The 57,346-nt window shown below is 44.8% G+C and carries 56 protein-coding genes and 1 pseudogene (1 of these 57 cut by a window edge); 24 read left to right on the top strand and 33 right to left on the bottom strand.

The genetic code is table 11. The features are described from left to right. The first annotated feature begins 270 nt into the window (after positions 1-270). The 3 genes and pseudogenes from FTU01_RS11490 (at position 271) to FTU01_RS11500 (ending at position 4,132) form a co-directional block, all read left to right on the top strand. Positions 271-2,058, top strand: coding sequence for a GGDEF domain-containing protein (locus FTU01_RS11490; protein ID WP_180139180.1), 1,788 nt, complete (start codon positions 271-273; stop codon positions 2,056-2,058). Between the two features lie 143 nt (positions 2,059-2,201). Beyond that, positions 2,202-3,359: a PQQ-dependent sugar dehydrogenase gene (locus FTU01_RS11495; protein ID WP_180139183.1), complete on the top strand. Its 1,158-nt coding sequence runs from the start codon at positions 2,202-2,204 to the stop codon at positions 3,357-3,359. A gap of 376 nt (positions 3,360-3,735) precedes the next feature. Next, positions 3,736-4,132, top strand: a pseudogene (locus tag FTU01_RS11500) (tautomerase family protein). 255 nt (positions 4,133-4,387) lie between these two features. On the opposite strand, the gene FTU01_RS11505 reads toward FTU01_RS11500, so the two are convergent. The 5 genes from FTU01_RS11505 to ribF all read right to left on the bottom strand — a co-directional run bounded on the left by FTU01_RS11505 (position 4,388) and on the right by ribF (position 9,983). Then, entirely contained in the window at positions 4,388-4,930 is a 543-nt protein-coding gene (locus FTU01_RS11505; protein ID WP_180011127.1) for an NADPH-dependent FMN reductase, read from the bottom strand. 133 nt (positions 4,931-5,063) lie between these two features. Beyond that, complete coding sequence (locus tag FTU01_RS11510; RefSeq protein ID WP_125278879.1) at positions 5,064-5,546, bottom strand: peptidylprolyl isomerase; 483 nt, start codon at positions 5,544-5,546, stop codon at positions 5,064-5,066. Further along, positions 5,539-6,078 (bottom strand): signal peptidase II, encoded by a 540-nt coding sequence (gene lspA / locus FTU01_RS11515; protein ID WP_004781354.1) that lies wholly within the window; start codon positions 6,076-6,078, stop codon positions 5,539-5,541. Before lspA ends, FTU01_RS11510 begins: the two co-directional genes overlap by 8 nt. Next, positions 6,071-8,917: an isoleucine--tRNA ligase gene (ileS, locus tag FTU01_RS11520; protein ID WP_180139186.1), complete on the bottom strand. Its 2,847-nt coding sequence runs from the start codon at positions 8,915-8,917 to the stop codon at positions 6,071-6,073. Before ileS ends, lspA begins: the two co-directional genes overlap by 8 nt. 64 nt (positions 8,918-8,981) lie before the next feature. Beyond that, positions 8,982-9,983, bottom strand: a complete 1,002-nt coding sequence (ribF, locus tag FTU01_RS11525) for a bifunctional riboflavin kinase/FAD synthetase (protein ID WP_034705207.1) — start codon at positions 9,981-9,983, stop codon at positions 8,982-8,984. 255 nt (positions 9,984-10,238) lie between these two features. Between ribF and FTU01_RS11530 the strand changes: the two genes are divergently transcribed. Further along, positions 10,239-10,802 (top strand): 5'-nucleosidase, encoded by a 564-nt coding sequence (locus FTU01_RS11530; protein ID WP_180011126.1) that lies wholly within the window; start codon positions 10,239-10,241, stop codon positions 10,800-10,802. Between the two features lie 72 nt (positions 10,803-10,874). On the opposite strand, the gene FTU01_RS11535 is transcribed toward FTU01_RS11530, so the two are convergent. From FTU01_RS11535 to ubiG, 14 genes are all read right to left on the bottom strand, one after another. Continuing rightward, entirely contained in the window at positions 10,875-11,498 is a 624-nt protein-coding gene (locus FTU01_RS11535) for a TetR/AcrR family transcriptional regulator (RefSeq protein ID WP_005232857.1), read from the bottom strand. 348 nt (positions 11,499-11,846) lie between these two features. After that, a complete protein-coding gene (locus FTU01_RS11540) occupies positions 11,847-12,653 on the bottom strand; it encodes an ABC transporter ATP-binding protein (protein WP_180011124.1) in 807 nt (268 codons plus the stop codon). A gap of 25 nt (positions 12,654-12,678) precedes the next feature. Continuing rightward, the gene (gene ssuC, locus FTU01_RS11545; protein WP_180025300.1) at positions 12,679-13,494 is read right to left on the bottom strand and encodes an aliphatic sulfonate ABC transporter permease SsuC; all 816 of its coding nucleotides are present in this window, start codon (positions 13,492-13,494) and stop codon (positions 12,679-12,681) included. Beyond that, positions 13,494-14,669, bottom strand: a complete 1,176-nt coding sequence (gene ssuD, locus FTU01_RS11550; protein ID WP_166137591.1) for an FMNH2-dependent alkanesulfonate monooxygenase — start codon at positions 14,667-14,669, stop codon at positions 13,494-13,496. The genes ssuC and ssuD overlap by 1 nt, the downstream gene beginning before the upstream one ends. A 16-nt stretch (positions 14,670-14,685) precedes the next feature. Continuing rightward, positions 14,686-15,618, bottom strand: a complete 933-nt coding sequence (locus FTU01_RS11555; protein ID WP_257218576.1) for a sulfonate ABC transporter substrate-binding protein — start codon at positions 15,616-15,618, stop codon at positions 14,686-14,688. Positions 15,619-15,706: 88 nt separating this feature from the next. Next, positions 15,707-16,666 carry a sulfonate ABC transporter substrate-binding protein gene (locus FTU01_RS11560; protein WP_180025298.1) on the bottom strand — a complete coding sequence of 320 codons (960 nt, stop codon included), beginning with the start codon at positions 16,664-16,666 and terminating at the stop codon, positions 15,707-15,709. A 335-nt stretch (positions 16,667-17,001) separates the two neighbouring features. After that, the gene (gene argA, locus FTU01_RS11565; protein WP_180015462.1) at positions 17,002-18,345 is read right to left on the bottom strand and encodes an amino-acid N-acetyltransferase; all 1,344 of its coding nucleotides are present in this window, start codon (positions 18,343-18,345) and stop codon (positions 17,002-17,004) included. A 132-nt stretch (positions 18,346-18,477) separates the two neighbouring features. Then, positions 18,478-18,840, bottom strand: a complete 363-nt coding sequence (locus FTU01_RS11570; protein WP_159124174.1) for an RcnB family protein — start codon at positions 18,838-18,840, stop codon at positions 18,478-18,480. A gap of 222 nt (positions 18,841-19,062) precedes the next feature. Next, positions 19,063-19,458, bottom strand: coding sequence for an RcnB family protein (locus tag FTU01_RS11575; protein ID WP_180139189.1), 396 nt, complete (start codon positions 19,456-19,458; stop codon positions 19,063-19,065). A 306-nt stretch (positions 19,459-19,764) separates the two neighbouring features. After that, positions 19,765-19,920: a hypothetical protein gene (locus FTU01_RS11580; protein ID WP_004781372.1), complete on the bottom strand. Its 156-nt coding sequence runs from the start codon at positions 19,918-19,920 to the stop codon at positions 19,765-19,767. A 183-nt stretch (positions 19,921-20,103) separates the two neighbouring features. Next, the gene (locus tag FTU01_RS11585; protein ID WP_180002558.1) at positions 20,104-20,523 is read right to left on the bottom strand and encodes a hypothetical protein; all 420 of its coding nucleotides are present in this window, start codon (positions 20,521-20,523) and stop codon (positions 20,104-20,106) included. Between the two features lie 226 nt (positions 20,524-20,749). Continuing rightward, positions 20,750-21,496 carry a YciK family oxidoreductase gene (locus tag FTU01_RS11590; RefSeq protein ID WP_004781375.1) on the bottom strand — a complete coding sequence of 249 codons (747 nt, stop codon included), beginning with the start codon at positions 21,494-21,496 and terminating at the stop codon, positions 20,750-20,752. A gap of 49 nt (positions 21,497-21,545) precedes the next feature. Next, positions 21,546-22,235 carry an HAD family hydrolase gene (locus tag FTU01_RS11595; RefSeq protein ID WP_180015455.1) on the bottom strand — a complete coding sequence of 230 codons (690 nt, stop codon included), beginning with the start codon at positions 22,233-22,235 and terminating at the stop codon, positions 21,546-21,548. Then, positions 22,232-22,960, bottom strand: a complete 729-nt coding sequence (gene ubiG / locus FTU01_RS11600) for a bifunctional 2-polyprenyl-6-hydroxyphenol methylase/3-demethylubiquinol 3-O-methyltransferase UbiG (RefSeq protein WP_034704015.1) — start codon at positions 22,958-22,960, stop codon at positions 22,232-22,234. The genes FTU01_RS11595 and ubiG overlap by 4 nt, the downstream gene beginning before the upstream one ends. A gap of 226 nt (positions 22,961-23,186) precedes the next feature. Here ubiG and FTU01_RS11605 point away from each other — a divergent pair, with 226 nt between their 5' ends. Then, positions 23,187-23,804: a thiol:disulfide interchange protein DsbA/DsbL gene (locus tag FTU01_RS11605; protein ID WP_004781380.1), complete on the top strand. Its 618-nt coding sequence runs from the start codon at positions 23,187-23,189 to the stop codon at positions 23,802-23,804. Positions 23,805-23,903: 99 nt separating this feature from the next. Here FTU01_RS11605 and FTU01_RS11610 read toward each other — a convergent pair whose 3' ends face one another. After that, positions 23,904-24,533 (bottom strand): TetR family transcriptional regulator, encoded by a 630-nt coding sequence (locus FTU01_RS11610; RefSeq protein WP_180139192.1) that lies wholly within the window; start codon positions 24,531-24,533, stop codon positions 23,904-23,906. A gap of 194 nt (positions 24,534-24,727) precedes the next feature. Between FTU01_RS11610 and rph the strand changes: the two genes are divergently transcribed. After that, the gene (gene rph / locus FTU01_RS11615) at positions 24,728-25,444 is read left to right on the top strand and encodes a ribonuclease PH (RefSeq protein ID WP_004781384.1); all 717 of its coding nucleotides are present in this window, start codon (positions 24,728-24,730) and stop codon (positions 25,442-25,444) included. A 149-nt stretch (positions 25,445-25,593) separates the two neighbouring features. Beyond that, a complete protein-coding gene (locus FTU01_RS15585) occupies positions 25,594-25,716 on the top strand; it encodes a hypothetical protein (RefSeq protein ID WP_257233679.1) in 123 nt (40 codons plus the stop codon). Positions 25,717-25,803: 87 nt separating this feature from the next. On the opposite strand, the gene nadC is transcribed toward FTU01_RS15585, so the two are convergent. Further along, positions 25,804-26,649, bottom strand: a complete 846-nt coding sequence (gene nadC, locus FTU01_RS11620; RefSeq protein ID WP_034704010.1) for a carboxylating nicotinate-nucleotide diphosphorylase — start codon at positions 26,647-26,649, stop codon at positions 25,804-25,806. 181 nt (positions 26,650-26,830) lie between these two features. On the opposite strand from nadC, the gene ampD reads away from it, so the two are divergent. Next, positions 26,831-27,403 carry a 1,6-anhydro-N-acetylmuramyl-L-alanine amidase AmpD gene (gene ampD / locus FTU01_RS11625; RefSeq protein WP_180011118.1) on the top strand — a complete coding sequence of 191 codons (573 nt, stop codon included), beginning with the start codon at positions 26,831-26,833 and terminating at the stop codon, positions 27,401-27,403. A 77-nt stretch (positions 27,404-27,480) separates the two neighbouring features. Next, entirely contained in the window at positions 27,481-29,031 is a 1,551-nt protein-coding gene (gene murJ / locus FTU01_RS11630) for a murein biosynthesis integral membrane protein MurJ (RefSeq protein WP_180139195.1), read from the top strand. Positions 29,032-29,115: 84 nt separating this feature from the next. Here murJ and FTU01_RS11635 read toward each other — a convergent pair whose 3' ends face one another. Beyond that, positions 29,116-29,274 (bottom strand): DUF1328 domain-containing protein, encoded by a 159-nt coding sequence (locus FTU01_RS11635; protein ID WP_004647174.1) that lies wholly within the window; start codon positions 29,272-29,274, stop codon positions 29,116-29,118. Positions 29,275-29,466: 192 nt separating this feature from the next. Here FTU01_RS11635 and FTU01_RS11640 point away from each other — a divergent pair, with 192 nt between their 5' ends. Further along, positions 29,467-29,919 (top strand): YcgN family cysteine cluster protein, encoded by a 453-nt coding sequence (locus FTU01_RS11640; RefSeq protein ID WP_004781392.1) that lies wholly within the window; start codon positions 29,467-29,469, stop codon positions 29,917-29,919. Between the two features lie 43 nt (positions 29,920-29,962). Here the strand turns inward: FTU01_RS11640 and FTU01_RS11645 are convergent, their stop codons facing one another. Beyond that, complete coding sequence (locus FTU01_RS11645) at positions 29,963-32,095, bottom strand: bifunctional diguanylate cyclase/phosphodiesterase (protein WP_180139198.1); 2,133 nt, start codon at positions 32,093-32,095, stop codon at positions 29,963-29,965. A 267-nt stretch (positions 32,096-32,362) separates the two neighbouring features. Here FTU01_RS11645 and FTU01_RS11650 point away from each other — a divergent pair, with 267 nt between their 5' ends. Beyond that, positions 32,363-33,637: a replication-associated recombination protein A gene (locus FTU01_RS11650; protein WP_166137552.1), complete on the top strand. Its 1,275-nt coding sequence runs from the start codon at positions 32,363-32,365 to the stop codon at positions 33,635-33,637. Positions 33,638-33,904: 267 nt separating this feature from the next. On the opposite strand, the gene purC is transcribed toward FTU01_RS11650, so the two are convergent. From purC to dapA, 3 genes are read right to left on the bottom strand one after another with little or no spacing between them, the layout of a single operon-like run. Beyond that, positions 33,905-34,624 carry a phosphoribosylaminoimidazolesuccinocarboxamide synthase gene (gene purC, locus FTU01_RS11655; RefSeq protein WP_004781395.1) on the bottom strand — a complete coding sequence of 240 codons (720 nt, stop codon included), beginning with the start codon at positions 34,622-34,624 and terminating at the stop codon, positions 33,905-33,907. A 38-nt stretch (positions 34,625-34,662) separates the two neighbouring features. Further along, positions 34,663-35,268 (bottom strand): lipoprotein-34 precursor (NlpB), encoded by a 606-nt coding sequence (locus tag FTU01_RS11660; RefSeq protein WP_180139200.1) that lies wholly within the window; start codon positions 35,266-35,268, stop codon positions 34,663-34,665. Between the two features lie 12 nt (positions 35,269-35,280). Beyond that, complete coding sequence (dapA, locus tag FTU01_RS11665) at positions 35,281-36,180, bottom strand: 4-hydroxy-tetrahydrodipicolinate synthase (protein WP_125278859.1); 900 nt, start codon at positions 36,178-36,180, stop codon at positions 35,281-35,283. Between the two features lie 728 nt (positions 36,181-36,908). Here dapA and mhpT point away from each other — a divergent pair. The 3 genes from mhpT (at position 36,909) to FTU01_RS11680 (ending at position 40,059) form a co-directional block, all read left to right on the top strand. Further along, on the top strand, positions 36,909-38,114 hold the full coding sequence (mhpT, locus tag FTU01_RS11670) for a 3-(3-hydroxy-phenyl)propionate transporter MhpT (RefSeq protein WP_179991897.1): 1,206 nt from the start codon (positions 36,909-36,911) through the stop codon (positions 38,112-38,114). Positions 38,115-38,347: 233 nt separating this feature from the next. After that, positions 38,348-38,977: a bifunctional nicotinamidase/pyrazinamidase gene (gene pncA, locus FTU01_RS11675; protein WP_180139203.1), complete on the top strand. Its 630-nt coding sequence runs from the start codon at positions 38,348-38,350 to the stop codon at positions 38,975-38,977. Positions 38,978-39,084: 107 nt separating this feature from the next. Beyond that, positions 39,085-40,059 carry a bile acid:sodium symporter family protein gene (locus tag FTU01_RS11680; protein WP_180139206.1) on the top strand — a complete coding sequence of 325 codons (975 nt, stop codon included), beginning with the start codon at positions 39,085-39,087 and terminating at the stop codon, positions 40,057-40,059. 76 nt (positions 40,060-40,135) lie between these two features. Here the strand turns inward: FTU01_RS11680 and FTU01_RS11685 are convergent, their stop codons facing one another. Beyond that, the gene (locus FTU01_RS11685; protein ID WP_180139208.1) at positions 40,136-41,389 is read right to left on the bottom strand and encodes a hypothetical protein; all 1,254 of its coding nucleotides are present in this window, start codon (positions 41,387-41,389) and stop codon (positions 40,136-40,138) included. A gap of 77 nt (positions 41,390-41,466) precedes the next feature. Here FTU01_RS11685 and serB point away from each other — a divergent pair, with 77 nt between their 5' ends. The 3 genes from serB to FTU01_RS11700 all read left to right on the top strand — a co-directional run bounded on the left by serB (position 41,467) and on the right by FTU01_RS11700 (position 44,061). Next, the gene (gene serB / locus FTU01_RS11690; RefSeq protein ID WP_180002568.1) at positions 41,467-42,687 is read left to right on the top strand and encodes a phosphoserine phosphatase SerB; all 1,221 of its coding nucleotides are present in this window, start codon (positions 41,467-41,469) and stop codon (positions 42,685-42,687) included. A gap of 418 nt (positions 42,688-43,105) precedes the next feature. Then, positions 43,106-43,441, top strand: coding sequence for a ciprofloxacin tolerance protein AciT (gene aciT, locus FTU01_RS11695; protein ID WP_034703185.1), 336 nt, complete (start codon positions 43,106-43,108; stop codon positions 43,439-43,441). A 140-nt stretch (positions 43,442-43,581) separates the two neighbouring features. Beyond that, positions 43,582-44,061 carry an SCP2 sterol-binding domain-containing protein gene (locus tag FTU01_RS11700; RefSeq protein ID WP_004281258.1) on the top strand — a complete coding sequence of 160 codons (480 nt, stop codon included), beginning with the start codon at positions 43,582-43,584 and terminating at the stop codon, positions 44,059-44,061. Positions 44,062-44,161: 100 nt separating this feature from the next. Here FTU01_RS11700 and dtd read toward each other — a convergent pair whose 3' ends face one another. Further along, entirely contained in the window at positions 44,162-44,602 is a 441-nt protein-coding gene (dtd, locus tag FTU01_RS11705; protein WP_180139211.1) for a D-aminoacyl-tRNA deacylase, read from the bottom strand. Positions 44,603-44,829: 227 nt separating this feature from the next. Between dtd and FTU01_RS11710 the strand changes: the two genes are divergently transcribed. The 5 genes from FTU01_RS11710 to asd all read left to right on the top strand — a co-directional run bounded on the left by FTU01_RS11710 (position 44,830) and on the right by asd (position 50,267). Continuing rightward, a complete protein-coding gene (locus FTU01_RS11710; protein WP_180139215.1) occupies positions 44,830-46,344 on the top strand; it encodes a catalase in 1,515 nt (504 codons plus the stop codon). A gap of 186 nt (positions 46,345-46,530) precedes the next feature. Next, entirely contained in the window at positions 46,531-47,058 is a 528-nt protein-coding gene (locus FTU01_RS11715; protein ID WP_180139218.1) for an ankyrin repeat domain-containing protein, read from the top strand. A gap of 128 nt (positions 47,059-47,186) precedes the next feature. Then, on the top strand, positions 47,187-48,392 hold the full coding sequence (gene pncB, locus FTU01_RS11720) for a nicotinate phosphoribosyltransferase (RefSeq protein WP_180031970.1): 1,206 nt from the start codon (positions 47,187-47,189) through the stop codon (positions 48,390-48,392). Between the two features lie 178 nt (positions 48,393-48,570). Beyond that, positions 48,571-49,419, top strand: a complete 849-nt coding sequence (locus FTU01_RS11725; protein WP_180139227.1) for a sulfurtransferase — start codon at positions 48,571-48,573, stop codon at positions 49,417-49,419. Continuing rightward, positions 49,416-50,267, top strand: coding sequence for an archaetidylserine decarboxylase (gene asd, locus FTU01_RS11730; RefSeq protein ID WP_180031968.1), 852 nt, complete (start codon positions 49,416-49,418; stop codon positions 50,265-50,267). Before FTU01_RS11725 ends, asd begins: the two co-directional genes overlap by 4 nt. 299 nt (positions 50,268-50,566) lie before the next feature. Here the strand turns inward: asd and FTU01_RS11735 are convergent, their stop codons facing one another. Both FTU01_RS11735 and argS read right to left on the bottom strand, forming a co-directional pair. Continuing rightward, positions 50,567-51,181: an SPOR domain-containing protein gene (locus tag FTU01_RS11735; protein ID WP_159124212.1), complete on the bottom strand. Its 615-nt coding sequence runs from the start codon at positions 51,179-51,181 to the stop codon at positions 50,567-50,569. Positions 51,182-51,494: 313 nt separating this feature from the next. Further along, positions 51,495-53,285 (bottom strand): arginine--tRNA ligase, encoded by a 1,791-nt coding sequence (gene argS / locus FTU01_RS11740; protein ID WP_180139221.1) that lies wholly within the window; start codon positions 53,283-53,285, stop codon positions 51,495-51,497. Positions 53,286-53,528: 243 nt separating this feature from the next. Here argS and FTU01_RS11745 point away from each other — a divergent pair, with 243 nt between their 5' ends. Further along, positions 53,529-53,816, top strand: a complete 288-nt coding sequence (locus tag FTU01_RS11745; protein WP_125278848.1) for a DUF2798 domain-containing protein — start codon at positions 53,529-53,531, stop codon at positions 53,814-53,816. Between the two features lie 92 nt (positions 53,817-53,908). Here FTU01_RS11745 and FTU01_RS11750 read toward each other — a convergent pair whose 3' ends face one another. The 3 genes from FTU01_RS11750 to FTU01_RS11760 are packed head-to-tail and all read right to left on the bottom strand — an operon-like array spanning position 53,909 to position 56,372. Beyond that, the gene (locus tag FTU01_RS11750; RefSeq protein ID WP_180139224.1) at positions 53,909-55,210 is read right to left on the bottom strand and encodes a DUF445 domain-containing protein; all 1,302 of its coding nucleotides are present in this window, start codon (positions 55,208-55,210) and stop codon (positions 53,909-53,911) included. A 14-nt stretch (positions 55,211-55,224) separates the two neighbouring features. Next, a complete protein-coding gene (locus tag FTU01_RS11755) occupies positions 55,225-55,791 on the bottom strand; it encodes a hypothetical protein (protein WP_180025288.1) in 567 nt (188 codons plus the stop codon). A gap of 41 nt (positions 55,792-55,832) precedes the next feature. Beyond that, positions 55,833-56,372 (bottom strand): DUF924 family protein, encoded by a 540-nt coding sequence (locus tag FTU01_RS11760; RefSeq protein ID WP_166137519.1) that lies wholly within the window; start codon positions 56,370-56,372, stop codon positions 55,833-55,835. Positions 56,373-56,583: 211 nt separating this feature from the next. Here FTU01_RS11760 and gshA point away from each other — a divergent pair, with 211 nt between their 5' ends. Beyond that, on the top strand, positions 56,584-57,346 hold the 5' portion of the coding sequence (gene gshA / locus FTU01_RS11765; RefSeq protein WP_179991906.1) for a glutamate--cysteine ligase. Its footprint extends 815 nt past the window's final position; the window shows 763 of its 1,578 coding nt (coding positions 1-763); its start codon is at positions 56,584-56,586; the stop codon falls past the right edge of the window.

Genomic DNA, 57,346 nt, shown 5'->3' on the forward strand with positions numbered 1-57,346 from the left:
TCCCTTCCCGAACTCAGAAGTGAAACCTCTTAGCGCTGATGGTAGTGTGGGGTCTCCCATGTGAGAGTAAGTCATCGCCAGCTCATTATTCCAAAAGCCCTCTGCTCACGCAGGGGGCTTTTTTTATATATAACATATAAACCTTTTTTATCTTTAACGACTAATTTTTTACGGCTGTATAATCTCTGATCAGCTGTAAAATGTTATACTACTCTTGTAAATATTTTTTATTCTCTGAGTCATATGCAGCAGATTCTCATAAACACATTTGTGTTGATATGGCTCAGTTTGATTTCTCCACAGCTATACGCTGTAACAGAATTAAATTTTGATCATCATCAGTATGTCAAACTCGATGGAGAGTGGGAGTTCTATCCCAATCAGTTGATTGATCCCACTTCTGGGCAGCGACCATCCCCATTAAATTCCTTTAGTCAGACTCTGGCTGTTGAAAAAGTTCATTTACCTAATTCTTTCCTGACCTTAACAGGTCATAAAGACTATATTGGAACTTTTCAAAAAACCTTCAGGCTGCCTGAATCAGCCATTAATCATGCGGTTTATGTTTACATACCATACCAGTATGGGGCTTATCGCCTGTATGTTGATGATCATCTCCTGATAGAAGTAGGGCAGGTAGGCATACATGGTCAGCATCAGACCATGATGGCGCCAAAGTTGGCTTCTTTCTTTCCCTCACAGCGGGAAGTGACGATTACCATTCAGGCTTCAAGTTATCACCATATCCGTGGCGGGCTGGAAAACAGCATGTTTATTGGCTTTAACCAGCCTATTCTGGATAAGTTTTATGATCAGGTAATTCCTTTAAGTGTGATCAGTGGCGTTCTGCTGATGATTGGCTGCTTTATGGTGTTCTTTGCAGTATTTCGCAGCCTTAAAACGCAAGCAGGTAATTTGCTGCTGTTTCTAGGGTTATTTATTCTGTGCTTGAGCCTACGTAGCTTCTTTGCCGTTCCATTTATTTATACTTTATTCACGGATATTTCCTGGGTATGGGGGACACGATTTGAGTATTTACTGACTGAATTGGCGACTCTGTTCTTCTTGATTTATATCTATTTATTGCCGTATCGACTGTTAAATCCTTATTTATTAAAAATCACAGCTTTGTTAATTAGTATCAATGTGGCTGTGACCCTGTTTACGCTGCCTTATATCTTCCAGAGCTTCTTTTTCCAAAGCTTTAGTATTGCAGTACTGGTTTTTATTAATCTGCTTTATGGCGCTTACCGCATGCACAAATCGCATGTGCGTTATTCCAAGATCAATTCTATTGCGGTGGTGCTGGTCTGCCTGACCTTCCTGCATGACTATTTACTTGCGCTTAAGGTAATTGATTCAGTTGAAATTGCATTTTATACCTCCTGTGCCTATTTTATTTTAATTACCTTTCAGCTCAGCCGTGATTATGCGGTGCAAAGTATTAATACCGAGTTGTTAAACAAGCAGCTTTTGCGCCTGAATAAAGAACTTGATCAGAAGGTTCAGGACCGTACACGTGATATTACTCTGCTTAATGAGAAACTCGCGCAGCAGGTGAGGCTGGATTCGCTGACAGGTGCTTATAATCGCTTTGCCTTAAATGAACAGCTTCAGCAGCAATATGAGCATGCGATCGTAAACCAATCTTCGCTGGCTGTTTATATGATCGATGTGGATTATTTTAAAAACTATAATGACTATTATGACCATCTCAAAGGTGACTATATTTTAAAAACACTGGTTCAAACCATTCAGCAAATATTGCCTGAAAATGGCTTTCTGGCACGTTATGGGGGTGAGGAATTTGCGGTTTTACTGGCAGATATTTCCTGGCAGGAAGCCGAAGCTTTTGCCGAGCAACTTTGTGAGGTCATCCGTAAGCTCAATTTGGAACATGCCAATCGTGGGGATGACAAGTCCTGGATCAGTATCAGTGTTGGGGCAGCGATTATGGATGCTGAACATATCTATAGAAATGTTGACCGTTTACTGAAAACAGCCGATCAGCAGTTGTATCAGGCGAAAATTCTTCGCGATTCAGCCTGTATTAAATAATAAAAAATCCAATCAATACATCAGCTATCTTTATCCGATCAAGTTATATCCGCTTACGATTCCTTTACTTTTTTATTATTTTAGCCGCTGTCTGGAATGCTAAATTGGTACTTATCTGAATGAAATTAGCATGAAAAATAACAATGAAACAAACTCAAATTGCAGCAATTTTATTATTAGGCTTGGGTTCCTATAGCCTGACTGCCTGTGCCCAAGACAAGATTTCATCACCGGCAGCTGGACAATCCGCTGCCAAAACCACACAGCAAGCCTATAAAGTCGAAGAATTTGCACAATTGAATGAGCCCTGGGCACTGACTGAGCTGCCAGATCAGCGTTTACTGATTACCGAAAGATCTGGAAAGTTAAAATTATTTAATCCAGCCAATCGCAGTACTCAAACTGTTCAGGGTATTCCTCAAGTGGCCTATGGCGGACAAGGTGGCTTAGGCGATGTCGTACTCCATCCTGACTTTGCCAAGAATCAGTGGGTATATCTCAGTTATGCTGAACAAGGGCAGGGTGGTTATGGTGCAGTCGTGGTTCGTGGCAAGTTAGATCTCACCAAGAGCACGCCACAGCTCACTCAGATCAAAAAAATCTGGACTCAGGTACCGAAATTTTCTTCCGGTCAGGGGCATTATGGGCACCGGATTATCTTTGGCTCAGATAACAAACTCTGGATCAGTTCGGGTGAACGTCAGCAATTTAATCCAGCTCAAGATATGAAATCCAATGCCGGCAAGATTATTCGTCTGAATGATGATGGTTCAATTCCTTCCGATAATCCATTTATGAATCAGGGTGAAATTGCCAAGCAGGTCTGGAGTCTGGGACACCGTAATCCTCTCGGTCTGGCATTTGATCCACAAGGGCAGCTTTGGGTGATTGAAATGGGGCCTAAAGGTGGTGATGAGCTGAATAAAGTGATGAAAGGCAAAAATTATGGCTATCCGATTGTCTCTAATGGGGAGCATTATGATGGCAAGCCGATTCCAAATCACAGTACCCGACCAGAGTTCGAAGCACCGGCATTAGATTGGACTCCCGTAATCTCTCCTTCAGACTTGCTGTTCTATACTGGCAATAGCTTTCCTCAATGGAAAAATAAAGCCATTGCTACAGGTCTGTCTTCTCAGGCAATGATTGTAATCGATACCACTCAAAATCCTGCGAAAGAAATACAGCGACTGGATATGAAAGAGCGGATTCGTGGTGCGATTCAGGCCAAAGATGGCTCACTCTGGGTGATTGAAGATGGTCCAAAAGCCAAGTTGCTTAATATGATCGCATCTCAGTAAAAAGCTAAATAGTTAATATCAGAATGAAAGAAAAAGGCCCCAACTCCTGTGAGGGCCTTTTCAAATTTAGCTCAGATACCTATCCTCCGGTATCAATCAGCATCCTGCCGATGTTTTATTCTTGTTTTTGCAAGGCTTCCTGTCTTGGTATGCACTCAATATAGCCTGAGTCAGAAAGACCGAGTAGAGGCATTGACCGCATCTGCTGTAGGCCAGAGGCGACAAGCTCACTTGAAAATATTTGTCCGATCAAATCCCAAGTTATCAGGACAATTTTACGATATGGTAGAGATAGAAGACCTTATTGAAGCTCATCTCTCTATTCAATAAAAAAATATTTAAAAAAATTCCATAACATAATAGAAAGGAGAAGCACATGCCTACCGTTCAAATTGAAGTCCGGCAGCAATATTCCCAGGCTGATGAAGAGCAGTTACTCGACAGCGTATTTCACTGTGTGAAAAATGCCTTTCAACTGCCTGACTATGACCGTAATATCCGGCTGGTGGTACATGAAGCCCATCGTTTTCAATATATGGGCTCATCTGGCCCAGCCTGAATACTTTACCTTGATCACTATTGACTGCTTCGTTGCCCGAAGTCTGGAGACCAAGCGCAAACTGTATCAGCAGATTATAGAAAGCTTGGGAAAATTGGGCATTCCGCCTGATCATATTCTGATTCATCTGCGAGAAAGTCCATTGGAAAATTGGGGAATCCGCGGTGGGCAAGCGGCCTGTGATGTCAATTTAGGCTTTAATGTAGAAATCTGATTTTTTTAAGAAAAATACCAGATTTTAAATACAAAAAAGCCCCAACATCCTGTTGAGGCTTTTCTGGATTTGCTTCTCAGATCTGACTCCTGTCTAACCTGTCAACGTCCTGTTACTCTGCGCTTTTTATTGTTGTTGTATCGCTTTGCAGACTTCCTGTCTGTCTATGAATCAAACTATAGCCTTGAACTGAAAGTGGGAATAGCCGACAAATTCTGCGCTGCCTGTAGGCTAAAGCGCACATCGCTGTCGTCCTCAGGCACTGACATATTGGATCAGCTTATCCACGACATCTCTAAGTGTTTTATTTTCGAATTCATTCCCTTCAAAGCTGTAGTCCTTATTGCGACTAAAAATGTCCCGCAGCTCTACAATGGCATTGGTATCCACCATGCCAAGCTGAGTGCCGACCTGACGGATTTGATCAATGGAACGTGAGCCGTTGGTGACGCCATAACCGATATAAGCTGCCGGTTTGCCTTGCCATTCCTTGGCCAGATAATCAAGAGCATTCTTTAATGCCGGGCTATAGCCATGGTTATATTCAGGGCTGATAAAAATAAATGCATCCGCAAGGGCAATAAAGTCGGCCCATTCCTGCTGTTTCGGCTGATCATAAATACCGGTCAATGGAGGATGAGAACCAGCAAAAAGCGGAAGGTCCCATTCTTTTAAGTCGACAAGTTCGGTTTCAAGCGTGCTAAAACCATATTTTTTAATTTCCTGTAGTACCCAATGTGCGACCTTAATTGCTGTACGTCCTTCACGCACACTGCCAACCACAATATAAATTTTCATATCTTTCCCTTTCTTATCGTATTCTCATCAAATTAAATTAATCAGATTTATTAATAGAGACTAGAGAGGATTTGTATCCAGAAACTAAAAAAGCTCCCGAAGGAGCTCTTTTAAATCATGTGATTAGCTGATATTACATCAGCTTCACGCCTTGCTGGCCAGCCGGAGTGACTTTGAAGATTTCGACTTCAAAGGTGATATTTTTACCTGCAAGAGGATGATTAAAGTCCACTTCGGTAATATCATCATTTACGGATCTTACTACGCCATACAAAGTCGATTTGGCCTTGTCTTCAAACTCGATCATGTGACCTTCGATCGGACGTTCGCCAAATTTCACCGTATCAAATTTTTGAACATTTTCAGGATTCCACGGACCAAAAGCTTCTTCGGGTGGAAGGCTGACAGTACGACGGTCACCGGCACGCAAGCCCATTAAGGCTTTTTCAAAACCTGGTAATAGGTTGCCATCACCAATGGTCAGGCTTACCGGTTCTTCACGGCTACGGGTATTGTCAATTTCTACGCCACTTTCGATCGCGACAGAAAAATGAAGCTCGACTTTAGAGCCGTCTTCAACACGAGTTTCCTCGTTAGGATTAATAAAATCAGTCATGTTGCGCCTGTGCACGTTGAATTCGGTGTTTTTCCAGGAAAAACGTATCAATCAGCAGCAGAATCGTACCTAAAGTAATGGCACTATCCGCAATATTAAAAGCAGGGAAGTGGCTGTTCTGATAATAGACATGAATAAAGTCAACCACATAACCCAAAGAAATGCGATCAATCAGGTTACCAATAGCACCACCCAGAATCAGGGCAACCGCTAATGGTAATACTTTCATGCTCTTTGGCATACGCATCAGCCAGAACACGAAAACCACAGACACTAAGCCTGCAAGAGAAGTAAAGAAATAACGTTGCCAGCCACCGGCATCGGACAAGAAACTAAAGGCAGCGCCATAGTTATGTAACAGTGTCCAATTTAAAAAGGGCAGGACGGGCACCGGATCTGCATATTCCAGATGTGTTACCGCAATCCATTTGGTCCATTGATCTAAAATGATCGCCAGAATAGCCAGTCCGATCCACCACAAATTGTGAGGATAGAACTGGAACAGACCCTTTTTCTGCTGTGGGTTAGGCATATTTTCTCTCTTCACCTTGGCCGCTCGGGAGGTTAATAATACAACGACCGCATAGTCCTGGATGTGAGGCATGTGTATTCACATCAGGAAGCACGTGCCAGCAGCGTACACATTTCTCGCCATCTGCCGCAGATACTTTCACGTGTAGGCCTTCAAGTTCAGCGTCATTGCCTTGAGCAGCATCAAATGGATTCACGATTACCTGAGAAGTGATCAAAACGAAACGCAGCTCATCACCCAGACGGTCTAGAACAGCTTTCAGTTCATCATTGGCCCACAGCTCAACTTTGGCAGACAGGTTTGAACCCACCAGTTTCTCGTTACGCGCATTTTCAATGTGCTTGTTCACCGCAGATTTCACTGTAATCAGGGTTTGCCAGTCTGCTTCAGACAACAGGTTTGCCTGTGCTGAAACTGGAATATCGTACCATTCAGCAGTGAACACATATTTCTCGCTTTGACCTGGAATTAGTGGCCATGCTTCTTGAGCGGTGAAGCTCAGGATTGGTGCCATCCAGCGAACAAAGGCTTGTACCAGATGATACAGCGCAGTTTGCGCAGAATGACGTGCCTGTGAATCTGCTTTAGTGGTGTACTGACGGTCTTTGATGATGTCTAAGTAGAAACCACCGAGGTCGTTAATACAGAAATTGGTCAAGGCATTGGTCACGATATGGAAGTTCATATCTTCATATGCTTTCTTGATGGTTTCCTGTACATCATTGGCGCGTTGCAGGATGTATTGATCCAGTGCAATCAGTTGATCTACAGGTAGTGCATCAGTTTCCGGATTGAAGCCATTCAGGTTTGCCAGCAAGAAACGCAGGGTATTACGGATACGACGGTAACCATCTGATGCACGGTTAAAAATTTCTTTACCTGCGGTCATTTCATAACGGTAATCTGCTGAAGCGATCCAGAAACGCAGGCCGTCTGCACCCATGTTCTTGATAATGTCTTGCGGAGTAATAATATTACCCAGCGATTTCGACATCTTGCGACCTTTCTCATCAACCACGAAACCGTGAGTCAGCAGACCTTTATATGGCGCACGTTGATTGATTGCCATAGAGGTCAATAATGAAGACTGGAACCAGCCACGGTGTTGGTCAGAGCCTTCAAGATACAGATCAGCCGGATCGGTTAATTCTTCACGGTCACGCAGCACTGCATAGTGGGTTGTACCAGAGTCAAACCATACGTCTAAGGTATCACGAACCGCGTTGTACTGCTCAGCATCATCACCGATGAAGTCTTTGGCTTCACGGTTATACCAGGCATCAATACCTTCCTGTTCGATTAGTTTTGCGACTTCTTCGATCAGTTCAGGTGTACGTGGGTGCAGTTCATTGGTGTCTTTATGCACAAAGAATGGGATTGGCACGCCCCAAGTACGTTGACGTGAGATACACCAGTCCGGACGGCCTTCGATCATTGCCTGGATACGGTTTTTACCCCAATCCGGAACGAAGCTGATGTCATTTTCAATGGCATTCAATGCGCCCTGACGCAGACCTTTTTCATCCATGCTGATGAACCATTGTGGGGTCGCACGGAAGATGATTGGAGTTTTATGACGCCAGCAGTGCGGGTAGCTATGCTTGATCGGCTTATGTGCCCATAGCTTGTTAGCTTCGCCAAGTGCCGCAATAATTTGGGGATTGGCCTTGTAGATGTGCTCGCCTGCAAATAGTGGTGAAGTCGGTAAATACACACCATTACCACCTACAGGATTATCCACTTTCAGATTATACAGCAGACCAACTTTATAGTCGTCTACACCATGGCCAGGCGCAGTATGTACAGCGCCAGTACCGCTGGTTGCGATAACGTGTTCACCCAGAATGACTGGCACTTGACGCTCAGCAATTAAAGGATGTTGCAGTACCAGATTCTCAAGTTTCGCACCAGCAAAATCGGCAATCACTTCAACCGCGTTAAAGCCATAACGCTCAGTTGCAGATTCAACCAGATCTTTAGCCAGGATAAAGTTTTGTGCAGCTTTATCTTCACCACGTGCAACGACCAGCTGGTATTCAATTTCAGCATGCAGAGCAACCGCCTGGTTCGCAGGCAGGGTCCAAGGCGTAGTCGTCCAGATCACGATATCGGTTGAGTCTTTAACTTCAACACCTAAACGTGCAGACAGATCCGCCAGATCCACCACGGTGAAACCCACGTCAATCGCGTCTGACTTTTTATCTTCATATTCAACTTCAGCTTCAGCCAGTGCTGAACCACAGTCCAGACACCAGTTCACCGGTTTAAGACCTGGCTGGATATGGCCATTTTTCGCGATTTCACCGAGTGAACGCACGATGTTGGCTTCCTGCTTGAAGTTCATGGTGAGGTAAGGATTGCTCCAGTCACCAAACACGCCCATACGGATGAAGTCTTTTTTCTGTAGCTCCACCTGACTCAATGCATATTCGCGGCAAGCTTTACGGAAAGTAGGCGCATCCACTTTAACGCCGACCTTACCGACTTTTTCTTCAACTTTCAGTTCAATTGGAAGACCGTGACAATCCCAGCCTGGCACATAAGGCGCATCAAAGCCGTCCATGATGCGGCTTTTAATGATGATGTCTTTAAGTACCTTGTTGACTGCATGACCTAAGTGAATCTGGCCATTGGCATATGGAGGGCCATCATGAAGCACGTATTTTTTCTTGCCAATTCGCGATGCACGAATCTGCTGATAAATGTCATCGGCATACCACTCTTCTAACCATTTCGCTTCACGTACTGCCAGATTTGCTTTCATTGCAAAGTCAGTACCTGGGAGGTTCAGCGTGGCTTTATAATCCACTGCATTTTCAGGAGTTTGCTTATCGCTCATGCAAGTTGTCTTCCAATTTAATCAGTCATTAGACTGACACGTTTTACAATAAAAATACGGGACATTAAAAGGGAAATGTGGGGTGTTTTCGACGAAACTCAAGCAGTTTCTCAACATCATCATCAATTCCGGCCTTTAACGCTTCAAGCGAAGGATAATCTTTTTCGCCATGCAGATAATTCAAGAAGGTTACCCGCATTAACAGGCCATACAGATTAGCAGAAACATCAGGAAAATGTACTTCTAATCGCCATTCCGGATGAGTCTGTTTGATCGCAGGGCGGGTACCTACATGACCGGCACCAAACAGGCTGCCCTGATCATAGCCGGCAATACCCGGCTGTTCAGGATTTTCTTGCTGAACCTTGGCGCTGAGTGATCCGGTTTCACAGACGACTTCAACCCCATAAATACCCTGCAGACAGGGTCTATGCCGGTTTAACCGGACATTAATGGTCGGGAAATCAATGGTACGACCAATCTGGTCGCCGTATTGCACCCGGCCGGTAATACTATAAGGACGTCCCAGTAATTTGGCTGCCAGAGCCAGGTCACCCGCTTGCAGAGTCTGACGGATGCGGGTAGAACTGACCCGTTCACCATCCAAGGCAATGGTATGCAGGTTGGTAACCTTAAATCCGTAGTCTCGCAGGAATTCACTATTACCTTGACGGTTTTTACCAAAGTGAAAATCATCCCCCAAGACCAGATGCGCTGCATTCAGTTTATCTTTCAGAATGTCGGCAAAGGCTTCGGCACTCAGGCTACGAAAATGATGATCAAACTTGGCGACCGCAATATAGTCCACACCCAGTTCGCTTAAATATTCCACTTTTTCACGCAAAGAGGAAATACGCGGCGGTGCTTCATAACCTTTAAAAAATTCAAGCGGTTGTGGCTCGAAAATCATCACAACAGTTTTTAGTTGCTCAGCTTCTGCAACAGCTTTTAACTGTTTGATCATGGCCTGATGACCCAGATGCACGCCGTCAAAATTACCAATCGTAACGGCGGTTTTTGGCAATTCAGAATGTGACGCTAAAGCATTGAGACGGAGCAGCTGCATAGGCGAAATCAGGGAATTGAAAAATAGGAAAGGCTATATATTGCCATAATCTCAACGATTCGTCTTGTTGTTGTGTTTTTATGCAAAAAAATTATTGAAAAATCACGAAACCCATCAAGAAGAAAGTGTGCCATCCAAGAATCTTCTGCGGTTATTTAAGTGAAAGATCTGCAAAACAGAAATCTAAAAACCCGCTTTTCATTGCCTGGATTTTGCTTTCTAATGTCACGGTTTTCTCAGTCTCGGGTAGTTTGCATGTCAGATTCGGCACTCATCATGGCATTGGCCAGTGAATCCAAAGGTTTGTTCGAAGCAGAAGGTGTAGAAGTCCACTATAGTGGCATCGGCAAGGTGAATGCTGCTTTTAAGGCTTTTGAAGTGATTCAGAAAACTCGCTGTAAGACCCTGATTAATCTGGGCACCGCAGGCAGTTCCCATTTCAAGGCGCATGAACTGGTCGAAGTTAAGCGTTTTGTGCAACGTGATATGGATGTTTCACCCTTGGGGTTTGACGTCGGCATTACCCCGATGGATAATCATTTGCCGGGTGCAATTGATCTGGAACCGTTCTTTGCCCATTTACCGAAAGGGGTTTGTGGAACAGGGGACAGCTTTGAAATAGACTTACCAAAAGTGGCTTGTCAGCTGGTGGATATGGAAGGCTATGCGCTGGCCAAGGTATGCAGAAAATTGGATGTGCGCCTGATTTCAGTCAAATATATTACTGACGGTGCAGATGATAGCGCTCACTTGGACTGGGAAGAGAATCTGCTGCTGGGTGCGCAGAAATTATTGAATTTATATCGAACGTTAAAATAATAATAAAGGGTGAGAGAAGGGGTCGGCGACCATAAAATTTATGGTCGTATGCCAAATAATTTTTGCGTTGACCTATTTTTCTTGTGTACGCGGAAGTACGCCGTACAGCATCATATGTACAGTATGCTGGATAATCCGTTGTTGCATGCTGCGGTTACGTAAGGTCTTGCCTGTTACCATTTCCATCTGAGTCGCGAAATCTGCATAGTTCTGGGTTACCGCCCAGATATTCAGAATCAGCAGTTCAGGATCGATATCTTTAGAAATCTTGCCTTGTTCCTGCCAGTTTGAAATCACTTTGGCTTTACGCTTGACCAGTTTTTTCAATGGACCTTTTAATATTTCTAAAATGTGCGGCGCACCCTGAATCACTTCCAGAGCGAACAGGCGTGAAGCTTTAGGCTGGGTACGCGATACTTCAATTTTTTGCATCAAATAATTGGTAATCGCTTCTTCAGGCTCAAGATCAGCTTCTAGCATTTGTAAAGGTGCCAGCCATTTTTGTAGAACGGTCGTTAAAACCTCTACATAGAGCGCCTCTTTATTTTCGTAATAATAGAAAATATTCGACTTATGCATTTCTGCAATTTGCGCGATCTCATCTAAACTCGCCCCATTAAAACCGTATAGGGAAAAAACATCGAGTGCAGCATTCAGCAGCTGGTTGCGTTTTTGAGTACTCTTTTTTTGTTCCATCAGCAAATATTAAAAACAATTAAAAAGGGAATTTTTAATTGTACGTCAAATCATCAGATTTGTGCATCAAGTCAGGTGCTAATTTTATGAATAATGATGATTTATTCTTTAGATTAAAGATATAATTAGTATCGGTTTAAGGCGCAGGAATTAAAAACCAAGCTTTTGAAAAGGTTGATGATTTTTTAAGTACTAATTATTACATTGAAGCATCATAAAGTTAAAATAAAATTAATGAATGAAGTTGAAATTTTGCCAATTGCTGAATAAATAATCAGTGAGACAGATATTCTCTTGATTCGAAATAAGGAATCCAGAATAAACAGTTATTCCAGATTCCCTCACATTTTAGGTTGCCAGAACGGCATTCAGAACCTGCTGTTCAAGTTCGGCGAATTTCACATTCTTTTGTCGTGGACGTGGAAGATCAACTTTGAACTCTTTGGCAATATGGCCTTTATCCAACAGGATAATCCGGTCTGCCAGTTGTACGGCTTCACTCACGTCATGGGTGACCAGAATCGCGGTAAAGCCCTGTTCAGTCCATAATTTTTCAATTAGGTTCTGCATATCCAGACGGGTCAGGGCATCCAGCGCACCAAGTGGTTCATCTAGTAATAAAATACGCGGCTTATGTGACAAGGCACGTGCCAGAGCTGTACGTTGACGCTGACCACCAGATAGTTGTGAAGGCCAAAGCCCAGCTTTTTCTTTTAAGCCGACTTTCTCCAGCATTTGTGAAGCATTGCCATGCTGGTCTTTTGGTAAGCCAAGTTGTACGTTCTGTTCGATGCTGCGCCATGGCAATAGACGCGGATCCTGGAACATCACGCGGATATCATCAGCGGTAATACCTTCACGAATATGACGCGCAGACTTGAATTTAATTTCACCGTAACTCTGTTTTTCAAGATCGGCAATCAGACGGAGCAGGGTACTTTTACCACAGCCACTACGTCCAACAATCGCCAGAAATTCACCCGGCTGAATATGCAGGTCCAGATCTTCCAGTACCTTCACCGAGCCATAGAACTTGTGCAGCTGTTCAATAATAATTTCGGCACCGGCAACTGCATTGGGATTGATATCGGTTGCAGCAGGCTCCTGCACTGCAGTCGGATCATTGGCAAGACGCCCTAAGCTGAGATCAGTCATCACATGCTCCTCAATATTTTTTCAATTATTTTTGATAGCCAGCATGCCAGCGCAGCAGGAATCGTTCTAAGGCCACGGCCAGGACATCTGCCAGTTTACCGAGCAGGGCATACAGTAAAATACCCACCAGTACGACATCGGTTTGCAGGAATTCACGCGCGTTCATGGTCATATAACCGATACCGGACTGGGCAGAAATCGTTTCCGCCACAATCAGCAGTACCCACACCAGACCGAGTGAAAAACGCAGACCGACCAGAATTGAAGGCATTGCCCCTGGCAGGATGATTTCTTTATAAAGCTGCCAGCGGGTCAGGCCATAGCTTTTACCCATCTCGATCAGCTGGGGATCAACTGAACGAATGCCATGATAGGTATTGATATAGATCGGGAAAAACACACCAATCGCGACCAGAAACAGCTTGGCTGATTCATCAATTCCGAACCAGAGAATCACCAGTGGAATCAAGGCCAAAGCCGGGATATTACGGATCATTTGCAAGGTGGTATCGAGCAGGGTAGAGGCAGTTTTGGATGAACCATTCAGTAGACCCAAAACCAACCCTAGACCACCACCTACTAATAAACCACTTAAGGCACGGCCAGCACTCACTTTGACATGTGTCCACAATTCACCGCTGAGCAGCAAATTCCAGAACGCGATGACTACGGCACTTGGTGCAGGCAAAATGCGGCTTTCCAGCAAACTGGTACTCGACGCGATTTGCCAGAGTAGAATTAATCCGACAGGAACTAACCAGGGCAGCAAACGCTGCCCAAGCTGTGTTCCACGTGAAACCTTCTTTTCTGCGAGGGTTTCAACTGAAACGACTTTCGACATTAAGCTGGCTCCTGAATACTCTCAGCCTTCTTGTTCTCATCTGGAGTGTAGTTATTTGCCACAATCTCACCGAATGGACCAGTCAGGTTTGGCTGAGCCAGTTTTTGCTGAGTTTCAAGCGGAAGTAATGGGAATACCAGTTCCGCAAAACGGATCGATTCTTCCAGATGTGGGTAGCCTGAGAAAATGAAGGTATCGATACCTAGATCAGCATATTCCTGAATACGTGCTGCGACAGTTTCTGGATCTCCTACAAGCGCTGTACCTGCACCGCCACGTACCAGACCTACACCTGCCCACAGGTTTGGAGACACTTCGAGTTTGCTACGGTCGCCATTGTGCAGCTCAGCCATACGACGTTGGCCGACAGAGTCCATTTGCTTGAATTTCGCTTGTGCAGCAGCAATGGTGGCATCATCCACATATTGGATGAGCTCGTCTGCTGCTCTCCATGCTTCTTCATTGGTTTCACGCACGATCACATGCAGACGGATACCGTAGCTCAGCTTGCGACCTTTCGCTTCCGCTTTGGCACGCACATTTTCAATTTTTTCTTTCACTGCTGCAGGTGGCTCACCCCAAGTCAGGTAAGTGTCAACCTGATCAGTGGCCAGTTCAACGGCTGCATCTGAAGAGCCACCGAACCAGAGTGGTGGATATGGTTTTTGAATTGGTGGATAAAGCAGTTTGGCATCATCTACACTGAGACGTTCGCCATGGAAAGTGAAGCTTTCGCCGGTATGTGAACGGGTCAGAATTTCACGCCAGATTGTCGTATATTCAGCTGCAGTCTTGTAGCGTGTTGCATGATCTTCATAAACGCCGTCGCCTTTTAGCTCTTGCTCATCACCACCCGTCACCAGGTTCAGCAATACACGGCCACCAGACAGACGGTCAAAGGTTGCAGCCATACGTGCAGTCAGAGCAGGCGTAGTAACACCTGGACGCAGCGCGACGAGGAATTTCAGTTTTTTAGTCGCATCAATCAGGCTGGCTGCGGTTAACCACGGATCTTCACATGAACGGCCAGTCGGGATTAATACACCTTCATAACCAAGATTATCGACCGCAACCGCAATCTGCTTCATGTAGGCATGATCAACCTGGCGTGCACCTTTGCTGGTACCTAAGTAGCGGCTGTCGCCATGTGTCGGGATAAACCAGAAAATTTTCATGTCTTTGATCCTTAGATTATTTGCCTGCCCAAACGGCTTGCTGAATATTGATAGATTTCGGAATGATCTTGAGTTCGCTGAAACGGTTTGCGAGTTCCTGCTGATCGGCAATTACTTTCTTGGTGAGCGGTGCCGCACCAGACGGATTCGGACGACGCTGGATAAAGGTCTGGCTGACAATCGGTTTTAGACCGGTACTTTGTGCAAAGATGCTTGCAGTTTCAGCCTTATGGCTTTGTACCCATTTATCTGCAACATTGACCTGCTTGATAATGCCTTTTAAGGCTTGCGGGTGATTTTTGATCAAATTTTCTGAAGCGAGGTAAAAGGTGTAATTGGGACTTAAGCCCTTACCTGAAGATAAAACTCTGGCTTTATCTTCTACTTGAGCCGCAGCATAGTACGGATCCCAAATCGCCCAGGCATCAATCGCACCTTTTTGGAAAGCTGCACGCGCATCAGCAGGGCTTAGCCAGACCGGTTGGATATCGGTCCATTGCAGACCCGCTTTGCGTACTGCCTGTACCAGTAAATAATGTGAGCTTGAACCGCGGTGCACGCCAACACGTTTACCTTTGAGCTGGCTCAGCTTGGTAATTTTGGAATTGTGCTGGACCAGAATGGCAGAAGATAAAGGTTTTGCAGTTTCATAAGCAAAATAGTGCAATGGCTTATTGCCTGCCTGAGCGTAGACAGGAGGTGTATCTCCAGTTGCACCTACATCAATAGAACCTACCGCCAGTGCTTCTAGAATTTGTGGTCCGCCTGGAAATTCGTTCCAGCTGATTTTTGCATTTGGAAATTCCTTTTCAAACAGCTTTTGCTGCTGTGCAATCACCAGGTTTACAGAGGCTTTTTGATAACCCACACGCAGCTGTTTAACTGAAGGATCCACTGCCCAAGCGGCACTTGAACCCAACATCGCGCAAGCAACTAATGCAGCGTTCATCCCATGACTGGAGGTCTTGAACCATGTGATTGCTTTGTTGTGTAGCTGATGTTGAGTCATGATTAAATCCCCTAAATTGTTCTTTGGTTTACTTCGCGATAATTGCAGATTGAATATTCAGTTTTGCTGGAATCAGTTGCTGGCCATAGAAGGCATCAGCCACCTGTTGTTGTTTTTGTGCCACTTCGGGAGTGAGTGGTTTTACCCCAAAGCCCATGCGTGAAATAGATGTTTTCAATACATCAAAGGCCAGGCCTGTCGGTTTTTCCAGAAGTTTGGCTGCTTCATCCTGATGAGCAGAAACCCACTCAGTGGTCAGGTTGAGTTCATTCACGACAGCTTCAATAATCTGTGGGTTGGCTTCAGCAAACTTGCGATCTGCCAGATAGAACTGATGATTACTGACGATGTTCTCACCCGTGGCGATGACACGGGCACCAATCTGATGTTCTGCTGCAGCGAAGAACGGATCCCAGATCACCCAGGCATCGACAGCACCGCGTTCGAAAGCGGCACGGGCATCAGAAGGTGGCAGGTAAACCACTTCGATATCGCTGAGTTTCAGATTATTGGCTTCAAGGACTTTGAGTAGTAAGTAATGAACATTTGAGCCTTTATTTAAGGCAACACGTTTGCCTTTCAGATCCTGAACTGACTGGATATTCGAATCTTTTTGTACGATTAGCGCTTCAGCTTTCGGTGCTTCAGGCTGATTGGCCACATAGACCAGATTTGAGTTCGCTGCTTGAGCAAAGATCGGTGGCGCTTCACCGGCTTCACCAAAAGATACGCTGCCGACATTCAAGCCTTCAAGCAACTGAGGACCAGCCGGGAATTCAACCCATTTCACATTCACGCCTTGTTCTTTTAATGACGTTTCTAAGGTGCCACGTTCTTTTAAGATCGGCAGTACGCCATATTTCTGGAAACCAATATTCAGGGTCACGGCTTCCTGTTTTTTGCCACAGCCAGACAGCATCATCACGCCAGCCACCGCAGCACTAAGGACCGCAGTTTTTGTGAATAATTGAATGTGTGATTGGCGCATGAATCAGAACTCCTGAAAATTTAGAAATGTGAAATGAAGAACTTAGGCATACGCTAAAGCTTTTTACTTTTCTAAAAAAATAACTATTCAGGAATTTCTAATGAAGAAAAAAGATAAATAAAAAAGTGCAAAACTTATGCAGGAAAGTGATTTACACATTAATTTAGGAAGAAAGAATTATTTATATAAGACAATGAAATATAAAATTATTTATTCTAAATAAAGTGGCCAGATATGCTTATTAGAAAATCAGCAATAGGATTTTTATGCTGAATACAGGTTTTATGAATATCGTTATCTAAAATAGAGATATGAGAGCGCATAAAAAAGTCACTTTAAAGTGACTTTTTACAGACAATTGAATTGCGCTGATAATTATAAAAAGCCTGTCGGGCATCAGGCAAATCATCTACTGATGCCGGTTCAAAACCCTGTTCCAGAAACCAGTGTGCGGTACGGGTCGTTAAAATAAACAGTTGCTGAATACCCAGACTTTTGGCCTTATCTTCCAGATAATGCAGGATCTGGCTACCGCGGTTGGATTGACGGTAACTTGGATCTACTGCAACGCAGGCGATTTCTGCGGAACGCAGTTCATTGCCCGTAGTCGGAATCGGATACAGGGCAGCACAGGCCAGAATCATGCCGTCACGCTCAATTACCGCGAACTGGTCAATTTCATTTTCCAGACGTTCCCGCGAACGGTAAACCAGAATGCCTTCTTCTTCCAAGGGGCGAAGCAAGCGGATCAGGCCACCAACATCCTGAATGTCGGCCATACGCACTTCTTCATAATGCGCATCGGTGATCATGGTGCCGGAACCATCCCGGGTGAACAGTTCTTCCAGCAGGGCGCCGTCATAGGTATATGAAATCAGATGAACACGATTGACGCCATTTCGGGAAGCTTCCTGAGCGGCCTTGAGCTGGAGCCGAATTTCAATATCCTGTTCATCAGAAAGAATATAGTCATCCAGTTGCTGTGGGGTTACTTCCCGTTTTAACTGGCCCTTACTGTCGAGCAGACCATGCTGTCGACCCAAGATAATCAGTTTATCGGCTTTGAGGCGGGTCGCAGTTTTGGTGGCAACTTCCTCAGCTAGAAGGTTAAAAACTTCGCCTGTGGTTGAATAGCCGGTCGGACCGAGAATCACAATATTATGATTGTCCAGATGACGTTGAATCGCATCAGTATCAATCGCCCGAACTTCACCAGTTAACTGAAAATCAACCCCGTCACGGATGCCATAAGGTTTAGCTGTCACAAAATTTCCTGAAACGGCATCAATGCGCGCACCATACATGGGTGAATTGGCCAGCCCCATCGACAATAGCGCCTCAATCTGTAAACGGATCGATCCTACTGCATTCAGTACACAGCTTAAGGATTCACGAGTTGTGACCCGACGCTGCTGGTGGAAGGGGGTCTCGAAGCCACTCGCAGCCAGATTCTGGTTAATTTGCGGACGCGCGCCATGTACCAGAATCAGGCGGATTCCTAAAGAATTGAGCAGGGCAATATCATGAATGATGTGCTGAAAGTTGCCATGCAATACCGCTTCACCATCAAACATGATCACAAAGGTTTTATTGCGATGAGCATTGATATAAGGCGCAGAATGGCGAAACCAGTGCACATATTGCAAGGTGTTGCTCGGTGAGGTTTCTGCTGCAGTCATAGCTGTGCCTATTTCAATATTTAAAGATCTAGCTTTGATTCTAATGAAAAAATACTGAAGTGGAAGTACAGATATAAAAAAACACCTGAAGCGAGCTTCAGGTGTCTGCTAGAAGGGCAGAAAAGAGAATGATTAGTTGATGATTCGAACAATCTTGTCATTACGATCGTTGACTAGTACATAGTCACCATTGATTTTATACCATTGCTGGTTTTTACCTGCTTTCGGCAAACGGCGTGCTTCATAGCCACTGACTTCAAAGCGACGGTTGTCATACTGGTTTGGCAGTTTTTGACCTACACGCCAGTCACGGCTTGGGTTAACCCCACGGTTGTTGTAACGACGGTCATCCCATTTTTTCGCATCTTTATGATTCCAGTGCGGTGCTGGTTTATGCGGTGCATAACGTGGATCATGATGCTGCGGTGCTGCCATTGCAGAAGTAGCAACCAGCGCACTAAGAGATAAGGCAATTGTAGTTAAAACTTTTTTCATGGCTCTCACCTAAAAATCTGTACATGTTTTCGATGAGATTAAATTAGCGAATAAGTAGATAGAAAGCGTGAGGCCAGTTTAGTGGAATTGTTAAATTCATGAAGGAATTTAGGAGATTAGCCACGATTAAAAGGAAAGCTCTAAAATAAGAAAAAGCCTAAAAAGGCTCATCCGAAAAATCAAAAAGCCCAAACGAGGTTGGGCTTTGCATCAGGTTCTAAATCAGTCTCCGATAATCCGGACAATACTGTTATTTTCAGAGTTCACCAGAATGTAGTCATTGTTGACTTTGTACCATTGCTGCTTACGGTCTGGTTTAGGCAGTTTATGGTCCTTATATTCGACCTTGTAGCCATTACTGCGATAATGCTGCGGCATGACATAGCCAGGCTGCCAGCGTAACTGCTGCAGACGTTTAACACCACGTTCTTCACGCATACGGCGTTTATCATACTGGTCTTGGTGATCGTCATGGAACTCACGCGCTTTCTTGGCCTGATGATGACCCGGACCTCGTTCCATACGCTGTTCATCATTGAAATGAGGGGCAGCGTTTGCAACATTTGCCAGCATGAATACACTGCAGGACATCGCCAATGCTACCAGAACCTTTTTCATGTTGAGCCCTCATTCAATTGTTCATTTTCTACAGTAACTAATGTACGGAAAAATTGCAGAGAAACTGTGAAGAACTGGCTGAAGTTTTATATCAATTACAGAGAAATTATGATTATGCCATGATTTTACATAAGCTTAGGATGCACTTCAGTCAGTTGACCAGTTATGCCCAGCCCCATTGGCATTTCAGCAAAACCGGGATCAAGATGCAAGCGCAATGTCCTGAATTGTGTATCAAAACCGTCTCAAATTAGTGGAAAAATATTCTTTTTAAACACCGGATCTTGATTTGGTCATTGCAATTTTTCAGTTCCACTGTTCCGTTAAACCCTGTAAGGACTGAATGGCTTCAGCCACAGACTCTGCCTCGACTGCATCTTCTAAAGCCAAAATCAGGGCAGTTGATAACTGCAAGTTTTCAATACGACGAATAGTTTCAGTTTTACGTTTTTGGTCTGCCATTAAATTTTCCTTCGCTTTGATTTAACTTGAAAAGCATTATAAAAATTTTATATTAATTTGGAAAACCGAATAATTTTATATTATTGATTCATTAAAACGATTTATGTCTGTTTTTTAAAGAATTTAAGGATAAAAAAAGAGCATCATCCGTAAATGTGCTCTTTCGGGATCTAATGAACGATCTTAATAGGCATAGTTCAGATCAGTATAGTCACTTAGGGATTTCTGTACATGTGCCTGAATAAAAGTACGCACATCTTCTGCTGTCATTGCTTTGCCCTGATTGCTGATCACATGTTCAATTTCAGGCTGACCTTCGATCTTGATGCGATAGACAAAGTGTTTCGCTACCTGATAACGATCGCCCAGCTTTTCGATACCCGTCACATAATGATAGGAATGTTCAAAATTCAGATCGGTATGGGAAAAGACAAACTGGTCAAACAGTTTCAGTTTTTGACCATTTTCGAGTGCCTGAATGTCATCGACAATGCTGGCATCAAACTTCATGCCGTATTTTTCAGAGATCGGCTGCTGATCGACCAGCAGAGAGACCATGCCATCTTCCAAAGTCGTCACGGTGATGTTGTTTAAGTCAGTCATGTTGCACTCAAATAAAAATCTGTTGGCGCTAGTATAGGGGAATTTGCAGCGAACTGAATAAAGACAGTATTGTAGAAATAAGAAAGGTCTGGCTGATTCAGTCTGAAATCTGGATGAATTGGGCAGAAGAATAAGCCAGCTTTCAAATGGGTCTTATCTTTATAGAGTTTAAAAAAAACAAAAAGCCAATGCGGACATTGGCTTTTAAATAGGCGTCAATTAAAGCTTAATCTTGAGCATCAATACTTTGACCATTCATATGCAAGCTATCTTCACCCATCAGGTACAGATAGGCTGGCATGATGGAATCCGGTGTCGGTAAGGTTTTCGGATCTTCATTCGGATAAGCCTTGGCACGCATTGCCGTACGTGTAGCGCCTGGATTGATACAGTTAAAACGGATATTCGAATTGACCCGTTCTTTGGCAAATAACTGGCTCACTGCTTCAATGGCAATTTTTGAAACTGAATAAGCGCCCCAGCATTCCCGGGCTTCACGACCTACGCCGGAACTGGCAAAGACCACAGAAGCATGTTTGGATTTTTCCAGCAGGGGTAACAGGGCTTGGGTAATCACAAAAGGCGCACGAAGGTTAACCGCCATGACATCATCCCAGACATTAACCGGATAATCTGCCAGTGGCACTCGCTCGCCTAAAATACCGGCATTATGCAAAATCCCGTCCAGACGGCCAAACTGGCGATCGAGCGTGTCGAGCAATAATTCATAATCACGTTCAGAGGCGCTAGATAACTGCAATGGGAGAATGGCAGGTTGCGGCGCACCTAAGCTTTCAATCTCGTCATAAATGACTTCAAGCTTGTTTAAGGTACGCCCGTGCAGAACTACAGTTGCCCCATGCAGGGCATAGCTGATTGCTGCTGCACGACCAATGCCATCGCCCGCACCCGTGATCAGGATGATACGATCTTTTAACAGATCGGGGCGAGGTTGATATTCTGAATACTTCATTATCTACCTCCTCATTATTATTGTTAAGTGTCTTCAGTAGTTTCAGGAATCAAGACAGGACACTTGGCTCGCTCAAGACCAGTTTCTGAATGTGCTGATGTAACTCGTTCACTGTATTCACTATATAGTCGGCTTGCCAGGCTGTTAAGTCATCTTTGTATTGCAGTGGTAAATAACCGTATGCTGCCAGTATGGTATACATCTTGGCATTGCGGCCTGCATCAATATCTCGTGGATGGTCACCGACATAAATACAATCTTCTGCAGCCAGCTGTAGCTGCTCGGCAGCCAGATACATCGGCTCCGGATCTGGCTTGGTTCGGGTCACATCTTCCGGACAGACCAGTACGGCACAGCGCTCGGTCAGGTTTAAAGCTTTGAGTAAAGTTTCGCTCAACCAGCGCGGTTTATTGGTCACAATTCCCCAAGGGATATCATTTTCCTCTAATTCTTTAAGTAGAGGATACATTCCGCTGAACAGGTCTGTATCCACAGCAATATCTGCACCATACATATCCAGAAAACGCTGGCGATGATCCAAGAAAACCGGGTCTTCCAGTTGCAGTTCCGGATAGACCAATTTGACCATAGCACGTGCACCTTCTGAAACCTGGGTACGGATCAGATCAGCTTCCACCACGTCACGGCCGGCTTCACGGCACATATGCTGGATAATCCGGATAAAGTCAGCTGCGGTATCAATTAAAGTACCATCGAGGTCGAATAGAACCGCCTTCATTGGGCAGCCTCTTGCGCACTTTCTTTAACGGTATACACCATATAGTTCACGTCAACATTCGGTGCCAGCCAGTAACGCTTGGTCAGCGGGTTATAATGCAGGCCAGTCATATCTTTCAGTTTTAAACCGGCATTACGGATGTCGTGCGCCAACTCAGAAGGCTTGATGAATTTGCTGTAATCATGTGTACCTTTGGCCAGCATACGCAGGATATATTCTGCACCAATGATCGCGAACAGATAAGATTTTGGATTACGGTTAATGGTCGAGAAGAAGACATGACCACCCGGTTTGGCCAGTTTATAACAGGCCTGAATAATAGAGGCTGGATCAGGTACATGTTCCAGCATTTCCATACAGGTAACCACATCGTATTGACCGGCTTGCTCTTCTGCCAGCTGTTCTACCGGAATCTGACGGTATTCAATATTGCTAACATCTTCCTGCTCAGCATGGATGCGTGCCACATTCAGTGGCGCTTCGCCCATATCAATGCCCAGCACCTGAGCGCCACGGCGCGCCATGCTTTCTGACAGGATGCCCCCGCCACAGCCCACATCCAGCACTTTCTTGCCGCTCAAGCCACCAGCATGTTCATCAATCCAGTTGAGACGTAGCGGATTGATCATATGCAATGGGCGGAACTCGGAATGCTGATCCCACCATATAGCTGCAAATGCTTCAAACTTGGCAATTTCTTGTGGATCAACATTCAATTGCGACATCGGTGTTACCTCAATCAGTCGTGATTATTTAAAATTTAAGTTCGCCCAGAGGCGGTATAAACAGATTTAACTTCTTGTAAATCAGTACACTTGTTTAGTGTAGCGATTCTGGAAAAAAAAGCGATAAAAGCTGTAAAAAAGTTCACAGAATAAAAACGAAACCGGCATAATTACTTTATAGTGAAGCCATAAATTAGACATAATGATTTAGAGGACGATAATCCCAATGAAAAAATTTATTTTAGGCACTGTAGCCGCATCTGTTTTGGCATTTTCTGGCAGTGCAATGGCCGCCAACTTTGTAGCAGGTCAAGACTATCAAGTCCTGGCGAATCCAGTAAAAGTTGAAAAGCCGGGGAAAATTGAAGTCCGTGAATTCTTCTGGTATGGCTGTGGTCACTGCTATTCTCTTGAACCACACATGCAAAGCTGGTTAAAAAAATTACCTAAAGATGTACGTTTCGTGCGTACCCCAGCCGCGATGAATCCACTATGGGAACAGGCAGCTCGTGCGTATTATGTGTCTGAAGCTCTAGGTGTTCGTCAAAAAGCGCATTTGCAGCTATTTCATGATATCCATGCGAAGAAACAGCCAATTCTGGAGCAGGCTCAATTGGCCAAGTTCTATACCCGTTATGGTATTTCTGAAGCGAAATTTAATACCACTTATAAATCATTCCCGATTTCTTCAAAAATCGCACAGGCCAAAAATCTGGCTGCGACTTATCAGTTAAGCGGCGTACCAGCGGTAACCGTAAATGGTAAGTATGTAGTTCAGGGCGATGATGCCAAAGTGGTTCAAGTGGTGAATTATCTGGTTGAAAAAGAGCGTAAAGCTAAATAACACCAGATCTGCATGAATCTAAAAACCCGCAGCTGTATGCGGGTTTTTTTATGTCAGGATAAAATTGAATTGTGAAATAGATTTCACTCAGATGAGACCTCAGGTTTGAGATAAAATTCCACGAAATAACAGTTCTAACTGCTTTAGGCTTTGCGCTTTGAAGTCATTTATCCGAGTTTGTCGCAGTTCGGGATCAGGCTGTGCCTGAAGCTGAATCCAGCCCATAGCCCAGTTTAATGCGAGAGGAACTAAGATCTGTGCCAGTGCGGTTAATTCGGCTGGAGAAGGAGATTGCTGGACGGCTGGAATCTGTTCCAGGGTATGCCTTAAATCTTGGGTCAGATAATGAATTTCCCGCTCAATCCCTTGTCTGAGAATGATAGAACCGCCCCAACGTTCGGCACTGACAAATGTCCAGGCTTCGGAATGGGCATCAACTGCCTGAAAAAACAGTTCGATCATGGCTGAAAGCTCATCCAGAGAAAAATCTGCAGGTCCCAACTGATTCAGCACACCTTTGAGATGAATTGAAACCTGATCCAGAAGTTCTAGTCCCAACTGATCCATATTCTGAAAGTGTCGATAAAATGCGGCAGGCACCAGTCCGACTTCATGAGTGATTTCACGCAGGCTGATGCTGCTAAAGGCATGGCCACGGCTGCTCAATGCCAAGGTAGCATCGAGGAGGGCCTGGCGGCTTTGTTGCTTGCGTTCTTCACGTAAAGACATAGGGATTTTCCTTCGGCAGATCTGTAGTTTAGCAAAAAAGATCTGCTCATCGCAGTAGAGCAGATGGACTGAAAAATCTATATAAGCAAAGCGTGTCCAGTGATTTTGTAAATGATCTGTCCTCTGTTCCAATCTTGGCGGAGGCTTCTGTTATACTGAGCCGCAATTATTTTTAGTCAACAGCAGGACCTATTATGCGTATCGACCAACGAGCATTAGATCAATTACGTGAAGTGAAAATTACCCGTAACTATACACGTTATGCGGAAGGTTCCGTATTGGTTGAATTTGGTCATACCAAAGTGCTGTGTACTGCCAGTGTGGACAGCTCTGTACCACGTTTCCTGAAAGGTCAGGGTCAAGGCTGGGTAACAGCGGAATATGGCATGCTGCCACGTTCAACACATACCCGTAGTGATCGTGAAGCTGCTCGCGGCAAACAAAGTGGCCGTACTCAGGAAATCCAGCGTCTGATCGGTCGTAGCCTACGTTCAATGGTCGACCTGAAAAAACTCGGCGAAAATACCATCACCATTGACTGTGATGTGATCCAGGCAGATGGCGGTACCCGTACTGCATCAATTACGGGTGCTGCAGTAGCACTGATTGATGCCATGAATGTATTGCTTGAGAAAAAGAAAATCAAACAGGACCCACTTAAAGGTCTGGTAGCAGCCATTTCTGTAGGTATCTTTAAAGATGAAGTACTGCTGGATCTTTGCTATGAAGAAGATTCAAACTGTCAGACTGACTTGAATGTCGTGATGACTCAGGCAGGTGAATTTATTGAAATCCAAGGTACTGCTGAAGATAAGCCATTTACCCGTGAGCAATGCAATGACATGCTGGCCATGGCTGAAAAAGGGATTCAGGAACTGATCAAGAAACAGCAAGAAGCTTTGGGCTGGTAAGCTTTTCAAGTTGTAAAAAACGCATCTTCGGATGCGTTTTTTATTGTACCTACACATTGCCTGACAAAAAATGAACAGGATCTGTCTACTGTGTAACCTCTGTTTTAAGCGATGATCTTTTAACCAAATCTCATTCAGAGGGGTATAACATGAAAATATGGTTAATGGCATTTTCAGTATTTGCTGTGCTGGGTTTAACTGCCTGCGATTCGAATTCTCGTGATAAAAACCGCGATGGTGCAAATATGGAACGAGGAAGTGATACCAATTAACAGAGTAGAGGCCATTCAACCTCTATGATTTATATTCTTGAGAATAAGAAAAAGGGTGCTGTGGCACCCTTTTTTAATAATAAGACTTTAACCATTAAAACGCATCGACAGGTCAATGGCTTTGACATCTTTGGTCAGTACGCCCATCGAAATATAATCTACGCCTGTACTCGCCACTTCACGTAAGTTATCAATGGTGATATTGCCTGAAGCTTCCAGTTTACAGCGACCAGCCACATGTTTAACGGCATCAATCATTTGCTGCTGACTGAAATTATCCAGCATCACGATATCAGCCTCGGCTTCTAGGGCCTGATTCAGTTCATCCCAGGTTTCAACTTCCACTTCAACTGGTTTACCCGGTGCAATCTGGTGGGCCATGGCAATCGCCTGGCGAATGCCGCCGGCTGCCATAATATGATTTTCTTTAATCAAAAAGGCATCGAATAGGCCCAGACGGTGATTCTGACCACCACCGACAGCAACAGCATATTTTTGGGCAATACGTAAGCCTGGCAGCGTTTTACGGGTATCTAAGAGCTTGGTATGCAGACCGTCCAACTCTTTGACATAGGTTGCTGTTTTGGTCGCAACTGCAGACAGCGTCTGTACAAAGTTCAGGGCAGGGCGTTCTACAGTCAGTAGGCTACGTGCAGAACCGGCCAGTTTTAGAAAAGCTTCATTGGCAGCGACATGATCGCCGTCATTTTTTAGCCAGATCACTTCTACACTCGGATCATAGGCCTGAATCAGGGCATTGACCCAAGGCTGACCAGCAAGAACCATTGCTTCACGGCTAATAATCGTGGCAGTCGCCTGTTCATCTTCAGGAGTCAGCAGGGCAGTAATGTCACCATCGCCAATATCTTCGGAGAGTGCCTGTTGAATATTGATCTGAATCGACTGTTCTAGCAAAGCCTGAGATATGCTCATGAGTATTTCCGTATCTTTTTTAGCCGTGAAAAATTGTGCGTTATCTTAACACCGTTACATTAAAATGAGCGATTTTTCATACAGCCTGCCGGGATGAATTGAGATTTGCCTATGAAAGTTTTAGCATTAAGCCGGCTGCAATCCTGATATTGCAGATTTTATTTTTGTACAGGACAGTTTTATGCAACAGGCAGCTGAGTTTCAAATCCGGGACGGGCAATTGCTCGGGGCGCGCCAGATCCCTTCTCCAAATTTTAATCAGCGGCCTGAACATACCGACATCCAGTTACTGGTGATCCATAACATCAGTCTGCCGCCGTCACAGTTTGGTGGTGGCTATATTGAACAGTTTTTTCAGAATCAGCTGGAGTGGTCAGTGCATCCGTATTTTCGGACTATTGAAGGCATGCAGGTGTCGGCGCATCTGCTGATTTTGCGTTCTGGTGAAGTGCTGCAGTTTGTGAATTTCAATGACCGAGCCTGGCATGCAGGTCGTTCCAGCTATCTGGCCAAAAAAGAATGTAATGATTATTCCATCGGGATTGAACTGGAAGGCAGTGATGACCTGCCGTTTGAACAGGCACAATATGATGCCTTGGTCAAAGTCACCGCCTGTTTACAAGACTATTATCCAAAAATGCAACAGCATATTGCCGGACATTCGGACATTGCACCGGGACGTAAAACCGATCCGGGACCATATTTTGACTGGTGTGCTTTTCGTGCCCAGTTACAACATTATAAGAACCCATGACCCTTCAGGAAGTCATGTGATTAAGCAATGAACTTCTTTTGCAAGTTTCATTACAATAGGCCCAAATTAATTATTAGGTGAATAGGATGGCGCTTTGGCGTTCGACCGTAATTGTCAGTGCGATGACCATGTTGTCGCGGGTTCTGGGATTGGTCCGGGATGTGGTTTTACTGAATGTATTCGGTGCCGGTAAAGATTTCGATACCTTCGTGGTGGCATTTCGTATTCCAAACTTTTTCAGACGACTCTTTGCAGAAGGGGCATTCTCCCAAGCCTTTATTCCGGTACTGACTGAATATAAGACCAGTCGTACCCATGCAGAAGTGCAGATCCTGATCAGCCGGGTCTTTGGCTGTCTGGCCACTTTCATGACCACCCTGACCATAATTGCCATCATTGCCGCACCGGTGATCATGTATATCTATGCGCCTGGGTTCCATGGCGATGAAGCAAAGTTTGCGCTGGCCACAGACATGTTCCGCCTGACCATTCCCTACCTGCTATTTATGTCATTAACGGCTTTTGCCAGCAGTATTCTTAACAGTTATGGCTCTTTCAGTACGCCAGCCTTTGCTCCGGTTTTATTGAATATCGCCATGATTGCTGGTGCGCTCTGGCTCACGCCTTTTATGGCAGAGCCGATTATGGCATTAGGCTGGGCCGTTGTGATTGCCGGGATTTTACAACTGGCGATCCAGATTCCAGAATTATGGCGTAAAAACCTGCTGATTCCACCGAAAGTAGACTTCAAACATGAAGGGGTGGATCGCATCATGAAACTGATGCTACCGGCTCTGTTTGGTGTATCTGTCACACAGATCAATCTGTTACTGAATACGGTTTGGGCTTCTTTTATGCAGGATGGTTCAGTGTCGTGGCTGTATAGTGCTGAACGGATGACCGAGTTGCCATTGGGTCTGATCGGTGTCGCAATCGGTACCGTAATTCTGCCGTCTTTATCCACACAGCATACGGAAAAGAATCCGGAAAAATTCCGTGGCATGATGGACTGGGCAGCGAAAGTCATCGTACTGGTGGGTCTACCAGCCAGTATTGCCTTGTTCATGCTGTCAACACCGATTATTCAGGCATTGTTTGAACGTGGACAGTTTACCTTTGAAGATACCCAGATGACTGCCTTGGCACTGCAATGTATGAGTGGTGGTGTGATTGCCTTTATGCTGATTAAAGTCTTTGCTCCCGGCTTCTATGCCCAGCAGGATACCCGTACACCGGTACGCGTCGGTTTAATGGCCGTGGCAGCCAATGCGATTCTGAACGTGATCTTTATTGGTTTCTTTAAGCTGATTCATTGGGAAGCGGAGCATATGGCACTGGCACTGGCTTCAACCGGTTCAGCCATGGTCAATGCAGGTCTGCTGTATTTCTATCTGCATCAACGCAATATTTTCCGTTTTGGCGCACACTGGAAAAAAATCTTTATGCAATTCATGTTTGCCAATGTGGTGATGATTGCAGCCTTGGCCTATGCACTGAGCTGGTACAATGGTGATGTATCACAGTGGATGCGTGTACTGGAAGTGCTGATTTTATGTGTGGTAGGAGTCGTGGCGTATTTGGCCGCATTGGTCGCTGCTGGTTTCAGACCACGCCATATCAAACCGTAATTCATTTTGGGCGCATAAAAAAACAAGAGCCAAATGGCTCTTGTTTTTTCTGTAGGAAACTTTTCCTTAAGCAGAACTCAGTCGCTAGACCTTGCCGCGAGAAAGGAAACCAACAATGGCAAGAATAACGGCAATCACCAATAAGATAATTGCGAAATCCTTAGATAAGCCTGCTACTCCACCGAAACCAAGTAGACTGGCAATCAAGGCAATCACAGCAAAAATAATAGCCCAGCGAAACATATCAATTCTCCATGTGTTTTTATTCTCAAATCCAGTATAGGAATATTCGATTTTGGGCACTGTTAGTGTTTTGTTGATGTACTGTCTCTGATTTAACAATAGTTTACGTGATATTAATAAGATTCACGTCCCTACATTTCCTTTGTTGAGACTTGGTATAATAAGCTGATTTTTACCATAGCCGTTTTGATTATGTCTGATGCCTTACGTCCATACTTCTGGAAAAAATATAGTCTCACTGAGCTGACGCCAGAAGAATGGGAAGCGCTTTGTGACGGTTGTGGGCTTTGCTGCCTGATCAAGCTGGAAGATGAAGACACCCACGAAGTCGCCTATACCAAAGTGGCTTGCAAATTACTGGACTGCAAAACTGCCCGCTGTTCGGATTATCCGAACCGGCTGCAATATGTGCCGGATTGTATCCAGCTGACACCTGAGAAACTGGACACTATTCACTGGTTACCCTCAAGCTGTGCTTATCGCCGAGTTGCTGAAGGGAAAAGCCTGCCATCCTGGCATTATCTGAAGACGGGTTCACGACAAAGCGTGATTCAGGCCAAAAAATCCGCTGCTGGTCGCTGCTTAAGTGAAGTCGATATTGATGAAGATGAAATTGATGAATATATCGTGCGCTGGGTGCGCTAATGATTAGCGCAATCCAACCCCGTCAAATGATTAAATAAAAAAATTAAGCTGCCTGTTGTAGCAGTTGCTGTGCTGAAGACCCGGACATAGGACGATAAAAATAAAAACCTTGTCCGATCTGGCAATCACAATTGATCAGCGTGTCCAGTTGTTCAGTATTTTCAATGCCTTCGACCAATACATCCAGAGAAATACTGGAACCAATCTGGGTAATGGCTTTGACAATGGCCAGCGCAGACGGATCATTGTTCATGCGTTCTACAAAGTTGCGATCAATCTTGATGCAGTCGACCGGATATTCCTGCAAACGGGTCAGGGAAGAATGACCGGTACCGAAGTCATCCAGAGAAATATGAATTCCATGTTTTTTCAGCAGGTTAAGTGCCCGGATCACATAATTGGCTCCGCCTTCAGACAAGCTCTGCTCGGTAATTTCCAGCTCAACCTTATGCGCAGGAATATCGAATCGGGACAGACGAGCCAGAAATTTCTCAGCATAGTCATCGCGCAGGAATTCAACTGGAGCTGCATTGATTGAAATCGGCAGTATATCCAGACCTTCGGCCTGCCAGCGGCTCATATCCTCAAAGACTTTTAGCTGCATGGTTTCACTGATGCGCGAAGCCAGATCATAGTCCTGGAACGCTGAAAAAATATGAGAGGGTAACTGGATCTGATGCTGTTGATCCTGCCAACGCAATAAGGCCTCAAAACCAATCACCTCACCATCGGAGAGACGGACCTTAGGCTGATAATAAGGAATGATCTGATCCGCATGAATAATCTTGCGTGCCAGCGTCAGTTGTTTGGTCATGTTTTCCAGTGATCTGAACATCTCCTGATTAAACATGCGAATCCCGCCACGACCACTATTTTTCAGATCATTCAGGGCAATATCGGCACATTTCAGCAGGTTGGAACTATTCTGGGCATCACGCGGATAAACGGTACAACCAATACTCATGCCGATACTCATACGATGGCCGACATAACTCACTGGTTGTTCTAGTTGAGCATAGGCCAGTTGTGCGGTATTAATCAGCTGGGCTTCGTTTTCCAAGTTTTTGACCAGAATGGCAAACTCATCTCCACCGAGACGGGCAACGACTATATTGTTGGAGCCAAAACAGGCCTGAAAACGCTTGCCCAAGACATGTAGCAGATGATCTCCAGCAATATGACTCAGGGTGTCATTGATATGCCGGAAATAGTCCAAGTCGATCAGGAGCAGGCCAACCATCATTTGCTGTTGCTTGGCTTTTAGCAGCACCTGTTTAAAGGTCTTATAAAAGGCATTACGATTATACAGTCCGGTCAGTTCATCACGCTGAATCACGGCTTTTAAACGGCTTTCGGCTATTTTTTGCTGGCTGATATTGCGTGAAACACACAAGATATTTTGGGGAGTATTATTTTCGTCCAGAACTGGAGTCAGCAAATGATCCCAATATTCTGGGTCCTGATTCTCCGTCTGGGCTTTTTCTACAAAACGGCTATTTAAGCCTTGAGCAGCCTGTTTTAAAGCGCGTTGTCCGGTTTTTTTAACTTCAGCGGGTAACAGGTTTAACCATAAATGCGGGGCAGGCTGCTGTTCAGGATCAATCCCTAACTTATGACAGGCCGACTGATTGATATGACGGATCTCGCCTTGTGGAGACATGACTTTAATACAGTCGACACTGGCATCCAGCATATTTTTCTGGGTAGAAATCACCTGAGACAGCTGTTGCTGAATCTCAAAATATTCATGAATATCGGTCAGGGATACTGACCATTGCAGCAGATGTTCCGCTGTATGCTGAAACTTGATGGCCAAGGCACACATACGGTAGCTGGAATCGGCCGATTTAATCCGGCACTGGGTATTAAAGCCTTGTTGCTGATTCAGGGCAGCATGCCATTGCTTAGAAAACGCTGGTTGATCATCTGGATGAATCAGGCTTTGCCATTCTTTAGGACCATATTCACTTAAATTGGTGCCTAAATAATCCGAAAGTGCCTGATTAAAATACTCAATATTATCCTTGCCCAGCACCCAGAGTGGATGTGGCACATCATTGATTAGATCCTGTAATAATCTGTATTTTGCCTGTTGTTCATTAGAAGATTGTATCGAGGTTGAAATAAGCGACTCAGCGCATTCTGCAGTTGTTCGTCTAGATTTATTATGCTTCATGCATCCCCACCGATACCACCCAAAGAGCATCCAATCAGTTGCTCAAGTCCATTCTAATTAATATGAGACAATGTGAAATTTACAAGGTTATTCACCTGTAATTAATCATGTTCTATTTATCTACTTTTCATAAGATTAATCCATTCATTGTAAAAAAAATAGAGCTTTCTTACATAAATTAAATTTTTCTCATAAATGTTTGAAATATTGGAATCAAAACTACCGGTGTTAGAATGAAAGCAGAATTTAATTTGAGCCAATAATAAGATGTCAGACAGTCATATCCCGCTTCCAGAACGCTTGCGGCCTCGCGACCTTACAGAAATTATCGGGCAGGATCACTTGCTTGGAGAGAATGCACCTCTACGTCAAATGATTGACCAGGGGCATTTACCATCGATTATCTTCTGGGGGCCACCTGGAGTAGGTAAAACCACAATTGCCTTGCTACTTGCCCAAGCGGTGGACCGGCCATTTATCAGCCTGTCTGCACTTAATACTGGTGTGAAGGAGTTGCGTGAAGTCATTGCAGAAAGTGGTGATCTGCTGACGCCCGTGGTGTTTATTGACGAGATTCACCGTTTTAATAAATCCCAGCAGGATGCACTGCTGAATGCCGTCGAAAAAGGCAAAATTACCTTGATTGGTGCGACGACGGAAAATCCATCTTTTGAAGTCAATAGTGCCTTGCTGTCACGTTGTCAGGTCTATACCTTAAATGCGCTGAGTGATGAAGCGATTCAGACTTTACTGACTCAGGCGATTCAGACTGACAAATTTCTGCAGGAACGCTATATCCAGATTGAAGAATTTGACGCCTTATTGCAGTTTGCCGCTGGGGATGCGCGTAAGGCCCTCAATTTGCTGGATCTGATTGCCAGTACCTTTGAGGCTGACCAGGAAAATATCATTACCAATGCGATTGTGGTCAAAGTCGCACAGCAGAATATTGCCCGTTATGACAAATCTGGCGAACAGCACTATGATCTGGTTTCGGCCTTCATCAAGTCGATTCGTGGCAGTGATCCGGATGCTGCCCTGTACTGGATGGCGCGTATGCTCAAAGGTGGTGAAGATCCGGTCTTTATTGCCCGCCGTATGCTGATTGCAGCATCAGAAGATATTGGCAATTCCAATCCGAATGCCTTGTTGCTGGCGGGCGAATGCTTCCGCTCAGTTCAAGCGATTGGCATGCCGGAATGCCGGATTATTCTGGGACAATGTGCGGTTTACCTGGCGACTAGTGCCAAAAGTAATAGTACCTATCTGGCGATTAACAAGGCGATGGATCTGGCTGAAAAAACGGCCAATTTGCCAGTGCCTTTACATCTACGTAATGCACCGACCAAAATGATGAAAGAGCAGGGCTATGGGGTAAATTATCTGTATCCGCACAACTATCCGGAACATTTTGTCCTGCAAGATTACCTGCCGCCTGAGCTGAAAGGCACCAAGCTGTACGAATCGGCACGTAATAAGCGTGAAGTAGAAGGCGAACGTCTGCAACAACGTCGCTGGCAGCAGGAACAACAGCAGCAATAAGCAAAAAAAAGCCCAATTCAAGGAGAATTGGGCTGAAATAGGATGTCTTGGGGGAGATACATCCTAGAGGGTAAGGGTATAAATCTAGTCAGCAACATCAGATGGATTGCATCTGCTGGGGATGTTGCTGGGATGCACTAATATTAAGGCATGCATTGAATAATGTAAAAACGATCATTTTTATTAATAAAATTCATTTTTTCGATCATAAGATTAGATAATAAAAAACCGGGCTATTAACCCGGTTCTTTGAAGCATTACTAGTGCTTAGATATCTTCAAGATTGATACCTAAACGTGCAGCAACTTCTTCGTACGCTTCAACCACGCCGCCTAGGCCTTGACGGAAACGGTCTTTATCCAGTTTTTTCTTGGTGTCTTTATCCCATAGACGGCAACCGTCTGGAGAGAATTCGTCACCCAGTACGATACGGTCGTGGAACACACCAAATTCAAGTTTAAAGTCAACCAAAAGCATATTACCCGCTTCGAATAATGCTTTAAGCACATCGTTCACTTGGTAAGTCAGTTCTTTCATTTTTGCCAGTTGTTCAGCAGTCGCCCAACCTAAAGCAATCGCTTGAGATTCGTTCACCATTGGATCGCCTAGCGCGTCATCCTTGAAGAACAATTCGAATGTAGGAGGAGTTAATTCTTTACCTTCTTCTACACCCAGACGACGGCATAAAGAACCCGCAGCATAGTTACGTACCACACATTCTACTGGAATCATTTTAAGTTTTTTCACCAGCACTTCAGTCGGTGTCAGCAGTTTCTCAAAATGAGTTTCAATACCAGCAGCAGCCAGCTTTTCCATGATGAAGGCGTTAAAACGGTTATTCACCTTACCTTTACGATCCAGTTGTTCGATTTTTTCGCCATTGAATGCGGACGCATCGTCACGAAAAACTAAAATCAGGTGGTCTTCACTGTCCGTGGTATAGACAGATTTCGCTTTACCAGTATAGAGCAAGGTTTGTTTTAACATGAGGGAACCTTCTACAAAAAAAAATGCCTAGAAAATGTCTAGGCTGGCCAATTTTGGTAAATCTGGTTTAACAGTTCTGCTGCTTTTTCGCGGTCGGCAAAACTGTTATCGGGATTAAACACAGCCAGGGTGTTACTCGAACCTGCGGGAGAGAGTCTTAAAACATAGGTTTGCTGATCAACCTGAATCGTTACTTCATAACGATCTTTATTTTGACCAACGATAGAATGGTTAAGGCTGCTAAGCGTGGCAAGAGTGTATTGCCATATTGTAGCAGCATTTCCATCAATTTTGAGCAGTGGATTTTGATTTCCGTCAGTGACTAATTGCGGCTTTCCTGAAAAATTTTCTTGAGTTTCATCTGCTTGAGTTGAATTTACTGGCTGTGCAGTAGGGCGTGGTATCGCAAAGCGGTTACCACGCTGATTTTCAAGTTTTGGTGCATTTTCCAGGGCAAGCGGATCCACTGTCGGAGCAGGGTACAAAGGCGTTGCAGGACGAACCATTGACCCTTCAGGATATTGCAATGGTTGCAGCGTGGTTGTTTCTTTATAGTCCAAGGTACCGTTTTTAAAGGCCATTGAACTACAACCTGCTAAACTGAATACTGAAAGTGCCAGGGTAAGTCCTAAACGTAATTGCATAATCGTTGCTCTTTATTTAATGACGCTCGCTTCTACAAGTGCCTCATGAAGCGGAGCGCGATATTGTTCTGCAAGTGGTGTTAATGGAAGGCGAATACCTGTACCAATTAAGCCCATATCATGGAGAGCCCATTTCACAGGAATTGGGTTTGATTCGCAAAATAGAATATTGTGTAAATTTGCAACCTGAGCATTGAGCTCTTCAGCACGTGCAGCATCGCCTGCAATGGCTGCAGCACATACTTCACTCATGACTTTTGGTGCAACGTTGGCAGTCACAGAAATATTGCCTTTGGCACCATGACCCATTAACTCATAGGCAGTTGCATCATCACCTGAGTAAACGGTCATGTTTTTACCTGCCAGACCTTCAATCAGGGCAGCACCACGGGCTACATCACCTGTTGCATCTTTAATGCCCACGATCTGTGGAATATCTGCCAGACGGATCACGGTTTCATTAGCCATATCCACGCCAGTACGGCCTGGAACGTTATAAAGAATTTGAGGTAGGTCAACCGCTTCAGCAATGGCTTTATAATGCTGGTATAAACCTTCCTGAGTCGGTTTGTTGTAGTAAGGAGTAACCAGCAGGGCAGCATCAGCGCCAAGTTCTTTGGCTTCCTGAGTTAGCTCGATTGCTTCACGAGTCGAGTTTGCGCCTGTACCGGCAATGATAGGAATACGTTTGTTGGCAACACGAATGATTTCTTTGATCACTTGGGTGTGCTCGCTCATGCTGAGCGTTGATGCTTCACCAGTGGTACCAACCGCGACGATACTGTTGGTACCTTCTGCAATATGCCACTCAACCAGCTTCTCGAGACCCTTCCAATCTACGCTGCCATCTTCAAACATGGGGGTGACGATTGCGACTATGGAACCCTGAATGGTCTGTGCTTGCTGAGTCATTTTAAAAAACTATCCTATTTGTCCATCCGAAGAGAATGAGAAAACATATTTGGGATGGGTTTGTATTTTGATTTGTAGCAAATTCAATAGATTTGCACTGAATTGAATATTGCTTATGCAAATTATGACTGATCAAACGCATAAGAACAATATGCTTTAGTAAAAGCCACTGAATTCTTTATACAAAGCCTCTAGGCAACAATCAAGTTTTAATCGTTATGATTTTTTGCTGTCCAAATCATCCTTTATCCTCCAGCAGGATGAAAGCTAATGAATTCATTTTTTCAGGAAAAAATACACAGAATAAGTCACTTAAGTGAATTAAATAGATTTAGAAAACATTCTTTTATGGTGTTTTAGGGGAGTATTAATATTTATATTCGATGAATTAAGAGCTAAAATATATCGAATAATAAACCTCATTTATGATGAATAAAAAGCAAAAATGCCTGAACTAATCTTTTTTTCGTATTAGTGATCGGCCCCGAATTTTTCTCACTGTTGAATTTCCGGGTTTGATGTATAAGTCTAAATCCAAAAATACTGGGATTTTAATACTTCTCATTAATTGCTTTTTTGACTTTATCGAACAGCATCTTAAGGTCATCAATTTTCTGGATTTTTCAGTATATCCGAGCAAATTGTTCAACTTATTGGTAGTTAATTCTATTTGAGCGCTCATAGATGATGGCCTCTCTTTTGAACGCTGATTGAACAAGGATATTCCAATGGAAAAATCAGACAATAAGCACGCGATCATCACGGTAGGGATCTGCTTTCTGATTGCTGTGATTGAAGGCCTGGATATTCAGGCTGCCGGGATTGCCGCTGCTGGTATTCGTGAGCACTTTGGTCTGGATAGCTCACAATTGGGTGTGTTTTTTAGTGCAGGGATTCTGGGCTTATTGCCTGGTGCACTGGTCGGTGGTCGATTCGCGGACCGTATTGGTCGTAAGAAAGTTTTAATCTGGTCAACCGCAATTTTTGCACTATTTACCTTATGTACCGTGTGGGTGAACAGTTTCCACAGTTTGCTGGCAGTTCGTTTTCTGGCGGGTGCGGGTCTTGGCGGTGCAATGCCAATCTTAATCACGCTGGCTTCTGAAGCCGTGGCTCCACAAAACCGTGGACGTGCCGTGGGCCTGATGTACTGTGGTATGCCAGTCGGTGCAGCAATCTTGTCTTTAATCGCAGCAACTGAATTCGGTGCAAACTGGAAAAATGTTTTTTACTTAGGTGGTTTATTACCCATCATCGTGATTCCACTGATGATGTTGTGTCTGCCTGAATCTAAAGAATACTTAAAGACACAAAACAAGACAGCCGCAGAACGTGCAGCATCTCCTCAGGGTTCATTCAAGGATCTGTTTAACTCTGACAACTTGCTTCGTACGCTTTGCATCTGGGTGAGTTACTTCTTCACCCTGATGGTGGTGTACATTATGTTGAGCTGGTTGCCATCATTGTTCATGGAACTGGGCTTCACCCGTAAAGATGGTTCAACTGCACAGTTCTACTTTATGGTGACTGCAACGATTGGTACCGTGATTTTGGGTATGCTGACGGATCGCCTGAAAAAAGCGTATGTCATTCTATTGATGTACGGTGGTATCCTGGCGGGTCTATTAGCGTTGAACGGTGCAAGCTCACTTGAGCAAATGTACATGGCCGCAGCACTGGCAGGTGCCTTTGTGATTGGCTGTCAGGGTGTACTCTATGCCTTCGGTAGTATCGTTTACCCAACTGAAGTACGTGGTACAGGGGTAGGTGTTGCTTCCGCAGTTGGCCGTATCGGCGCCATGCTTGGCCCTGCAATTGCGGGTCAGCTACTGACAGCAGGCTTCGGTGCAGCAGGGGTGATCTCGGCAGCGATTCCATGTATCGTAATCTCTGCGGTATGTATGCTACTCCTGGTCAGCCGTACCAAGGTTTAAAAATAAAAAGATGAATATCCGAAAAGCCTGCACTGATGCAGGCTTTTTATTTTCCAGTATCAGTTCAGCTTAAGACAAATTCTTTCTATGTTTTGGAGAGCAATAGCTTTTACAGTTAACTCATCATGCGTTTTATCAGAATGCAGAGTCATTCTATTTTTACCTAAAGGGCTAAAAATTTTCTTTAGTTTTAAGCTATGCTTGGATGCAAACTCAGATTTCAAGGGATGAAAATGATGCAAAATGCGGCGCTGATTGTGGTGGATGTACAAAAAGGATTTACCCCAGGTGGAAATCTGGCTGTTACCAATGCCGATCAGATTATTCCGAATATCAACCGATTGGGGCAGTACTTTCAGAATATTGTGCTGACTCAGGATTGGCATCCGGCAGAGCATATCTCCTTTGCAGACAATCATCCTGCTCAAGCAGCCTATGACACGATTCAGCTGGATTATGGTTCTCAGGTCCTTTGGCCGAGTCATTGTGTACAAGGGACTGAGGATGCTGAATTCCATCCGGAGCTGAACCTTCCGCAAGCTCAACTGATTATCCGCAAAGGCTTTCATCAAAATATCGACAGTTACTCCGCCTTTATGGAAGCTGATCAAAAAACCAGTACCGGTCTGGCCGGCTATTTACGTGAGCGCGGTATTAATACCGTATTCATCGTGGGTATCGCGACTGATTTTTGTGTGGCCTGGACTGCGATGGATGCCTGCAAACTCGGCTTTAAGGCCTATGTCATTGCGGATGCCACCAAAGGTATAGACCTGAACGGTTCGCTACAACATGCCTGGCAGGACATGCTGGCACAGGGTGTAAAACGGATTTATCTGAAAGATATTATTAATGCTGCCTAAGCGCTGACTTAAGGCGATTAGGGCCATTTGCCATTATGCAATGGTTTGTTTACTTTGAGGCATCCACAGATGCCTTGATTTCTTTTTCATGACACTTGGATTTTCCCATGTCAGCACTTCTTCAATTTAGCCAGTTTGTCCAAAAGACCTTTGCTCTATGGGTCATTCTGTTTTCAGCCATTGCCTTGATGCTGCCGGATCTTTTTGTCTGGTTACGCGCCTATATTCCCTGGATGCTGGGTCTGATCATGTTCGGCATGGGCATGACCATGACGCCAGGTGATTTTAAAAGTATCTTGCAAAGTCCCAAGGCCGTTGCGATTGGGGTCGTGGCTCAGTTTATGGTGATGCCAGGGTTAGCCTTTTTGCTCTGTCAGCTATTCCAGCTTCCGGCTGAAATTGCGATTGGTGTGATTCTGGTAGGCTGCTGTCCAGGTGGTACGGCATCAAATGTGATTACCTATATGGCTAAAGGCAATACAGCCTTGTCTGTGGCGTGTACTTCGGTATCAACTTTATTGGCACCGCTTTTGACTCCGGCAATTTTTTATCTGCTGGCCAGCCAATGGATTGAAATTAATGCCTTATCCATGCTGATTTCGATTCTGCAAGTGGTGCTGTTTCCAATCATTTTAGGTTTGATTGTCCGTGCCCTTCTAAAAACCAGGGTAGAAGGCTATATCCAGGTAATGCCAGTAATTTCGGTGATTGCCATTGTCGCAATTGTGGCGGCAATTATTGCCGGCAGTAAAACCCAGATTCTGGAATCTGGTTTAATGATTTTGGGTCTTGTGGCTTTACACAATGGAATGGGCTATTTACTGGGTTATTGGGCCAGCCGAATATTTAAGTTAGCAGAAATCGATTGTCGCGCGGTTTCGATTGAAGTGGGAATGCAGAATTCTGGTTTAGGGGTAGCGTTGGCTGCGACCCATTTTGCCGCGTCTCCCATTACTGCGGTTCCAAGTGCCATTTTCAGCCTATGGCATAATATTTCTGGGCCAGCCTTGGCGACGTACTGGGCTGCTAAAAGCAAGACAATTGAATCCGAATCAGCACAAGATACCTCCGCGGGTAGATAACATCCTGACTGCTGAAGATTTTATTTCTCTCATATAAAAAGCCCGATATTCAATCGGGCTTTTTGCTGTCTGTGACTTAGGACGCTTTAGACTGTTTCGATTTGAGAATCTCGGTTCTGAAGCTTTGCGCCAGTTCAGCACTTTCTGCATCCATCCCATTAACCACAAAGGCATGACGGGTCAGAACATTGGTCGGATTTGGCATGCTGACCAGCTCAAAGTGGTCCGCGATTTGTTTCAACAGGGCATTAGGAACATGCAGTGCACTTTCCTTAGCGACTAGTTGCTGAACCAGACGTTCTGCAGCCTGAACGGAATTAAGCTGCATTTCTTCAACGGCTGAAGAAATTGCGCTACGTGTCTGCAGGACAAAACGTTTTTCTTCGCGATAACGCTTATACAGGACTTCTGAAAGCAACTGGAATACTGAACTGATCATGGTCAGACAGGCGAGGGCATCTGGCTTCTCTGCCGCAATACTGATACTGGCACCTTTTTCATCAAACTTGTGTACGGTACAAATATCCGTGCTGTTCAGTTTGTAGTGCTGGATGCACAGTTCAGTCGCTTTATTCAGGAAAATCTGGCACAGATTGAAATAAGGAACCGATACCGTCTTATTCACACTATCTAGCAACTGTTTTGGATCATAGAACTGAATGTTCAAGCTCAGGCTATCGGTATCTAGGACCACAGATTTACTGTCTTTTTCTTTCGGTTTGTTTTTCAGGGCTTGCTGTGCCTGGGCAATGGCGAGGGCAGCATTATGCTTTTCCTGTTCTAATGCCTGAGTTAAAGTCTGAATCTCGAATTTCAGTCGCGATTCATTATTGATACGTGCCAGATACTCGGTACGGCTTGGACGCGCTACCGCACGATAACCGACCCAAAGCAAACCATGAATAATGAAAGAGAACAGAATGGCAAGCCATTGAGTCCGCAGAATTTCACCAATACTTGGCTCAATCAGGGTGATTTCAATCACACCGACTTTTTTCTCGTTTTGCAGGGCATCACGGACAAAAACTTCCCCATCACGGGTCTTGGTCAGCCCACCAGTGGCTAAAACCTGACCATTCGCATCCAGGATACGAATTGAAGCAACGCTTGGGTTAGTCGCATAACGGTTGGCCAGAAGTGCCAGAGAAACGCGGTTCGCCGGTTCAAGCTCCGCCAGGCTGTCTGTGACCAGTTGGCTCGTCATGAGCTGTCCCTGGTTGGCACGGTTATCATTCAGTTGGTGAGTCGTTGCCAATACCAGTAAAAAGGTATGCAGAGCAAAACTTACAATCAGTAGGCTAGCAAATAGCCCTTGTCTAGGCGCATTCAACGTAAACTTCCAAGGCAATTCTGTTCAATTTCGATTATGATTCTAACAATAGTTGTAGCTCAGACCCGAGTCAATTCATGCGAGAAATCATTCTTATATCATTCTTAGGACCCGACCAGCCTAATCAATTTACACGATTAATGCAGGTTTTGTCCGCTCATTCCTTACAGATTCTAGATGTGGGGCAAGCGGTCATTCATAATCAACTGACCTTAGGTATTGTTGTATCGTCTGATGACCAAACTGCAACAGCATTAGCCATGAAGGAAATCCTGATTCTAGCACATGATATCGGGTTAACAGTGCGCTTTAAACCAATCTCTGCTGCTGAATATGAACAGTGGGTAAGAGAGGGCGGCCGCACGCGTTATATCGTAACGGCATTGGCCCCGGAATTAAATGCCTCTCATCTGCAAGCCGTGACCCAGATTGTGTCGAGTCAGGGCTTCAATATTGAAACCGTAACCCGTCTTTCTGGCCGTCCTGAGCTGGATGGTTCCAATACTGGCCCTAAACGTGCCTGTGTACAGTTTGGTCTGAAAGGCCAGATGCTGGATGCAGCAGCCATGCGTGCAGCCTGCTTAAGCCTGTCGAATAACCTGAATGTCGATGTGGCAGTACAGGAAGATAATGCTTACCGCCGTAACCGTCGTCTGGTCTGCTTTGACATGGACTCGACCCTGATCGAGCAGGAAGTCATTGATGAGCTGGCGATCGAAGCTGGTGTCGGTATCCAAGTCTCTGAAATCACTGAACGCGCGATGCAGGGCGAGCTGGACTTCCAGCAAAGTTTCCGTGCCCGTGTTGCTTTATTAAAAGGCATGGATGCATCGGTATTGCCAAAAATTGCTGAGCGTCTGACCGTGACTGAAGGTGCAGAACGCCTGATTTCAACCCTGAAAGCACTGGGCTACCGTACCGCAATTCTGTCTGGTGGATTCCAGTATTTTGCAGAATATCTGCAAGCCAAACTGGGAATTGATGAAGTTCATGCCAACGTTCTGGATGTGCAGGATGGCGTGGTGACGGGTGAAGTCAAAGGCCATATCGTAGATGGCGCACGTAAGGCTTTATTGCTCCGTGAAATTGCCGACAATATGGGAATTTCTCTGGAACAGACCATTGCTGTAGGTGATGGTGCCAACGACCTGCCAATGCTTTCAATTGCGGGCCTAGGTGTGGCTTTCCGTGCCAAGCCTTTGGTTCGTCAGAATGCCAATCAGGCCATTTCCAGCGTGGGTCTGGATGGTGTGCTCTACCTGCTCGGTGTACATGATAAAGATCTGAGCCGCGCGTAACACATAGCTTTTCGGTGAAATCCAACGCGGCCTTAGGGTCGCGTTTTTTTATATTTTTAGCTTAACTTTTATCGAGGGACGGCGCAGCTTGTCTATAAATACCCCGATCATCTTAAACGGAAAATATTTTTTTTTAAGTCGATGAAAGGGCATATGATTTTGTAATGACACGCCAACATCGGCGCAGCAATTGATCCACAAATACTGTGAAAATAAAAAATGTAATGACAAAATAATATCGCGACAGAGTATGTCGTAAGGGGAGAAAACAGGACTTTTTTTATGCAAAAAACTCAGCATAATGCATGCATAGAGATACAAATCAACACATTCCATTTTATTGATTTAACGAAATTCAATAGGTAGGACGGTTGCAATATCAAGCATACACACTATCCTTTTGGATGGAGGGGTTTATATGGTAACAGCGAATCTAGCAACTCTCGTAGGCTTTAGTTTAGTCGCCGCGGCTGTGCTTGCTGTTTTCTTCTCGCCTTATCGTCGCTGGTTAAGTTTTATGGCTGCGGGAATGCTGGCCTGGGGCCTGATCGAAGTAATTCGAGTAGGTACTCAAGCCTTGTTTGAGCTCCCGATGACATATAGCTATCTGACAGCTTTAACGGCCGTGATGGTCGTAGTGACCTTACTGTTATTGCGTGAAGATCGACGTGCAGAGCGTGCTTTGGCTAAACGCCGTTATATCGAACATACACCAGTGTATGAAGATGACCAGCAGCAGCTATCTAGCCGTTAAGTTCTCTAATATCAGCGAAATAATGCACCTGCGGGTGCATTTTTCGTTTAGAAATATGATACAAAGTCCTGCATCTGCCTGGCTTTGATCTATGCTAGGATATTTGTCAATTTTCGTACAATTAGAATAGGCATAATTCCATGAAACTGTCCTCCATTCCTGTGCTCAAACTTCCTCTGGTTGACCTCAGTACCGATCCACTTGATTTGCTAGTCGCAGGTCTTGCATTACGTATGAAGCAGTTAGCACGTACCAGCCCGAAATTTATTGAATTGGTACATGAACGCCAGTTCCGTATTCAGATTGGAACAGATGAAGGAATGGCACGTCAGATCGTTGTGAATAATGGTCATATTGATACTGTTTCAGGTGATGCAGAAAAAGCTGATTTTGTACTGCAATTTGCTGACAGTGAACAGGGCGTAAAAACGTTGCTCAAAGGTGATCCGACTGCATTCATGACCGGTATGCAAAGTGGCACGATTAAAATGGAAGGTGATTTTGGTCTGCTGGTCTGGTTTAACCAGGTTGCGAAAATGATTCCACCTAAACTGCCAAAACCAGTTAAAGAAAAAGTGAAAATGGCACGTCAGTTTATTAAAGAAAAAACTGGTAAATAACTCCTAATCCCCCTGCTTTAATTAAAGGAGGGGCTAGGGAAGGATTATCATAAAAAAGCCCTCATTTAGAGGGCTTTTTTCATTCTGGAACAATGACAGTTTATTCAACTTCCAGATTAAACGTTACCGGCCCATCATTGACCAGATGCACTTTCATATCGGCCGCAAAAATACCGGTTTGTACATTTTCGAACTGGCTCTGCGCATATTCAACCAGCTGTTCATACAAGACCTTGGCATCGCTTGGCGGCATGGCGGGACCAAAATCCGGACGTAAGCCTTTTTGAGTTTGCGCCATTAAGGTAAATTGGGACACTAGCAGTAAACCGCCACCGGCCTGATTGACATTCCAGCCCATCTTGCCCTGCTCATCATCAAAGAAACGGTATTTCAATATCTTATCAATCAGTTTTTTGCCTTTTTCCAGATTGTCTTCTTTACCTAAACCTAGAAAAACCAGAATACCTTTGCCAATTTCTCCGGTGGTTTCACCATCGACCACGACTTTGGCTTCCAGTACCCGTTGTAATAATGCACGCATAATCAACTTTAGTCAGATTCAAAATTGCCGCCATTGTAGCAAGATCAGACTCATCTGTTATTAAGTTAATGTCTAAAAAATGGGCTTAATTGATTGATTAGCATTGATAATATTTTAAACTATCTAAAAACACGATCATAATCATAAAAATTATCTGTTTTATCTATTTTTTGCTCTCAAGTATCTTAGCTGCATGCAGGAAAGGTATTAAATTGAGAGATTTAGAAATGTTTAAGCGTTCATTACTTGTTGCAATGCTTGCAACGGTGACAGCTGCACAAGCTGCACCATTAACCAAAGATAACGGGGCACCAGTCGGTGATAACCAGAACTCGATCACTGCGGGTCCACAAGGTCCAACTTTGCTGCAGGATGTACAACTGGTTCAAAAACTACAACGTTTTGGCCGTGAGCGCATTCCTGAACGTGTCGTACACGCACGTGGTACGGGTGCTTATGGTGAATTCGTTACGACGAAAGATCTGTCTGATTTAACAATTGCTTCTTTATTCAAGGCCGGTACTAAAACTCCAGTTTTTGTGCGCATGTCTACTGTCATTCATGGTAAAGGTTCACCAGAAACCCTACGTGATCCGCACGGTTTTGCCATCAAATTCTATACTCAGGAAGGTAACTGGGATTTGGTCGGTAACCAGACGCCAGTCTTCTTTATCCGTGACGCAATCAAATTCCCGGATTTCATCCATGCGATGAAACCAAGCCCGGTCACCAACGTACAAGATGCCAACCGTGTGTTTGACTTCCTGTCTAGCCAGCCTTGGGCAACCAACATGCTGACTTATGTTTATGGCAAGCAAGGTGTCCCAACCAGCTACCGCGAACAGGACGGTTTTGGTGTACATGCCTACAAACTGTATAACGACAAAGGCGAATACAAGTACGTGAAATTCAACTTCCGCTCTAAACAGGGCGTGAAGGGCTTAAATGTCAAAGAAGCGGCTACGCAACAAGGTAAAGATTTCAATCACTTGACCAATGATCTTTATAACAACATCTATGCAGGTAATTTCCCGAAATGGGATCTGTATATTCAGGTGCTTGATCCTAAAGATCTGAACAGCTTTGATTTCGATCCGCTAGACCCAACCAAAATCTGGCCAACCAAACTGGTTCCAGAAGTGAAAGTCGGTACATTGACACTCAACCGTATGCCGAAGAACTTCTTCAATGAAACTGAACAGGCTGCATTTGCACCAGGTAATCTGGTCCCAGGTATCGAACCATCTGAAGACCGTTTGCTTCAAGGCCGTATCTTCTCTTATTCAGATACACAAATGTATCGTCTAGGTGCGAACCATCAGCAAATTCCGGTAAACCGTCCTGTGGTGAATGTGAACAACAATAACCAGGAAGGTCACATGAATGTGTCTGAACGTGACTCTGATGTGAACTACGAGCCAAGCCGTAAAGAGCCAAAACCGGCGACTGAAAAAGCGCGTGCAGTTGAAACGCCATTGACTGGTCATGTGCAACAGATCGGTACTAAAGAGCAAAACTTCAAGCAAGCAGGTGACTTGTACCGTTCATATACTGCCAAAGAGAAAGATGACCTGATCATGAACCTGGCGGCTGATCTGGGCAATGTCAAAGATTCAGAAACCAAGCACATCATGTTGTCTTACTTCTATAAGGCAGATGCTGACTACGGTATGCGCATGACTAAAGCTGTAAATGGTGACATCGCCATCGTTAAAGCCAAAGCTGCAAAATTAAAAGACTAATTCCGATTGGTCTTGAGGAACTGGTGACTAGGGCATAGCGCATCACCTCCAAAAAGTCCTGTAATACTCCAAACCTTTCCTGCACCCTAGGGGGAGTTTTACAGGCACTCCGTTTTTTATTCCATCTCAGGTCAATTGAGTCTTTCAAGACTTAAATTTTCCTTTCGATTTCTGTTGGAGTTCATCATGAAAGTTTTACCACACGCATTTTTAGCCAGTATTCTTGCCTTTAGCTCCGCATTCGCAACTGCTGCTGAAGTGAAGAATGTCTCCCCTGCAAAAACTGCGGCAAGCGTTCAGATGACCTCTCAACAGGAATTGATCGATCTGTTTTTTGCTGCCGCTAAAATCGGCAATAGCGAAGTGATCAATGAATTTTTAAAACACGGCTTTCCAGTCGATGTACGCAATAAAGATGGCTATACCCCGTTGATGATGGCGACCTATTATGGCCATCAGGATATTGTGACCACCTTACTGGCCAAAGGGGCAGACCGTTGCGCCCGGGACAACCGTGGCAATACGGCCTTGATGGGCGCCTTATTTAAAATGGAATTTGCCATTGCCAAACAGCTACGTCAGGTCGACTGTGATGCCCAAGCCAAGAAAACCGGACAAAAAACCACAGCTGAATTTGCCAAGGTGATCGGTCAGGAAAAGCAGCTACAGAAAATTATCAAGGAACAGGAAAACGGGGTGAAAGCTGTCAAATAACCGAGCAGGAAGCAGTTTATTTTCTTGAACTTTTGTCGATAATTCAGCTAGCTGTACGTAAATCCTGCAATATTGCCTAAACTTTTATGCTTTAATGCGGGATAAGCACAGCGATATTTCCCTTAGTTATGGCTCCAATTATCCACTCTTTGTTAGATACTGACTTGTATAAATTCACCATGCTACAAGTGGTATTACACAAGTTTCCACAAACGCATAGTGTCTATCATTTCCGTTGTCGCAACCTGGAAGATACGGAATATCCGCTGACGGATATTCTGGATGATTTGAATCACCAACTGGATTTGCTGTGTCAGCTCAAATTTAAAGAAGACGAATTACAATATTTACGCAGCCTGCGTTTTATCAAAAGCGATTTTGTGGATTATCTGGAACTATTCCAGCTCAAACGGCGTTTTATTAAGGCCACCATCGACAATGAAGGCCGCCTGGATATTACTATTGAAGGCCCCATGGTTCAGGCAATGATGTTTGAAATCTTTGTACTGGCCATTGTGAATGAACTGTATTTTAGCCGCATTCGTACATCTGAAGTGCTAGCTGAAGGTGAGCGCCGTTTAAAAGCTAAAATTGAACTTTTAAAACAGTATGATGCCGCGCAGAACCCGAATGATCCACCATTCCTGGTCTCGGACTTTGGTACCCGCCGTCGTTATAGTTTTGACTGGCAAAAGCATGTCGTCGAAGAATTTAATAAAGCTGCACCGCACGTATTCCGTGGGACCAGTAATGTATATTTAGCCAAAGAATTGGGCATTACTCCGATTGGCACCATGGCGCATGAATTTCTGCAAGCCTTTCAGGCCTTGGATGTGCGTTTGCGTAATTTCCAGAAAGCCGCCTTGGAAACCTGGGTACAGGAATATCGCGGTGACCTCGGAATTGCCTTGACCGATGTGGTCGGGATGGATGCTTTCCTGCGTGACTTTGACCTGTACTTTGCCAAACTGTTTGATGGCTTGCGTCATGACAGTGGCGATCCCTATGAATGGGGTGACAAGGCCTATGCGCATTATAAAAAGCTGAAAATTGACAGCAAAACCAAAATGCTGACTTTTAGTGATGGTCTGAATCTGGAAAAAGCCTGGAAATTGCATCAATACTTTAAAGATCGCTTTCAGGTCAGCTTCGGGATCGGCACCAATCTGACCAATGACATGGGGCAGACGCCGCTAAATATCGTATTGAAACTGGTGGAATGCAACCGTCAGTCGGTAGCGAAAATCTCCGATAGCCCAGGAAAAACCATGACGGATAATGATACTTTCCTGGCATATTTGCGTCAGGTGTTCAATATCTCAGAACCTGCCTAAAAATCTCTGCTTGATTCAAAAAACCGCTTCAATCATGAGGCGGTTTTTTCTTGGATGATGGTCTTTCTTAAATCAGCTTTAGCTAAAATTATGCTAAGGATCTAGATAAAAACAACATAATTGAAAAAATGAGCTGTGCTAAGATCAAAAGGATTTGACCGCAATGACAACTACTAAGATGACAGCTTCCGCCTTTGACTTTGGTCTGCTGATTGAAGCAGAAGATTTGGTTCCACATTTGGGAAATGAAAAACTTCGAATTGTTGATTTAAGCCGGGCGTCGGTTTATGAACAATTGCATATTCCACATGCCTTACATCTGCAACCCAAGCTGCTGGTTCGTCAGGAAGAAACAGCCATGGGCCTGTTACCGGATGCAGAAGGGCTGGAAGCTTTAATTCGTTACCTGAATATTTCTCCTGAACATCATGTCGTAGCTTATGATGATGAAGGCGGTGCGTGGGCAGGGCGTCTGCTCTGGAACCTGCATTGCATGGGCTTTGAAAATACCAGTTTACTCAATGGCGGCATTCATGCCTGGCTGGGTGCGGGACTACCGACTTCATCAGATCAGGAAACGTTTATACCTGTCGATCATCTGGTTCCAGTCAATCTTGAAAGAAAGGCTGAGTTTCAGATTGATTATGATGAATTAAAACCACTCATTGAAAATGAAAAAATTCAGGTATGGGATTGTCGTACAGAAGATGAATACACTGGCCTGCGTCTGGCTGCGCGACGCGGTGGTCACATCCCGGGCGCACGTCATTTTGAGTGGAGTACTGCCCTTAACCGGCAAAATCATTTAAAATTACATCCTTTACCACGTACTCAGCAGCGTCTGGAACAACTGGGATTTGATCTGGATCAGCCAGTTGTGGTGTATTGTCAGTCCCATCACCGTTCAGGTCTGGCTTATATTCTGGGTCGCTTATTCGGCTGGAATATTCGAGCCTATGATGGTGCGTGGAGTGAATGGGGCAACCGCCTCGATAGTCCAATCGCTACAGGAGAGGTGCCATCTTGAGCATCACATCGCGTCTAAAACAACAACTGTTTATCCAGGCCCAAAAAGTGGTGCCACAGCATCGCCTGTCCCGTGTGGTGGGAAAAATTGCAGCCAGCGAAAATCCGCTGGTAAAAACAGCCGTGATTGCAGCGTTCAAGACCAAATACGGAATTGATATGTCGATTGCTGAGCAAACCAATGCCCTGAAATTCAAATCATTTAATGATTTCTTTACCCGTGGACTAAGAACCGGGGTGCGTGCGGTCGATGCTGATTCAACCGCAATTGTGTCTCCGGCAGATGGCGCAATTTCCCAACTGGGTAAAATTGAAAATGGCGATGTGTTCCAAGCCAAAGGTCAAAAGTTTACTGTTGAAAACCTGATTGCTGATCCGCAACTGGCAGAACCATTCAAGAACGGGGAGTTTGCGACCGTGTATCTGTCACCACGTGACTATCATCGTGTTCACATGCCATTTGCCGGGACTCTGACTGAAACTTTATATGTGCCGGGTGAACTGTTCTCGGTCAACCAGACCACAGCCGAAAATATTCCAGGTCTGTTTGCCCGTAATGAGCGTATGGTGTGTCTGTTTGATACCGAACTTGGTCGTATGGCAGTGGTTCTAGTTGGTGCGATGATTGTGGCTGGTATTGAAACTGTGGCGACTGGCAAGGTAAAACCATCTGGTCGTATCGAGCTAAACCAGCACAATTTATTCCTTGAAAAAGGCGCTGAACTGGGTCGTTTTTACCTAGGTTCAACCGCCGTTATCCTGTTTGAGGAAAACAAGATGCAATGGGATGAGAAGTTTAAAGCCAATTCAACCGTGTTGATGGGTGAGGCGTTGGGTCATACCCTATAAAAAGCTTTTAATCTCCTGTTATGTTGCTTCCCCCTTTGAAAAAGGGGGATTGAGGGGGATTAAATATTCTAATTTCCTCCTCTTGCGTTTCAATTCAAAGCAGTGCTTCAAAGCTTGCTTAGGAGGGAATCTCATGATAACAAATATCCCTTAGATTCTTTCCCTTTGAAAAAGGTGAGAAGCCTTGCTTCGCAAGAGGGAGTTAAAAAATTAAAATCCCTCCCAACCTCCCTTTAAAAAAGGGAGGAGATAAAAGATCCAAAAAAAAGCGCCATTTGGCGCTTTTCTATATTTAAACCTTATCGTTTGACCACAATGGAATCGATACCACTGTGCTGTAAGGTTTGCTGTGCAATAATCGCAGATTCTGCTGAATCATAAGGTCCAGACACGACACGATACCAAACCTTGCCATTTTCCACACTGCGGACTACATCTGCAGATAAACCGTTGAGAATGATTTCTGCACGGCGGGCATCTGCCTGATCCGGGTCATCAAAACTACGGACTTGTAGAATATAGCTTGCAGAAGCAGGAGTTGGGGCTTCGGTTGCATCCAGACCTGGCTCAGTTGCTGTTTCTGATTCATCAACTTCAGGTCTTGGTGCCTCTACAATCACCACTGCTTCCTGATTTTTTGCTTCAGGAACCGCCTCTTCAGGAATCGGTGTCACTTGCTGCTGTGGCAACAGATCATAAAAACGGTAGTCTTTATTGGTATCTTCTTCTTGAGAATGTTCAGCCGTAGCCTGGTTTTTAGGTTTAACAGGTTCCCATGGCTTCCACAGCATGAGTGCCATTAAAAAACTTAACACGATTAAAATGATCACGAGTGTGCCGAGCCAGGTAGGAATAAGTGGCTTTTTGGGCTTATTCGGTCTTTCAGATACACCGCGCTGCGTTTTTCCAAACACTTGGGATTTCCTCTTATTTATCGGGGCAAATAGAAAAGGCATAACAGCAGTTATGCCCCTACTATGACTTCATCCTATGTGATCGTGATAGAAAAGTCATTATCTAGATCACAAATCACACAGAATTTTAATTTATCTGCATCTTCAAACACATAGCTAAAGTTACAAAATGTTTATTCAGCAGATAAACGGCAATGACTAGCATGCTGACTTCGAGCAGAGCTCTCCGTCTTGCGTCAATGTAAAAGCAGTGCTTTACATTTTCGCTTCGAGCTTAGCTCTCGCCTTGCGAGCATGCAAAACAGTGTTTTGCTTACATGCTCTCAGGCGCAGATACACCAAGCAGTTCCAGACCGTTACGCAGCACCTGGCGAACATTTACAGATAACAGTAAACGTGCCTGAGTTAATTCTGCATCATCGCCCAGAACCTTGTTGTCGTTGTACCAGCCATGGAACAGCGCAGCCAGCTCTTTCAGGTAGTTACCAATCTGATGCGGTTCATAGCTGTTAGCAGCACGAACAACAATCTCTGGATAAGCTGCCAGTTTTGCCAGAATTTCGGTTTCCGCTTCCAGTTCAAGTTTGGCAGCCAGACCACGTGCAATGGTCGCATCAAAGTTCACGCCTGTAGAGGCTGCCTTTTCTAACATACGGCAGATCCGCGCATGCGCATACTGGATATAATATACGGCGTTGTCCTTGCTTTGAGATACAGCAAGGTCCAGGTCGAAGTCAATGTGCTGTTCAGATTTACGCATGACATAGTAGAAACGCGCTGCATCATTCCCGACTTCTTTACGCAGGTCACGTAAAGTCACGAACTGGCCTGAACGAGAGGACATCTGTACCATCTCGCCACCACGCCACAGGCTGACAAACTGAACCAGAAGTACAGTCAGTTTTTTCGAGTCATAGCCCAGAGCATCAATCGCTGCTTTTACACGTGCGATATAACCGTGGTGATCTGAACCCCAGATATCAATGATATCGGTATAGCCACGTTGTAATTTGTTTAGGTGATACGCAATATCAGACGCGAAATAAGTGGTTTGACCATTACGGCGTTTAACCACGCGGTCTTTTTCATCACCAAATTCAGTTGACTTGAACCAGATGTTGCCATCTTTTTCATACAGGAAGCCTCGCTGATCTAGAGTTTGTAGCGCTTCATCAATTTTTTCAGTCAAAGTTGCTTCGCTGAACCACTGGTTGAAAGTCACCCCGAATTCACCGAGGTCATCTTTAATATCATCAAGGATGGCTTTTAACGCAGCTTGATGGAATACACGGTAACCTTCATTTAATAAAGTTTGTGAGTTGAAGATCAGGCCATCAATGTGCTTTTCTTTATCGCCTGAAACAATCACTTTATTGCCTTCAGCATCCGGTTCGGCAGCGTACTGTACGTCCTCAGGGACGTCTTTATAAACGTCTGCAACAGGGCGAACATAGATATCGCCGTCTTTATCAATAATGCTTTGTGCGATTTCTTTGACGTAGTCACCTTGATAGGCATTTTTCGGGAACACCAGTTCCTGACCCGTCAATTCTAAATAACGTAAGTAAGTTGAAGTCGCCAGAATATCCATCTGACGGCCAGCGTCGTTGACATAATATTCACGGTCAACTTTGGCACCTGTCGCTTCAAGCAGATTTGCAACAGTCATACCATAAGCAGCGCCACGACCATGACCTACGTGCAGGCTAGAAGTCGGGTTCGCAGACACAAATTCAACCTGAACGCGTTTTTCCGCATTGGCCTGGGTACGACCATACGTTGCCTGTTGAGCCTGAATCTGATCCAGCACAGCAAAACGCTGGTCTGCATTTAAAAAGAAGTTAATAAAGCCTGGGCCTGCAATTTCTGCCTTGCTGATATCCGCCACTTCAGGCAGGGCAGCAAGGATTTTTTCTGCTAAATCACGCGGTTTCATCCCCGCAGCTTTAGACGCGATCATGGCAATATTTGATGCAAAGTCACCGTGGCTGCGGTCTTTGGTACGCGTCAAATTACTTGTATTGTTCCAGTCAGATGGGAGTACGTTTTGTGCCTGTAAAGTTTGCACTGCATGATCGAGAGCTGCTTGGATTGCCGTATTCATAATCAGTCGAAAATAGATATCGCAGAAAAACAGCAAATATAGCAAATTTCCGACTCTTTAGGTAAAACCATTTATGGGGAATAAAAAATATACGATTAGTAGTCTATAGTTTCTATCCATCGGTCGGTCATCAATGAAGGATCACATGAGAAAGAGGGGAATAAATAAGTTGCAAATTTTGCTATAAAAAAATGAATCAAAATGGCCTATATTAGCCTGATTGAAACTATAAAAAGAGTCAGCATGGATTCAAAACAGCGCCCGACTATTATCGGCAATATTCCCAAACTTCCAGCCAAATGGGCCTTGGTCATTGTGCCTTTTATCCTGTCCTGCCTGATGAGTGGAATTATTTCCATGATTAACATGCTGCGCAATCTGGGCTGGATTGAGGGCTTTATGGCACTCTGGTTTCATAACTGGATGATTTCCTGGGCAATTGCTTTTCCAATTGTGGTAACGCTTTTGCCTTTTGTACGCAAATTTGCCGGATTGCTGGTCGATATGTCAGGAAATCAGCCACCCAAATAATTGTTTTCTATCAGCTGATCATTCAGACAAGGAATTCTAGAGAGTCAAAAGCACTCGCTGATCAATGAGCTAGCTCTCTAGCTAAAACCCAATTAAATCAGATGCTCGACTGCAGCGCGGATGATTCCAAGGATCAGACCAATACAGGCCCCGACCACGACACCATTGACCCGGATCATATGCAGGTCACCACCGACTTCGTTTTCAATCTTGTCGATCATCTCAGTCGAATCCCATTCATGAATACGTTCACTGATAAAACGGATCACTTTCTCACTGTACTGGTCACTCAAATCGACAGCGATACCACTGAGACGGTTATTCAGCAACTCACGCACTGAAGTATTTGAAATAATATTTTCACCGACTTGCTGAATGGCGACTCGCAGATTCTCCGCAATCCCCGAATCCGACTTTTGCAAATCTGCTTTGATGGCATCGCATAAAATGACCACTGCACCACTGATAAAATTTAGCACTTGCGGACTGTCAAGCAGGGCATCTTTAGTTTCATTCAGTCGCTGGCTGGCCATACTTTCAGAATCTGCCAATTGCTGCATCAATTCTTGAGCTGTTTCTTCAATTTTAAGCCGCCACGGATGGTCGGGATCTGCCAGCATGGCTTCCACCCGCTGAATCACCGAATCGATACTGCGTTGCTGCACATCAATACCGATCCAGCTGGCGCCTTTGGCCAGACGCCAGACGCCCATTTCCTTGAATAAAGTGCGGGTCAGCTCACGGGTTTGTTCTGGATGTGAAGTCATCCAGGCATGTACCACATCTAGGCCGCGTTGCAGCACATCCTGATGGAAATCATTTTCCAAAACAGCGCGCAGCATTTCGCTGGCCAGGGTATTGATCTGGGTGTTTTTGACCCATTGCACACTATTGCTCTGAATAAATCCGGCGATCTGTTCCTGCCCGACAAATTCAAATACTTTGGGTACGGTCTGCTGAATCACTTGTATGACTTGAGCATTATTCTGCGGATTGGCCAGCCAGCGGCCAGCAGCCAGACTTAAATCGGTACTGGCCAGACTGCGCTGCACAATTTGCGGGGAAAGGAAATTTTCCTGCACAAAGCGCCCCATAGATTCGGCAATCCGGGCTTTATTGCGTGGAATAATTTCAGTATGGTCACGTAAAAATTTTGGAATCGGTAGCCGGCCAAAAGGATTGCGGAACAGCACGGTAATTGCATACCAGTCCGCCAGACCACCGACTACACCTGCTTCGGCAGAGAGCATCAGAATATGAATCAGCCAGACATATTCAGGCAGCAGTTTGGCAGTAATCATCAGCGCCAGCCAAGCCAGTACTGCGACGACCAGTGCAATAGTCGCAAAACGTTTACTGCGTTGTAAGCTCGGTGACGGCTGCTCTTTCTGCATAAATCATCCTGTTATTAGGGCGTGGCCGGCTGCGGTTGGAGTACTTGGCCGGATGGACTTACTCCATATTTAGCGCCAAGTGATTGTAAAATCAAGCGGGCATCAAAGGCATCTTTCGGCTCCTGACCGGCTTTAAAGCACTCAATGGTATAAGCCACTTGAGCAGGATCTAAAGTGACAGTATAGGGCTGGTCATAGAATGGATCGGGCCAGAATCCCGGATAGCGACGGGAATAACCATAAGGACGATAATAGCCGTATGGATAGACGCTAGGCGCCGGATAGACAATCGCCTGACGCGGTGGTTGCTGGGTACGGTTGCTTGGATCGTTCAGTACCCGGAAAAACTGGAAACCGTTCTGAACTGTGGTCTGCGCGGCTTTCAGCAGGGTAATTTCTTCGGCTGTACCGAAACTCATATTAGGTCGCGCCTGAAAACTGATGCGATAAGTGTTGGCATTCAGTGGAGTAGTGCTGTACTGGCCGAGCTGGTCAAAGGTAAGCGGCTTGGACGGTGTCGTTGCACAGCCAGAAAGCAGGGCAGTCGTCGCAAGGCTCAGGGCAATGACGGTTTTTTTCATCTTCGTTCTCCTGATAGGATGATCCAGCGAGTTACAGACCTCTAGAAGCTGCTATCTGGCTGGGTCAGGAAACTCAATTCTTCCTCGGTGGATTCACGGCCCAGAATCTGGTTGCGATGTGGGTAGCGTCCGAAACGGTCAATAATGATTTTATGCTTGATTTCATATTCGAGGTTTTCTGGATTGCCGAGGCGCTGAAATAATTTTAGCGCAAATTCATGTATTAATTGAGATTCGCTATGCATGAAAGGCATATAAAGAAAGGAACGTTGCTCCGGACTCAGCTGTTTATCCAGATCTTGGCTGATGGCTTCCTGAGCCAGTGCCAAAGCCAGACTATCCTGAGCAAAAGCACGCGGCGTATCCCGAAAAATATTGCGTGAGAACTGGTCCAGAACAATGATTTCAGCTAATCGACCATCAGCATTCTTACGCCATGACCACAGTTCAGCTCTACTCGCCTGTTCCAGAATATCGCCAAATTTTTCCTTCAAACTTTGGTCGAACTGGTCACTTTTGGCAAACCAGTTGGGTTGAGTCTCAGGACTAAACCAAAAGTCTAAAATATCTTGATAATTCATATTGTTTACAATTTATTAGCATTTATTTGTCAATAAAATCACAAATTTCACATGTCTTATAGAGAAACTTTGTGTTAAAAATTTGCCCAACTAAAAATCAATGGTTTGCTTGAAAACTAGGCAGGGCAGCATGTGCTGTCTGGAAATCGCGGTATACTAAGCTAAACCGATGATTCTATTTTAATAGTTACCCCCATTAAGCGAGATTGTAATGAGTCAACCTGAATCGACTGCCCATGATGTATTACCGGAATGGGTAGATTCGTCGCTCATCAAAGGAATGCTGCGCGGTATCGAGCGTGAGAGCTTGCGTATGCAAAGCAATGGTTTCCTGTCGCAGGAACCGCATCCTCATGCCTTAGGTTCAGCTCTGACACATCCGCATATTACGACCGATTATTCTGAAGCCTTGATGGAGTTTATTACTCCACCGAAAGAGAGTATTACTGAGGCATTAAACTATCTGACCGACATTCATGCCTTTGTACATCGTCATCTGAAAAATGATGAAAAGCTCTGGCCGATGTCTATGCCGTGCATGCTCGACAGTAAGGATGAAAATATCCCGCTGGCGCAATATGGCAGCTCCAATATTGGCTTATTTAAAACGCTGTATCGTCATGGTTTAGGCGTGCGTTATGGTCGCCGTATGCAGACCATTTCCGGGGTTCACTATAATCTGTCTTTCCCGGATAATTTCTTTATAGCACTTCAGGAACAGGAAACTGATGAAGAGCTACGCGCTTTAAGCCTGCAGGATTATCGCAGCCATCGCTATATGGGGCTGATCCGTAACTTTATTCGTTTAACGCCACTGGTAATTTTCCTGGTTGGTGCCAGTCCAGCAGTGTGCCAGTGTTTTATGACTGGACGTGATCACCATCTATTTCCGCTGGTACGCGGTACTTTATATACGCCTTATTCGACTGCATTACGGATGGGACGCTTTGGCTACCAGAATTCAGCGCAGAAAC

Source organism: Acinetobacter sp. YH12043, assembly GCF_013419915.1.
In the GTDB taxonomy this organism is placed as follows: domain Bacteria; phylum Pseudomonadota; class Gammaproteobacteria; order Pseudomonadales; family Moraxellaceae; genus Acinetobacter.

Excerpts from the sequence above, each read along its gene's own strand:
- FTU01_RS11495 (WP_180139183.1), top strand. The coding sequence starts at position 2,202 with ATGAAACAAACTCAAATTGCAGCAATTTTATTATTAGGCTTGGGTTCC.
- FTU01_RS11505 (WP_180011127.1), bottom strand. The coding sequence starts at position 4,930 with ATGAAAATTTATATTGTGGTTGGCAGTGTGCGTGAAGGACGTACAGCA.
- FTU01_RS11510 (WP_125278879.1), bottom strand. The coding sequence starts at position 5,546 with ATGACTGATTTTATTAATCCTAACGAGGAAACTCGTGTTGAAGACGGC.
- lspA (WP_004781354.1), bottom strand. The coding sequence starts at position 6,078 with ATGCCTAACCCACAGCAGAAAAAGGGTCTGTTCCAGTTCTATCCTCAC.
- ileS (WP_180139186.1), bottom strand. The coding sequence starts at position 8,917 with ATGAGCGATAAGCAAACTCCTGAAAATGCAGTGGATTATAAAGCCACG.
- ribF (WP_034705207.1), bottom strand. The coding sequence starts at position 9,983 with ATGCAGCTGCTCCGTCTCAATGCTTTAGCGTCACATTCTGAATTGCCA.
- FTU01_RS11530 (WP_180011126.1), top strand. The coding sequence starts at position 10,239 with ATGTCAGATTCGGCACTCATCATGGCATTGGCCAGTGAATCCAAAGGT.
- FTU01_RS11535 (WP_005232857.1), bottom strand. The coding sequence starts at position 11,498 with ATGGAACAAAAAAAGAGTACTCAAAAACGCAACCAGCTGCTGAATGCT.
- FTU01_RS11540 (WP_180011124.1), bottom strand. The coding sequence starts at position 12,653 with ATGACTGATCTCAGCTTAGGGCGTCTTGCCAATGATCCGACTGCAGTG.
- ssuC (WP_180025300.1), bottom strand. The coding sequence starts at position 13,494 with ATGTCGAAAGTCGTTTCAGTTGAAACCCTCGCAGAAAAGAAGGTTTCA.
- ssuD (WP_166137591.1), bottom strand. The coding sequence starts at position 14,669 with ATGAAAATTTTCTGGTTTATCCCGACACATGGCGACAGCCGCTACTTA.
- FTU01_RS11555 (WP_257218576.1), bottom strand. The coding sequence starts at position 15,618 with ATGAACGCTGCATTAGTTGCTTGCGCGATGTTGGGTTCAAGTGCCGCT.
- FTU01_RS11560 (WP_180025298.1), bottom strand. The coding sequence starts at position 16,666 with ATGCGCCAATCACACATTCAATTATTCACAAAAACTGCGGTCCTTAGT.
- argA (WP_180015462.1), bottom strand. The coding sequence starts at position 18,345 with ATGACTGCAGCAGAAACCTCACCGAGCAACACCTTGCAATATGTGCAC.
- FTU01_RS11570 (WP_159124174.1), bottom strand. The coding sequence starts at position 18,840 with ATGAAAAAAGTTTTAACTACAATTGCCTTATCTCTTAGTGCGCTGGTT.
- FTU01_RS11575 (WP_180139189.1), bottom strand. The coding sequence starts at position 19,458 with ATGAAAAAGGTTCTGGTAGCATTGGCGATGTCCTGCAGTGTATTCATG.
- FTU01_RS11580 (WP_004781372.1), bottom strand. The coding sequence starts at position 19,920 with ATGGCAGACCAAAAACGTAAAACTGAAACTATTCGTCGTATTGAAAAC.
- FTU01_RS11585 (WP_180002558.1), bottom strand. The coding sequence starts at position 20,523 with ATGACTGACTTAAACAACATCACCGTGACGACTTTGGAAGATGGCATG.
- FTU01_RS11590 (WP_004781375.1), bottom strand. The coding sequence starts at position 21,496 with ATGAAGTATTCAGAATATCAACCTCGCCCCGATCTGTTAAAAGATCGT.
- FTU01_RS11595 (WP_180015455.1), bottom strand. The coding sequence starts at position 22,235 with ATGAAGGCGGTTCTATTCGACCTCGATGGTACTTTAATTGATACCGCA.
- ubiG (WP_034704015.1), bottom strand. The coding sequence starts at position 22,960 with ATGTCGCAATTGAATGTTGATCCACAAGAAATTGCCAAGTTTGAAGCA.
- FTU01_RS11605 (WP_004781380.1), top strand. The coding sequence starts at position 23,187 with ATGAAAAAATTTATTTTAGGCACTGTAGCCGCATCTGTTTTGGCATTT.
- FTU01_RS11610 (WP_180139192.1), bottom strand. The coding sequence starts at position 24,533 with ATGTCTTTACGTGAAGAACGCAAGCAACAAAGCCGCCAGGCCCTCCTC.
- rph (WP_004781384.1), top strand. The coding sequence starts at position 24,728 with ATGCGTATCGACCAACGAGCATTAGATCAATTACGTGAAGTGAAAATT.
- FTU01_RS15585 (WP_257233679.1), top strand. The coding sequence starts at position 25,594 with ATGAAAATATGGTTAATGGCATTTTCAGTATTTGCTGTGCTGGGTTTA.
- nadC (WP_034704010.1), bottom strand. The coding sequence starts at position 26,649 with ATGAGCATATCTCAGGCTTTGCTAGAACAGTCGATTCAGATCAATATT.
- ampD (WP_180011118.1), top strand. The coding sequence starts at position 26,831 with ATGCAACAGGCAGCTGAGTTTCAAATCCGGGACGGGCAATTGCTCGGG.
- FTU01_RS11635 (WP_004647174.1), bottom strand. The coding sequence starts at position 29,274 with ATGTTTCGCTGGGCTATTATTTTTGCTGTGATTGCCTTGATTGCCAGT.
- FTU01_RS11640 (WP_004781392.1), top strand. The coding sequence starts at position 29,467 with ATGTCTGATGCCTTACGTCCATACTTCTGGAAAAAATATAGTCTCACT.
- FTU01_RS11645 (WP_180139198.1), bottom strand. The coding sequence starts at position 32,095 with ATGAAGCATAATAAATCTAGACGAACAACTGCAGAATGCGCTGAGTCG.
- FTU01_RS11650 (WP_166137552.1), top strand. The coding sequence starts at position 32,363 with ATGTCAGACAGTCATATCCCGCTTCCAGAACGCTTGCGGCCTCGCGAC.
- purC (WP_004781395.1), bottom strand. The coding sequence starts at position 34,624 with ATGTTAAAACAAACCTTGCTCTATACTGGTAAAGCGAAATCTGTCTAT.
- FTU01_RS11660 (WP_180139200.1), bottom strand. The coding sequence starts at position 35,268 with ATGCAATTACGTTTAGGACTTACCCTGGCACTTTCAGTATTCAGTTTA.
- dapA (WP_125278859.1), bottom strand. The coding sequence starts at position 36,180 with ATGACTCAGCAAGCACAGACCATTCAGGGTTCCATAGTCGCAATCGTC.
- mhpT (WP_179991897.1), top strand. The coding sequence starts at position 36,909 with ATGGAAAAATCAGACAATAAGCACGCGATCATCACGGTAGGGATCTGC.
- pncA (WP_180139203.1), top strand. The coding sequence starts at position 38,348 with ATGATGCAAAATGCGGCGCTGATTGTGGTGGATGTACAAAAAGGATTT.
- FTU01_RS11680 (WP_180139206.1), top strand. The coding sequence starts at position 39,085 with ATGTCAGCACTTCTTCAATTTAGCCAGTTTGTCCAAAAGACCTTTGCT.
- serB (WP_180002568.1), top strand. The coding sequence starts at position 41,467 with ATGCGAGAAATCATTCTTATATCATTCTTAGGACCCGACCAGCCTAAT.
- aciT (WP_034703185.1), top strand. The coding sequence starts at position 43,106 with ATGGTAACAGCGAATCTAGCAACTCTCGTAGGCTTTAGTTTAGTCGCC.
- FTU01_RS11700 (WP_004281258.1), top strand. The coding sequence starts at position 43,582 with ATGAAACTGTCCTCCATTCCTGTGCTCAAACTTCCTCTGGTTGACCTC.
- dtd (WP_180139211.1), bottom strand. The coding sequence starts at position 44,602 with ATGCGTGCATTATTACAACGGGTACTGGAAGCCAAAGTCGTGGTCGAT.
- FTU01_RS11710 (WP_180139215.1), top strand. The coding sequence starts at position 44,830 with ATGTTTAAGCGTTCATTACTTGTTGCAATGCTTGCAACGGTGACAGCT.
- FTU01_RS11715 (WP_180139218.1), top strand. The coding sequence starts at position 46,531 with ATGAAAGTTTTACCACACGCATTTTTAGCCAGTATTCTTGCCTTTAGC.
- pncB (WP_180031970.1), top strand. The coding sequence starts at position 47,187 with ATGGCTCCAATTATCCACTCTTTGTTAGATACTGACTTGTATAAATTC.
- FTU01_RS11725 (WP_180139227.1), top strand. The coding sequence starts at position 48,571 with ATGACAGCTTCCGCCTTTGACTTTGGTCTGCTGATTGAAGCAGAAGAT.
- argS (WP_180139221.1), bottom strand. The coding sequence starts at position 53,285 with ATGAATACGGCAATCCAAGCAGCTCTCGATCATGCAGTGCAAACTTTA.
- FTU01_RS11745 (WP_125278848.1), top strand. The coding sequence starts at position 53,529 with ATGGATTCAAAACAGCGCCCGACTATTATCGGCAATATTCCCAAACTT.
- FTU01_RS11750 (WP_180139224.1), bottom strand. The coding sequence starts at position 55,210 with ATGCAGAAAGAGCAGCCGTCACCGAGCTTACAACGCAGTAAACGTTTT.
- FTU01_RS11755 (WP_180025288.1), bottom strand. The coding sequence starts at position 55,791 with ATGAAAAAAACCGTCATTGCCCTGAGCCTTGCGACGACTGCCCTGCTT.
- FTU01_RS11760 (WP_166137519.1), bottom strand. The coding sequence starts at position 56,372 with ATGAATTATCAAGATATTTTAGACTTTTGGTTTAGTCCTGAGACTCAA.